General features: G+C 73.2%; 45 protein-coding genes and 1 pseudogene (1 of these 46 running past the window's edge). 23 read left to right on the top strand and 23 right to left on the bottom strand.

Features of this window, described 5'->3' with window-relative positions:
• Both ABD52_RS04545 and ABD52_RS04540 read left to right on the top strand, forming a co-directional pair.
• Window positions 1–2,011, top strand: the 3' portion of a protein-coding gene (locus tag ABD52_RS04545) for a Tex family protein (protein WP_082171205.1). The gene continues 473 nt to the left of window position 1, outside the view; 2,011 of the gene's 2,484 nt are visible here — the last part of the coding sequence; its start codon lies beyond the left edge, outside the window; its stop codon occupies window positions 2,009–2,011.
• Between the two features lie 207 nt (window positions 2,012–2,218).
• On the top strand, window positions 2,219–2,653 hold the full coding sequence (locus ABD52_RS04540; RefSeq protein WP_047890871.1) for a hypothetical protein: 435 nt from the start codon (window positions 2,219–2,221) through the stop codon (window positions 2,651–2,653).
• Here the strand turns inward: ABD52_RS04540 and ABD52_RS04535 are convergent.
• Window positions 2,616–3,626, bottom strand: coding sequence for a DUF389 domain-containing protein (locus ABD52_RS04535; RefSeq protein WP_013474758.1), 1,011 nt, complete (start codon window positions 3,624–3,626; stop codon window positions 2,616–2,618). The genes ABD52_RS04540 and ABD52_RS04535 overlap by 38 nt on opposite strands.
• Before the next feature lie 213 nt (window positions 3,627–3,839).
• Between ABD52_RS04535 and ABD52_RS04530 the strand changes: the two genes are divergently transcribed.
• From ABD52_RS04530 to ABD52_RS04520, 3 genes are read left to right on the top strand one after another with little or no spacing between them, the layout of a single operon-like run.
• The gene (locus ABD52_RS04530) at window positions 3,840–4,970 is read left to right on the top strand and encodes a DegT/DnrJ/EryC1/StrS aminotransferase family protein (protein WP_013474757.1); all 1,131 of its coding nucleotides are present in this window, start codon (window positions 3,840–3,842) and stop codon (window positions 4,968–4,970) included.
• A complete protein-coding gene (locus tag ABD52_RS04525; protein ID WP_082171204.1) occupies window positions 4,967–6,175 on the top strand; it encodes a glycosyltransferase family 4 protein in 1,209 nt (402 codons plus the stop codon). The genes ABD52_RS04530 and ABD52_RS04525 overlap by 4 nt, the downstream gene beginning before the upstream one ends.
• A complete protein-coding gene (locus ABD52_RS04520) occupies window positions 6,175–7,395 on the top strand; it encodes a glycosyltransferase family 4 protein (protein ID WP_013474755.1) in 1,221 nt (406 codons plus the stop codon). Before ABD52_RS04525 ends, ABD52_RS04520 begins: the two co-directional genes overlap by 1 nt.
• Window positions 7,396–7,456: 61 nt before the next feature.
• Here the strand turns inward: ABD52_RS04520 and ABD52_RS04515 are convergent, their stop codons facing one another.
• From ABD52_RS04515 to ABD52_RS04490, 6 genes are all read right to left on the bottom strand, one after another.
• Window positions 7,457–8,794, bottom strand: coding sequence for a glycosyltransferase (locus tag ABD52_RS04515; protein WP_053065287.1), 1,338 nt, complete (start codon window positions 8,792–8,794; stop codon window positions 7,457–7,459).
• Window positions 8,795–8,847: 53 nt separating this feature from the next.
• Window positions 8,848–10,146, bottom strand: coding sequence for a lipopolysaccharide biosynthesis protein (locus ABD52_RS04510; protein WP_013474753.1), 1,299 nt, complete (start codon window positions 10,144–10,146; stop codon window positions 8,848–8,850).
• A gap of 20 nt (window positions 10,147–10,166) precedes the next feature.
• A complete protein-coding gene (locus ABD52_RS04505) occupies window positions 10,167–11,456 on the bottom strand; it encodes an O-antigen ligase (RefSeq protein ID WP_047890870.1) in 1,290 nt (429 codons plus the stop codon).
• Window positions 11,457–11,547: 91 nt separating this feature from the next.
• Complete coding sequence (locus ABD52_RS04500; RefSeq protein WP_047890869.1) at window positions 11,548–12,555, bottom strand: SDR family NAD(P)-dependent oxidoreductase; 1,008 nt, start codon at window positions 12,553–12,555, stop codon at window positions 11,548–11,550.
• Between the two features lie 49 nt (window positions 12,556–12,604).
• Complete coding sequence (locus ABD52_RS04495; protein ID WP_047890868.1) at window positions 12,605–13,501, bottom strand: NAD(P)-dependent oxidoreductase; 897 nt, start codon at window positions 13,499–13,501, stop codon at window positions 12,605–12,607.
• Entirely contained in the window at window positions 13,498–14,226 is a 729-nt protein-coding gene (locus ABD52_RS04490) for a sugar phosphate nucleotidyltransferase (RefSeq protein ID WP_047890867.1), read from the bottom strand. Before ABD52_RS04490 ends, ABD52_RS04495 begins: the two co-directional genes overlap by 4 nt.
• Window positions 14,227–14,375: 149 nt before the next feature.
• On the opposite strand from ABD52_RS04490, the gene ABD52_RS04485 reads away from it, so the two are divergent.
• Window positions 14,376–15,305, top strand: coding sequence for an NAD(+)/NADH kinase (locus ABD52_RS04485; RefSeq protein ID WP_047890866.1), 930 nt, complete (start codon window positions 14,376–14,378; stop codon window positions 15,303–15,305).
• A gap of 6 nt (window positions 15,306–15,311) precedes the next feature.
• On the opposite strand, the gene pgm is transcribed toward ABD52_RS04485, so the two are convergent.
• Together pgm and glgC are read right to left on the bottom strand one after the other, a co-directional pair.
• Window positions 15,312–16,955, bottom strand: coding sequence for a phosphoglucomutase (alpha-D-glucose-1,6-bisphosphate-dependent) (gene pgm, locus ABD52_RS04480; RefSeq protein ID WP_047890865.1), 1,644 nt, complete (start codon window positions 16,953–16,955; stop codon window positions 15,312–15,314).
• A 34-nt stretch (window positions 16,956–16,989) separates the two neighbouring features.
• Complete coding sequence (gene glgC / locus ABD52_RS04475) at window positions 16,990–18,222, bottom strand: glucose-1-phosphate adenylyltransferase (protein WP_013285287.1); 1,233 nt, start codon at window positions 18,220–18,222, stop codon at window positions 16,990–16,992.
• Window positions 18,223–18,316: 94 nt separating this feature from the next.
• Between glgC and glgA the strand changes: the two genes are divergently transcribed.
• From glgA to glgB, 4 genes are all read left to right on the top strand, one after another.
• On the top strand, window positions 18,317–19,510 hold the full coding sequence (glgA, locus tag ABD52_RS04470) for a glycogen synthase (RefSeq protein WP_047890864.1): 1,194 nt from the start codon (window positions 18,317–18,319) through the stop codon (window positions 19,508–19,510).
• 90 nt (window positions 19,511–19,600) lie between these two features.
• Entirely contained in the window at window positions 19,601–20,392 is a 792-nt protein-coding gene (locus tag ABD52_RS04465) for a class I SAM-dependent methyltransferase (protein ID WP_235437338.1), read from the top strand.
• Between the two features lie 4 nt (window positions 20,393–20,396).
• Window positions 20,397–22,517, top strand: a complete 2,121-nt coding sequence (locus ABD52_RS04460) for an alpha-1,4-glucan--maltose-1-phosphate maltosyltransferase (protein ID WP_047890863.1) — start codon at window positions 20,397–20,399, stop codon at window positions 22,515–22,517.
• Entirely contained in the window at window positions 22,505–24,607 is a 2,103-nt protein-coding gene (gene glgB / locus ABD52_RS04455) for a 1,4-alpha-glucan branching protein GlgB (protein WP_047890862.1), read from the top strand. The genes ABD52_RS04460 and glgB overlap by 13 nt, the downstream gene beginning before the upstream one ends.
• 213 nt (window positions 24,608–24,820) lie before the next feature.
• On the opposite strand, the gene ABD52_RS04450 is transcribed toward glgB, so the two are convergent.
• On the bottom strand, window positions 24,821–25,861 hold the full coding sequence (locus ABD52_RS04450; protein ID WP_030270470.1) for an App1 family protein: 1,041 nt from the start codon (window positions 25,859–25,861) through the stop codon (window positions 24,821–24,823).
• 172 nt (window positions 25,862–26,033) lie between these two features.
• Between ABD52_RS04450 and ABD52_RS04445 the strand changes: the two genes are divergently transcribed.
• The 4 genes from ABD52_RS04445 (at window position 26,034) to ABD52_RS04430 (ending at window position 30,196) form a co-directional block, all read left to right on the top strand.
• The gene (locus ABD52_RS04445; RefSeq protein WP_200905162.1) at window positions 26,034–27,584 is read left to right on the top strand and encodes a hypothetical protein; all 1,551 of its coding nucleotides are present in this window, start codon (window positions 26,034–26,036) and stop codon (window positions 27,582–27,584) included.
• 16 nt (window positions 27,585–27,600) lie between these two features.
• On the top strand, window positions 27,601–28,404 hold the full coding sequence (gene yaaA / locus ABD52_RS04440; RefSeq protein WP_082171207.1) for a peroxide stress protein YaaA: 804 nt from the start codon (window positions 27,601–27,603) through the stop codon (window positions 28,402–28,404).
• A gap of 106 nt (window positions 28,405–28,510) precedes the next feature.
• Window positions 28,511–29,158, top strand: a complete 648-nt coding sequence (locus tag ABD52_RS04435) for a hypothetical protein (protein WP_013285279.1) — start codon at window positions 28,511–28,513, stop codon at window positions 29,156–29,158.
• 96 nt (window positions 29,159–29,254) lie between these two features.
• Window positions 29,255–30,196, top strand: a complete 942-nt coding sequence (locus tag ABD52_RS04430) for a TAXI family TRAP transporter solute-binding subunit (protein ID WP_013474739.1) — start codon at window positions 29,255–29,257, stop codon at window positions 30,194–30,196.
• Window positions 30,197–30,202: 6 nt separating this feature from the next.
• Here ABD52_RS04430 and ABD52_RS04425 read toward each other — a convergent pair whose 3' ends face one another.
• On the bottom strand, window positions 30,203–31,591 hold the full coding sequence (locus ABD52_RS04425; RefSeq protein ID WP_030270477.1) for a HAMP domain-containing sensor histidine kinase: 1,389 nt from the start codon (window positions 31,589–31,591) through the stop codon (window positions 30,203–30,205).
• A 10-nt stretch (window positions 31,592–31,601) separates the two neighbouring features.
• Window positions 31,602–32,258: a response regulator transcription factor gene (locus ABD52_RS04420; RefSeq protein WP_013285276.1), complete on the bottom strand. Its 657-nt coding sequence runs from the start codon at window positions 32,256–32,258 to the stop codon at window positions 31,602–31,604.
• 84 nt (window positions 32,259–32,342) lie between these two features.
• Between ABD52_RS04420 and ABD52_RS04415 the strand changes: the two genes are divergently transcribed.
• Both ABD52_RS04415 and ABD52_RS04410 read left to right on the top strand, forming a co-directional pair.
• Window positions 32,343–32,681 (top strand): DUF952 domain-containing protein, encoded by a 339-nt coding sequence (locus ABD52_RS04415; RefSeq protein ID WP_047890860.1) that lies wholly within the window; start codon window positions 32,343–32,345, stop codon window positions 32,679–32,681.
• Window positions 32,682–32,747: 66 nt separating this feature from the next.
• Complete coding sequence (locus tag ABD52_RS04410; RefSeq protein WP_047890859.1) at window positions 32,748–33,290, top strand: acyltransferase; 543 nt, start codon at window positions 32,748–32,750, stop codon at window positions 33,288–33,290.
• A gap of 58 nt (window positions 33,291–33,348) precedes the next feature.
• Here ABD52_RS04410 and ABD52_RS04405 read toward each other — a convergent pair whose 3' ends face one another.
• From ABD52_RS04405 to ABD52_RS04390, 4 genes are all read right to left on the bottom strand, one after another.
• Window positions 33,349–35,097: a CDP-glycerol glycerophosphotransferase family protein gene (locus tag ABD52_RS04405; RefSeq protein ID WP_013285273.1), complete on the bottom strand. Its 1,749-nt coding sequence runs from the start codon at window positions 35,095–35,097 to the stop codon at window positions 33,349–33,351.
• Between the two features lie 201 nt (window positions 35,098–35,298).
• Window positions 35,299–36,582, bottom strand: coding sequence for a nucleotide sugar dehydrogenase (locus ABD52_RS04400; protein WP_047890858.1), 1,284 nt, complete (start codon window positions 36,580–36,582; stop codon window positions 35,299–35,301).
• A 3-nt stretch (window positions 36,583–36,585) separates the two neighbouring features.
• Window positions 36,586–38,154: a glycosyltransferase gene (locus ABD52_RS04395; protein WP_047890857.1), complete on the bottom strand. Its 1,569-nt coding sequence runs from the start codon at window positions 38,152–38,154 to the stop codon at window positions 36,586–36,588.
• Window positions 38,151–39,719 carry a glycosyltransferase family 4 protein gene (locus ABD52_RS04390; RefSeq protein ID WP_047890881.1) on the bottom strand — a complete coding sequence of 523 codons (1,569 nt, stop codon included), beginning with the start codon at window positions 39,717–39,719 and terminating at the stop codon, window positions 38,151–38,153. Before ABD52_RS04390 ends, ABD52_RS04395 begins: the two co-directional genes overlap by 4 nt.
• 289 nt (window positions 39,720–40,008) lie before the next feature.
• Between ABD52_RS04390 and ABD52_RS04385 the strand changes: the two genes are divergently transcribed.
• Window positions 40,009–41,259, top strand: coding sequence for a glycosyltransferase family 39 protein (locus tag ABD52_RS04385; protein ID WP_235437337.1), 1,251 nt, complete (start codon window positions 40,009–40,011; stop codon window positions 41,257–41,259).
• Here ABD52_RS04385 and ABD52_RS04380 read toward each other — a convergent pair.
• Window positions 41,196–43,088 carry a hypothetical protein gene (locus ABD52_RS04380; RefSeq protein WP_235437336.1) on the bottom strand — a complete coding sequence of 631 codons (1,893 nt, stop codon included), beginning with the start codon at window positions 43,086–43,088 and terminating at the stop codon, window positions 41,196–41,198. The genes ABD52_RS04385 and ABD52_RS04380 overlap by 64 nt on opposite strands.
• 280 nt (window positions 43,089–43,368) lie before the next feature.
• On the opposite strand from ABD52_RS04380, the gene ABD52_RS04375 reads away from it, so the two are divergent.
• Window positions 43,369–44,811, top strand: a complete 1,443-nt coding sequence (locus tag ABD52_RS04375) for a glycosyltransferase (RefSeq protein WP_013474735.1) — start codon at window positions 43,369–43,371, stop codon at window positions 44,809–44,811.
• Window positions 44,808–46,958 (top strand): glycosyltransferase, encoded by a 2,151-nt coding sequence (locus ABD52_RS04370; protein ID WP_041798948.1) that lies wholly within the window; start codon window positions 44,808–44,810, stop codon window positions 46,956–46,958. The genes ABD52_RS04375 and ABD52_RS04370 overlap by 4 nt, the downstream gene beginning before the upstream one ends.
• Window positions 46,959–47,024: 66 nt before the next feature.
• Here the strand turns inward: ABD52_RS04370 and ABD52_RS04365 are convergent, their stop codons facing one another.
• From ABD52_RS04365 to ABD52_RS04345, 6 genes are all read right to left on the bottom strand, one after another.
• The gene (locus ABD52_RS04365; protein ID WP_235437340.1) at window positions 47,025–48,644 is read right to left on the bottom strand and encodes a glycosyltransferase family 4 protein; all 1,620 of its coding nucleotides are present in this window, start codon (window positions 48,642–48,644) and stop codon (window positions 47,025–47,027) included.
• A 50-nt stretch (window positions 48,645–48,694) separates the two neighbouring features.
• Complete coding sequence (locus ABD52_RS40610) at window positions 48,695–49,621, bottom strand: hypothetical protein (protein ID WP_235437335.1); 927 nt, start codon at window positions 49,619–49,621, stop codon at window positions 48,695–48,697.
• Window positions 49,621–50,376, bottom strand: coding sequence for a hypothetical protein (locus tag ABD52_RS40605; protein WP_235437334.1), 756 nt, complete (start codon window positions 50,374–50,376; stop codon window positions 49,621–49,623). Before ABD52_RS40605 ends, ABD52_RS40610 begins: the two co-directional genes overlap by 1 nt.
• Entirely contained in the window at window positions 50,373–51,398 is a 1,026-nt protein-coding gene (locus ABD52_RS04355; RefSeq protein WP_013285263.1) for a Gfo/Idh/MocA family protein, read from the bottom strand. Before ABD52_RS04355 ends, ABD52_RS40605 begins: the two co-directional genes overlap by 4 nt.
• Entirely contained in the window at window positions 51,395–52,504 is a 1,110-nt protein-coding gene (locus tag ABD52_RS04350; protein ID WP_047890854.1) for a DegT/DnrJ/EryC1/StrS aminotransferase family protein, read from the bottom strand. The genes ABD52_RS04355 and ABD52_RS04350 overlap by 4 nt, the downstream gene beginning before the upstream one ends.
• A 151-nt stretch (window positions 52,505–52,655) precedes the next feature.
• Window positions 52,656–53,288, bottom strand: a complete 633-nt coding sequence (locus tag ABD52_RS04345; protein ID WP_013285261.1) for a TetR/AcrR family transcriptional regulator — start codon at window positions 53,286–53,288, stop codon at window positions 52,656–52,658.
• A 155-nt stretch (window positions 53,289–53,443) separates the two neighbouring features.
• Between ABD52_RS04345 and ABD52_RS04340 the strand changes: the two genes are divergently transcribed.
• From ABD52_RS04340 to ABD52_RS04325, 4 genes and pseudogenes are all read left to right on the top strand, one after another.
• Complete coding sequence (locus ABD52_RS04340; protein WP_013285260.1) at window positions 53,444–54,346, top strand: ABC transporter permease; 903 nt, start codon at window positions 53,444–53,446, stop codon at window positions 54,344–54,346.
• On the top strand, window positions 54,339–55,139 hold the full coding sequence (locus ABD52_RS04335) for an ABC transporter ATP-binding protein (protein ID WP_013285259.1): 801 nt from the start codon (window positions 54,339–54,341) through the stop codon (window positions 55,137–55,139). Before ABD52_RS04340 ends, ABD52_RS04335 begins: the two co-directional genes overlap by 8 nt.
• Before the next feature lie 104 nt (window positions 55,140–55,243).
• Window positions 55,244–56,746 (top strand): bifunctional cytidylyltransferase/SDR family oxidoreductase, encoded by a 1,503-nt coding sequence (locus ABD52_RS04330; RefSeq protein ID WP_013285258.1) that lies wholly within the window; start codon window positions 55,244–55,246, stop codon window positions 56,744–56,746.
• A gap of 19 nt (window positions 56,747–56,765) precedes the next feature.
• A pseudogene (locus ABD52_RS04325) lies at window positions 56,766–57,671 on the top strand (CDP-glycerol glycerophosphotransferase); the annotation flags it as partial.

Genomic DNA, 57,671 nt, shown 5'->3' with positions numbered 1-57,671 from the left:
CGACCCGGACAAGGGCGTCGCGGACGCCGCTGCCGCCCTGGACGGGGCGCGGGCCATCCTGATCGAGCGCTTCGCCGAGGACGCCGACCTGATCGGTACGCTACGCGAGCAGATGTGGTCGCGGGGCCGGCTGGTCTCCCGGGTACGCGACGGCCAGGAGACCGCCGGCGCGAAGTTCGCCGACTACTTCGACTTCGCCGAGCCGTACCCGAAGCTGCCCTCGCACCGCATCCTCGCCGTGTTCCGGGGCGAGAAGGAGGGCGTGCTGGACCTGACCATGGACCCGGAGGCCGAGGGCGACGCCGACGCGGCCACCGGGCCGAGCCGCTACGAGGCCGCCGTGGCCGGACGCTTCGGCATCAGCGACCAGGGGCGGCCCGCCGACCGGTGGCTGGCCGACACGGTGCGCTGGGCCTGGCGTACCCGGATCCTGATCCACCTGGGCGCGGACCTGCGGATGCGGCTGTGGCAGGCGGCGGAGGAGGAGGCCGTGCGGGTCTTCGCCACCAACCTGCGTGATCTGCTGCTGGCCGCGCCGGCCGGGGCACGGGTGACGATGGGCCTCGACCCGGGCCTGCGTACCGGCGTGAAGGTGGCGGTGGTCGACGCCACCGGCAAGGTGGTCGCCACCGACACCATCTACCCGCACGAACCGCGCCGGCAGTGGGACGCGTCGCTGCACACGCTCGCCACGCTGGCCGCCGCGCACGGCGTCGAGCTGGTCGCGATCGGCAACGGCACCGCCAGCCGGGAGACCGACAAGCTGGCCGGCGACCTGATCAAGCAGCACCCGGAGCTGAAGCTCACCAAGGTGGTGGTCTCCGAGGCCGGCGCGTCGGTCTACTCCGCGTCCGCGTACGCCTCGCAGGAGCTGCCCGGTCTGGACGTCTCGCTGCGCGGCGCGGTGTCGATCGCCCGCCGTCTCCAGGACCCGCTGGCCGAGCTGGTGAAGATCGACCCGCGGTCGATCGGCGTCGGGCAGTACCAGCACGACCTGTCCGAGGTGAAGCTGTCCCGCTCGCTCGACGCGGTGGTCGAGGACTGCGTCAACGCCGTCGGCGTGGACGTCAACACCGCCTCCGCGCCGCTGCTCACCCGGGTGTCCGGCATCGGCGCCGGGCTGGCCGAGAACATCGTGCTGCACCGTGACGCCAACGGGCCGTTCCGCACCCGCGCGGAGCTGAAGAAGGTGCCCCGGCTCGGGCCGAAGGCGTTCGAGCAGTGCGCCGGCTTCCTGCGCATCCCCGGCGGCGACGACCCGCTCGACTCCTCCAGCGTGCACCCGGAGTCGTACCCGGTGGTGCGCCGCATCCTCTCCTCCACCGGGCAGGACCTGCGCGGGCTGATCGGCAGGTCGGCCATCCTGCGCGGCCTGCGCGCGACCGACTTCGTCGACGACACGTTCGGTCTGCCCACGGTCACCGACATCCTGGCCGAGCTGGAGAAGCCCGGCCGCGACCCGCGGCCGGAGTTCCGGACCGCGACGTTCGTCGAGGGCGTGGAGAAGATCAGCGACCTGACGCCCGGCATGGTGCTGGAGGGGGTGGTGACGAACGTGGCCGCGTTCGGCGCGTTCGTCGACGTGGGGGTGCACCAGGACGGACTGGTGCACGTCTCGGCCATGTCGCACGCCTTCGTCAAGGACCCGCGCGACGTGGTGAAGTCCGGCGACGTGGTCAAGGTCCGGGTGCTCGACGTGGACGTGCCGCGCAAGCGGATCTCGCTGACGCTGCGGCTCGACGACGAGGCTCCGGCCGGCGGCGGACGCCCGGCGGGCGGCGACGGCCGACGGGACCGGGGCGGTCAGGGCGGCGGGCCGCGGGCCGGCGACCAGGGGCGCGGCGGCCCGCAGGGCGGGCAACGCGGCGGCGGTCAGCGCGGCGGCTCCGGCGGCGGGAAGGGCGGCGCGGCGCGCGGCGCCCAGCAGCAACGGTCGGGCCGCGGTGGCGGCGGTCCCGCTCCGGTCAACGACGCCATGGCGGAGGCGCTGCGCCGCGCCGGGCTGGCCTGACACGTTCGGCTGCCCTGCCGGGCTGAGGTCACGAACGACTCAGCCCGGCAGTGCCCTTCGGCAACCGCGACGCGCCGGTTCGCGAAGCTGACACGCGGCAGGGCGGGACGACTGGCGCGAGGGAGCGGCCAGGGGTGTCTCGGTCCGCGCCGGCCCGGAGGCCGCCGTCGTCGCCGGGCGGCCCGGGTTCCGCGTACCCTCGCCGTCGTGGGGGCCGAGGAGGACGAGCGGTGGCGGGAGCGGCGACGCCACGCGGTGCGGGCGCACGCGGAGGCCGCTGACCGGGAACGCGCGGCGGAGCAGGCGGAGGCCGCGGATCTCGTGGCCCGGTTCGCCGCCGAGGCGCTGCGGCGAGGGCTGCGTGCGGACCGGCTGACCGCTACCGGCCATGACGGGCGCGGGCGCTACCGTACGCGGATCACCGGCTGGTACGTGGACCGGGCGCACAGCCGCGCGGTGGACACCGAGGGGCGCTTCTACCTGCTCACCGTGCTGCCGGGTCTGCGAGCACGGCTGCTCGGGGCCGACCCGCGGCCCAGCGCGCCGCCGCTCGTGGTCGGCCGGGGCGGTCGCGACGGCGAGTCGGTGCCGCTGGCGGCGCTGCTCAGCCGCCGTCTCGACGCGGGCGACGACTGGCGGTGACCGGGCCGGGTCGCTGATCGGCCCGCTGCCGCGGCACAGCGTGCGCGGCCCGCCGGGCGACGTGCCGCCACCAGCACAACTGGACCACCAGCGTGAGTAGTCCGGCGAGCACGATAGCGGCCAGGTTGATCACCAGTTGGAGGGCGGAGCCGGCCGCCTCGTGCCACACGCCGTACGCGGACGCGACAGCCACGTTTGCCGCCGCCGGCACGGTGGTCACCGAGATCAGCACGCCAACGAGCGACCCGGACTTCTTCGAGGTCAGCGACAACATGCCGGCAACGCCTGCGAGCAGGCCCACCACCCATGACAACGCGTCCGGGCGCCAGATGAAGTCGGTCATCGGCCGTTCCGCCAACAGCATGTCCCGGCCGACCAGGCCGGCCGCGGTGAGCGCCCAGGTGCTCAGCACCGTGGCCGCCATGGCGACGACGAAGCCGACGGTCAGCGCCTGCACCGAGCGGCCGACCACGCGCGGCTGCCGCCGTAGCAGCGCCACGCAGAGCGCGGCGAGCGGCCCGAACTCGGGGCCGACCACCATCGCGCCGACGATCAGGATGGGCTGGTCGAGCAGCACGCCGATTCCGGCGATCATGGTGGCCATCACGATCAGGGCGAGGAACGTGCCGGTGAGCACCGTCTGCTCGCCGGTCTTCGCGGCGATCTCGTCCCAGACCACGGCGTCCTCGCCGTGCCCGGGCGCCTCCTCGGCGGCCCGGTCGGCCGCCTCGGACAGGGTCAGCTCCACGTCGTCGGCGGCGATCGCGCCGTGCGCCTCGACGCCGAGTTCCTGGAGCCGGCTCAGCACACCGTCGGCGCTCTCCCGGACGACGTCGCAGGTGACGTAGTCACCGGCGGGCTGGCGGGCAGCGCCGGGCAGCACCACGAGGTGGGTGACGCCGGGATCGGCGGCCAGCAGTTCCACGACCGCTGACGACTGTTCGCTCGGCGCGATCACCCTCAGGTGCAGCACTCGGGGCTCCTGGATCGTCGATTCCTGGCAGGGCCGCCGAACTCTACTCGGTACCAGGGGCACGTGTTGCGACCCGACGCCGCCGCGCGGCACGATCGTGTGCTTTTCGGCATGAACCCGGCGTACGCCATCACTCCTCGACTGGTCGACCGTTTTACCGTCCGTGACCCTTCGCTGCCACGACCGTGATCCCGCTGCGGGGACGGAGGCTCGATGACCGGCCGGATCTACCTGTCCCCGCCCGATGTCGGGCCCCTGGAAGAGTCCTACGTCCTCCGCGCGATCCGCTCGGGCTGGGTGGCGCCGCTCGGGCCCGAGGTGGAGGCGTTCGAGCGGGAGGTGGCGGAACGTGTCGGGGCGAAGCACGCGCTGGCCCTCAACTCCGGCACGTCCGCGCTGCACCTCGCCCTCCTCGTCCTGGGGGCCGGGCCGGGAAGCGTGGTGGTGGCACCGACGATGACGTTCGCGGCCACCGCCAACGCCGCTGTCTACACCGGCGCCGAGCCGGTCTTCGTCGACTGCGACCCGGCGACCGGGAACATGGACGTGAGCGCGCTCGCCGAGATGCTCGACATGCTGACCCGGGCCGGCGAGAAGGTCGCTGCGGTCCTGGTCGCGGACATGTTCGGCACGTGCGCCGACTACGACGAGCTGCTGCCGGTGTGCGAGGCGGCGGGCGCGCCGGTGGTCGAGGACGCCGCGCAGGCGCTGGGTGCCACCTACCGCGGACGCCCGGCCGCCACCTTCGGACGGCTCAACGCGCTGTCGTTCAACGGCAACAAGATCATCACCACGTCCGGCGGAGGGATGCTGCTCTCCGACGACGAGGCGTTGCTCGCCCGCTGCCGGCACCTGGCCACTCAGGCGCGCGAGCCCGTGCCGCACTACGAGCACGTCGACGTGGGCTACAACTACCGGCTCAGCAACCTGCTCGCGGCCCTGGGCCGGGCGCAGCTGCACCGGCTGGACGGGATGATGCGCCGCCGCCGGCTGCTGCGCGAGCGCTACGCCAAGCTGTTCTCCGGCGTGCCCGGGGTACGTCTGCTCGGGGACGGGGACGAGGGCTCGAACTGCTGGCTGACCAGCATCGTGGTCGACCCCGAGCGGACCGGGTGGTCGGCTGCGGAACTCGGGGCGCACCTGGCCGCGCGGGACATCGAGACCCGGCACGTGTGGAAGCCGATGCACCGCCAGCCGGTGTTCGCCGGGTGCCGGGCGGTCGTGACGGGCGCCTCGGACCGCCTGTTCGCCCAAGGGCTCACCCTGCCCAGCGGCTCCGCCCTGGACGACGACCGCCTGGCGCGGGTCGTCGGCGCGGTCGAGCAGTTCCTGGACGCCCGGTGACGGCCGGCGCGGACATGCGCCCACTGCGGGTCGTAGTCCTGCTGAAGACCGACCAGGGCGGACTCTGGATCGTCCCGCAGGTGGAGGAACTCCGCCGCCGTGGCCACGAGGTGGTGGCGGTCCTGCCGCGCCGGACCGGGCGACTGACCGAGGAGCTGCGGCGGCGAGGTGTCGAGGTGCACGACTCGCCGTTCGACTTCCGCTTCCGGCCGCGCCCGTCGACGCTGCGGGACCTGTGGCGGCTCCGCCGCCTGATCAGCCGGCTCCGTCCGGACGTGCTGAAGTACCACCTCTACGCGTCCGCGCTCGCCGCCCGCTTCGCGAGCCTGCGCCTGCCGCTGCGCCGGGTACACATGGTGGCCGGGCCGCTGTACCTGGAGTCTCCGCTGATCAAAATCGTCGAGCGGGTGTTGTGGCGGCTCGACGACGTCACCATCTGCGGCACCGGCCACACCTCGGGCCTCTACGGCGCGCTCGGGTGTCCCGCGCCCCGGCGACCGGTCGTCACCTACGGCGCCCGGACCGCGCACTTCGCCGACCTGGCCGGCTCAGCCGACCGGCGGGAGGTGCGGGCCAAGGCGCGCGCCGAACTCGGCATCGAGGAGGACGCGTTCGTCGCCATCATGGTCGCCTACGTCTATCCGCCCCGGAGGCTGGTTCACCAGGGCCGAGGCATCAAGGGTCACGACGTGCTGCTGGCGGCCTGGCGGGAGTTCCGCGCCGACCACCCGGACGCCCGGCTGCTCCTGGTGGGCGCCGGTTTCTCGGCGGCCGGAGAGGCGCACCGGCGCGAGTTGATCCAGCGCTTCGAGGTCGATCGCGACCCGAGCGTGACGTGGCTGACGTCGGTGTCGGACGTGCGCGACTGCTACCGCGCCGCCGACGTGAGCGTCAGTCCCTCCCTGTCCGAGGGACACGGCGCCGCCTGTGAGGCGGGCGCCACCGGGGTGCCCAGCATCGTCAGCGACGCCGGCGGTCTGCCCGAGACCGTCGACGAGACGACCGGCTGGGTGGTGCCACGCAACGACGTGGCAGCGCTGGTCGCCGGACTGCGGCAGGCCTACGACGAGTTCACCGACGGCCGGCTCCGGCTGCGGGGTGAGCGGGCCCAGCGGTTCGCGCTGCGGCACTTCGACAACACGTTTGCCGCCGGCGATGTCGCCGACGTGGTGGAGGCCGCCTGCCGGACCGGCGGGAGAGCCTGATGCGGGTCGTGGTGACATCGGAGTCGCGCTTCAGCCGGACTCCGGACGGCGCGGTCTGGGTCGAAGCAGGCCCGGACAACGCGATCTGGCGACGGTACCTGGTCGCCTTCGACAACGTACGCGTCGCCGCCCGGGTGCGGGACGTCGCGCAGCGACCGGCGGCCGCGGCCCGGGTCGACGGGGACGGCGTCGACGTCTGGGCGTTGCCGTACTACGTCGGGCCTCGGGGTTACCTGCTGGGACGGCGGGCGATCGCCGCAGCGGTGTCGGCGGCGGCGGAACCCCGGGACGCCGTGGTGCTCCGGGTGCCCTCGCCGATCGGCTCACTGCTGGCTCGGGCACGCGACCGGGCCCGCCTCCCGTACGCGCTCGAAGTGATCGGGGATCCGTACGACGTGCTCGCCCCGGGGGTGGTCCGGCATCCGCTGCGGCCGCTGCTGCGCACGCTGTCCACGCGGACGCTGCGCCGGCAGTGCCGCGAGGCCGCCGCCGTGGCGTACGAGACGGAACGGCGGCTGCAACTCCGCTACCCCGCGTTGCCGACCACGCCCACGGCCGGCATCTCCAGCGTCGACCTGCCACCGGCGGCGTTCGTGCCGCAGGCCCGGCCGGTCCGGCAGCTTCCGCCAGTAGCGACACTGGTGTCGGTCGGCTCGCTCGAACAGCTCTACAAGGGAATCGACACGCTCATCTCCGCGCTGACGCTGATGCCCGCCGACGGGCCCCGGGCCCGGCTCGTGCATGTCGGCGTGGGCGCCTACCGTCCTCATCTGGAGCAGTTGGCCGCCCGATCGGGAGTGGCCGACCGGGTGAGCTTCACCGGCCCGCTACCCGACGCCGACGCGGTCCGCCGCCAACTGGACTCGGCGGACCTGTTCGTGATGCCGTCGCGTACCGAGGGCCTGCCCCGGGCGCTCATCGAGGCGATGGCCAGGGCACTGCCGGCGGTCGGTTCGACCGCCGGCGGCATTCCGGAGCTGCTCGAACCGGACTGCCTGGTGCCGCCCGACGACCCGGCCGCGCTCGCCTCCACAGTGACCGCGATACTGGCCGACCCGGACCGGCTCGCGGCAGCCTCGGCCCGCAACCTCCGCCGGTCCCGTGACTTCTCCGCCGAGACGCTCGACGCCCGCCGGGCGTCGTTCTACCGGACCGTCGCCGAGACCGCCGCCGGCCGGGTGGGCCGCAGAGCACCGGTTTCCCTTCCGTCTGCACGCTGACATCCCGCGCACCGGACGGCACACGCATCAACCGCTGCGGGCGCCGTCCGGTCGGGACCGTTCAGGTGACGGGACGCCGGACGCCCCCTCGCGCGGCGTCCCGGAGGATGTCGAGGTAGCGGCCGAGCTGATCCTCGCGGAACAGCCCGTCGAGCGCAGCGGCCGGGACTGCCGGCACCCGTCCGGTGCGTTCCTTCACGGCGAGCCACTCCCGCAACCGGGCTACGATCGCGGCCGGGTCGTTCGCCACGACCCCCGCGCTCCGTTCGCGCAGCAGGCGTGCGGCCACGCCGTGCTCGTAGCCGAGCAGGAGGACGGGGCGGCGGGCCTGGAGGTAGTCGAAGATCTTGCCGGTCACCGTGCCGGCGTCTCGCGGATCGTTCCACATGAGCAGGACGAGCGCGTCCGCGTCCGCCTGGATCCGCCACGACTTCTCCGGCGAGACCTGGCCGAGAAGGGTGACGGAGTCGGTCACGCCGGCCCGTTCCGCGGCGGCCCGGGTGATGCCGTGGTCCTCCCCCGCGAAGATCAGGTGCACCTTCGCTGCGTCCGCTCCGAGCAGGGCGATCGCGTCGATCAGCGGGCTCGGATCACGCTTTCCCGGATAGATGTAGCCGGTGTGTGCGAGCGTCAGTGTGGTAGCCGACGCCTCGACGCCGACCGAGGTCGCGAAGGACTCCATCGGTACGGGCCGGCGGTCGATGCCGTTCATCACCACGTGCGTCTGCACCCCGAAGGTGCGGTGGATCGTCTCGGCCAGCGGCTCCGAGACCGTCACGCACGCCGCCACGCTCCGCAGCACGCGCCGCTCCAGCCTCTTGTCGACCGCTCGACGCAGTGCGGAGCGCACCCAGTACTCGTTGCCGACGGACCACAGGTCCCGGTAGTCAGCGACCCATGGCACCCGGAACCGCCGGGCGAGTGCGGCGGCCACGACGAATCCGGAGAAGGGCGGGCCGGACACCAGGATGACGTCCGGGCGCCATCCGGCGGCGCCCCGGTCGAAGTTCTGTACCGGTGGCCGGATCCAGTTGAGCTGTGGATCCGGCAGCAACAGTTCCATGCCGGCCTTGACCAGGAGTCGATCGGCACCGGAGCGGATCCGCCCGAGCCGGGACGGCGGTGGGGCGGCGCCGTCCGGCACCGGCTCTCCCGCACTCCGGCCGGGCCGGCGGAGCCGCGGCGACGGCGCGATCCGGATCAGGTGCTCCTCGGGCACCGGGACGGGCGCGCCGCCCTGGTCGGCCCCGACTGCGGTCAACACCCGGACGTCCCACCCCTGCTGCTTCGCGAACGCCGCGAGGGCCGCAGGCCGCCGTGCGCCGACTGTCTCCGCCGGCGGGAAGTGATAAGAGACGATCAGCAGGCGCGGTGCCAGCTCCGGATAAGCGTTCCTCATGAAGGGATAAACGATTTCTTTCCGTACAGGATGTGACGGAGAACGTGAATGCCTCAGCTCTGCGGCACGAGTTCCGGCGCGGGGCGAGCACGGCCGGCGTTCCGGCCGGCCGCCGTCACGACCCGCAGCGACATCAGCCACCCGACGCCGTATGCCAGCGCGCCAGACACCCCGAACACCCAGACCGCGGCCAGCGGTGACCCGCCCGTGAGCGCCACCACCGAGACGGCTCCCGCCACCACCGCGACACGGCCCGCGTCCCAGGCGAGTTGCAGAGCTTGGCGTTCGAACACGACGAGCGTCTGCGACAGCGGCGAGACGACGAGCTGAGCCGCCATGAAGACGGCCAGGGCCTGGGCATAGGCGCCGCTGCTGTGCCACTGCGGACCGAAGACCAGGCTGAAGGCCGCCGGCGCGCCGACCAGCACGAGCAGTGCGCCGGGACCCGCGATCAGGGCCAGTCTCCGGCTGGCGTCGAGGAACACGCGCCGACCGCGCCGGGGTTGTTCCCGGGCGATCCGGGCGACCTCCCCCAGGTAGACCTGGGCCACCGCGGACGCCACCAGGGCGGCGGGCATGGCGATCACCCGCTGGGTAAGTCCCAACCAGCCCGCCACCGTGGAGCCGTAGTAGTAGGCGATGAGTAGCACCGGCAACTGCGTGCCGAGAACGTTGAGCAGACCGGACGGGGCCAGGAGAAACGGGAAGCGCCGGTACCGACGTGCCACCGCCGGCAGCCGTGACGTCCGCCGGCCGGCCCCGGCGGCCGCGCCGGGCCGGCGGGCGTCCCGGAGCAGGACCGCGGCGGCCGCGACCTGACCGAACCCGAAGCCGAGCGCCAGGCCACCGGGACGAAGCCCTGCCCCACCGGCCACGATCTGGGTGACCACCACCGACAGAGACTGGAAGAGGTTGCGCCGGCCGATCGCCCCGTAACGCCGATGCCGCACCGCGAACTGGTTGAGCACGAGGACGACACCCATCGCGGCGGCGGAGGGCGGCACCACCCAGAGCCAGTGGGCCAGCTCGGGCTGACCGAACCAGCGGGCCACCCGGTCCCCCGCCAGCACGACGACGAGCGAACCCAGTACCGCCGTGCCGGCGGCCGCGACGAGACCGAGCCGCACCAGCGCACGGGCGTCCTCCTCGCGCTCGGGCAGCGGAACGGCCATCTCGAACCGGAGCGCGGCCACCGTGCCCACCGTGACCACGAGCGCGGCGACCACTGCGAGGACGCCGAAGTCGGCTGGGCGGTAGAGCCTCGTCAGCAGCGGAACCGCCGCCAGCGCCAGCAGTTGACCGCCGGCCGATCCGGCGGCGATGCCGAGTACTCCGCGTCGGCCGCTGGACATGGCTAGCCGCGCCCGCCACCTCACCCAGCGACCCCCCGGCCGGACGGCGTACGGACTCGCCTGGCGCGGGCCCATACGCCGGCGGGCAGCGTCGCGCCGGCCAGCACGAGCACACCGAGCGCCAGCGCGGCGAAGAGCGGACGGCCGGCGTTCACGTCTCCAGAGGTCGACACCGCGACCACGTTGAACGCCAGTACGGCCAGCACGAACCCGGCGACCGGGTCGCGTCTGGACGCGCGCCAGAGCCCCGCCGCCACGACCACCGTGGCCAGGATGAAGGCTCCGCCCACCAGCCAGCCCGCCTCGGCCGGCAGTTCCAGCCACAGGTTGTGCGGATAGTTGTGGATCAACATGCCGGAGTAGTCGCCCCAGTTGCCGTAGCCGACACCACCGGGATGCTCGGCGATCATCGGCACGCTGACCTCGCGCATCTCCGCGCGGGCGGTGTCGAACAGCTCCTCGCTCGGGTCGGTCAGGAGCGCGTAGACCCGGGGCGGCAGGATCGACGGCAGCGCGACGACGGCGGCCACCAGAGCGCCCATCAGACCCACACCGACCCACTCGCGCCGACCCCGCCGGATCTTCAGACGGAACCCGGCCAGCACCAGGACGAAGAGGGCTACCACGGTGGCCAGGAGCGGTCCCCGGGAGCCGGTCGCCAGGAGACCGAGGCCGAGGAGCACGGCCAGGCCCGCCGCCCACCAGGCCGCCACCCGCTTCTGCAGGTAGAGCCAGGTGAGCGCGACGAACGCGCCGCCGATGGCCCGGGCCAGCCAGATCGGGTTGGAGCCGAAGCCGTCGGCCCGGCCGTCCTGCGGATCGCCGTTGAGTGTGGCGATCGCGAGCACCACCCCCGACAACACGAACACGGCGGCGAACATCTCGACATCGCGTCGCCCGCGCAGCACCGCCACCGCCAGCGTGGCGAACACGGTCAACGTGACGAGCAGCAGGAACTTCTGCCGGCCGTAGTCCGTCTCAGGGGGGTGCAGGATCCCCGGCGCCGCGAGGACGCCGAAGACCACGAGGGTCCAGAAGATCACGGTCCGGGCACGCGAGGCCGGACGGAGGATCTCGTGCAGGAGCAGCGGCACCACGAGCACCACTGCGGCGATCAGGAACCCGCGGCCGACCAGACGCGGGAACTGGTCGAAGTTGAGCAGCAGCACCACGGCGGTGGCGCGCAGCACCGCCGAGACGAGACCATTCGTGCGCCACGCCGGCGTCTCCACCCCGACGAGCCCACCGGGGCTGCCGGGGCCGCGGACCGTGCCGATCGCCGACGACCGGCGGCTGTCCTGCATCACCATCACGTTCAAGCCTCCTGCGGCACCGGCCGTCCGGCCGGCGAGGTGGAGAAGTGGGCGACGAAGGGCCGCCCACAAGCGTGCGGCAAAACCGTCACACCGCCCGATCGGAGCGGTAGCGCACAAGGTTGGCCGGATCGAGGAACCACTCGACCGTCGCCTTCAGACCCTCGTCGATGCTGGTGGCCGGCTGCCATCCGGTCCGCGACCGGAGCAGGCCGGCGTCGCCGAGCAGGCGTTCCACCTCGGACTCCGCGGGACGGAGCCGGGACTCGGTGACCACCACCTCCGGCTGGACGCCGAACATCGCAGCGATCTTGCGGACCAGGTCACCGACCGAGGTCTCCCGGCCGGTCGCTGCCTGGAACACGCCGCCCACGACCGCGTCGTCCGGCGCCGTGCCCACGGCTTGGAAGGCCGCGACGGTGTCCGTCACGTAGAGCAGGTCGCGGGTGGTACGCAGCGCGCCGAGCCGGACCACCCCGCCACCCTTCGCCAGCTGGCTGATGATGGTGGGGATGACCGCCCTGGTGGACTGGCGGGGGCCGTACGTGTTGAACGGGCGGAGCGTGACCACCGGAAGGCCGAAACTGAGGTGGTAGCTCTCGGCCAGCTTGTCCGCGCCGATCTTCGAGGCCGAGTACGGCGACTGACCGCGCAACCGGTGCTGCTCGGTCATCGGGACGGTGGTGGCGGTCCCGTACACCTCGCTCGTGGATGTGACCACCACCCGGCCCACTCCGGCCGTCCGCGCGCTCTCCAGCACGTTGAGCGTGCCGGTGATGTTCGTGTCCACGTAGGACTGGGGAGCGAGGTACGAGTACGGGATGCCGCCCAGCGCGGCGAGGTGGTAGACGGTGGAGGCGCCGTCGACGAGCCGCTGCACCATTCCCCGGTCGCGGATGTCGCCCGCGACGACCTCGACGGCGGCCAGTTGGTCCGGGCCGAACGTGTCCAGCCAGCCGTGCGACCCGGCGCCGTTGTAGCGCACCAGGGCACGTACCCGGTGGCCTGCGGCGGCGAGCGCCTCGACCAGGTGGGATCCGATGAAGCCACCGGCTCCGGTCACCACCACCGGGCCGCCGGTCGAGTCTGCCGTCATGGTTCGCTCCTCCTCTTCACCGGTCCGGGCAGGCCCGGCACCGGTCGGGTCAACGAGCCGGTGTCGCCGCTAAAGCCGTCTGGCTCCACAGCGCACCGACCGAGTCGGACAGGTCGTGTTCGGGGGCCCACCCCAGGACCGAGGCCGCCCGGCCGACGTCGGCGCATGTCCAGCTCACGTCGCCGGAGCGGGGAGACGGTGGGCGGTCCTCCCGGATGCGGACCGAGCGGCCGGACACCGACACCAGCAGCTGGACCGCATCGCGTACCGGCACCGCCCGGCCGCTCCCCACGTTGAGGACACGTGCCCGCGGCGCGGTGACAGTCACCGCCCGCCTGACTACGGCGGCCACGTCCCGCACGTCAACGAAGTCCCGGTACGCGTCCAGCGGGCCGGTACGCAGGTCCTCGCCGGCCGTGAGGTGGGACAGCAGGGCGGCCACCCGGCCGAGCAGTGTCGTGCGGGGCATGCCGGGACCGACGGGGTTGAACACACGGAGCGCTACCGCGTCCACCCGGCCGGCCGCTGCCGCCAGCTCCATGAGCCGGGTCGCCGCCGCCTGGCTCACGCCGTAGGCGCTGACCGGCGTCACGGGACGGTCCTCGGCAGCCGGGGCGCCGGACGGGACCGGACCGTACTCGGCGGCGGAGCCGAGACGGACCAGCCGCGCGCCGGGCACGGTGTCGGCGACCGCGTCCACGAGCTTGGCGGTTGTCAGCGTGTTCGCCCGGATCAGATCCTCGGCCGAGCCGCTCACCGCTCCGGCGCAACTGACCACAGCGTCCGGCCGGAGCGTGCCGAGCAACGCCCGCAGCGCCTCCGGCGTCGCGGCGACCAGGTCGCACTCATCGCGTGACGGGCACACCAGGTCCGCCGTGGCGTTCAGTTCCCGGCGTACGTGAGCGCCGATGAAGCCGGAGGCGCCGAAGAGGAGGACACGCATCATGCCCCGGCCGGGGTGCCGGCGGGCAGCAGCAGGTCCCGGAGCTCGCCGAAGCACCGATTGGCCTCGTCGTAGTCCTCGGGGCGGCCGATGTCCAGCCAGTAGCCGTCGAACTCGTAGCCGGCCGGTGGTGCGCCCCGGCCCAGCAGGTCCAGCACCAGTTGGTCGAACCCGAACGGCTGCCCCACCTGGTAGTGGGCGATGGTGCTGCGGGAGAGCCCGTAGACGCCCATGCTCACCCGATAGTGCAGGACCGGCTTCTCGGAGAACGACGTGATCTTGTCGCCGGCCAGTTCCAGGACACCGAAATCGATCTTGACGGTACGCCGGTAGGTGGCCACCGTCAGCGGCGCGCCCGAGCGCGCGTGGGTGCCCAGCAGGTCGGCGTAGTCGAGGTCGGTGAGCACGTCGCCGTTCATCACCAGGAAGTGCTCGGGCAGGCGGTCCCGGATGCCGAAGAGCGGGCCGATCGTCGACAGCGGCCGGTCCTCCTCGACGTAGTCGACGGTCAGCCCGAACCGGGAGCCGTCGCCGACGAACGCCCGGATCAGGGCGCCCAGGTGATTGATCGCCAGTGTGACGTGGGTGAAGCCGCGGTCGGCGAGCTGCCGCAGGACGATCTCGAGGATCGCGTAGCTCTCACCGATGGGCACGAGCGGCTTGGGCAGCGTGGAGGTGTATGGACGCAGCCGCACGCCCGCGCCGCCCGCCATGATCACGACATGCATCGACTCTCCACTCGTCCCCCCGCCCTACCTCGCGTCCAACGAGCCGGACCGGCACGGGGGTACGGAAATCACCTGTTCGGGGCACTGTCCCGGCTTCACGGCTCCTGGTAAGCCCGGCGGGCGGCACGCCGCTGTGGTGAGCTGTAGCGGTGGCGGGCGATGTGCTGGGGCTGGTGCTGCACCCCACCCGGGACGTCTCCGAGGTGGTCGGGACCATCGCGGACTGGGCCGCCCGGCACCGGATCACCCTGGCGGTACGCGCCGAGGACCGGGCGCGCGTACCCGCCTCGGTCGAGGCGGTCGCCGCGGACGAGCTGGCCGACCGCTGCGCCGCGCTGATCAGCATCGGTGGTGACGGCACCATGCTCGGCGCGCTGCGGATGGCCGTCCGCGACCCGAAGCCTGTGCTCGGCGTGCACCTGGGCCGGGTCGGCTTCCTGGTCGAGGTGGAGCCGCCGGACCTGCCCCGGGCGCTGGAGCGGCTGGTGGAGCACGACTTCACCGTCGAGTCGCACGCCTGCCTGGCCTGCGACGTCTGCGGCGACGACGTGGTGGCGTTCAACGACATCGCCCTGGTCCGGCAGCCCGGCGCCGGCTTCGTCACGGCCACCCTCGCGGTGGACGGCCAGCGGTACGGCTACTACCGATGCGACGCGCTGGTGGTGAGCACGCCGACCGGTTCGACCGCGTACAGCTATGCCGCCGGCGGGCCGCTGATCTCACCGGCCACGGAGGCGATGGTGGTGACGCCGTCCGCACCGATGGCCGGGATCTCCCGCTCGGTGCTGCTCTCCGCGCACGAGACGGTGCACCTGGAGCTGCGCGCGGACTCGGCGCCGGTCGCGGTGGAGATGGACGGGCTTCTGATCCGGCAGGCGGCGACGGAGGGTTCGGTGCACATCCGGTACGTCAAGGACGCCGGCCGGGTGGTCCGCCTCGACCCGCGCCGCTACCAGGAGCGCAACCAGCTCAAGCTGAGCCTGCTGGACCTGCCGCTGCTGCCCGACCAGTTGCGGGAGCTGTTGCCGGACGGGTTGCGGGAGCAGCTCAGCCGCCGGGAGCTACCCCCGCCCCGCTGAGCCGGTTCACGCGGTGGCGAGCACGCCGTCGACCAGCGCCTTGGCCTCCTCCTGGATCCGGGCCAGATGCTCCGGCCCCTGGAACGACTCGGCGTAGATCTTGTAGACGTCCTCGGTGCCGGACGGGCGGGCGGCGAACCAGCCCGACCCGGTGGTCACCTTGAGGCCGCCGATCGCGGCGCCGTTGCCGGGTGCGGTGGTGAGGATCGCGGTGATCGGCTCACCGGCCAGCTCGGTGGCGGTGACCTGCTCCGGCGACAGCTTCGCCAGGACGGCCTTCTGCGTCCGGTCGGCCGGGGCGTCGATCCGGGCGTACGCGGGCGCGCCGAAGCGGTCGGCCAGCTCGGCCCAGTGCTCGCTGGGCGTACGGCCGGTGGTGGCGATGATCTCGGCGGCGAGCAGGCAGAGCAGGATGCCGTCCTTGTCGGTGGTCCAGGTGCCGCCGTCGCGGCGCAGGAAGGACGCGCCGGCGCTCTCCTCGCCGCCGAAGCCGACGGTGCCGTCGAGCAGGCCGGGCACGAACCACTTGAACCCGACCGGCACCTCCAGCAGCGGACGGCCGAGGTCGGCCGCGACCCGGTCGATCATCGAGGAGGAGACGAGCGTCTTGCCCACCGCCGCGGCCGGGCCCCACTGCTCCCGGGTACGGAACAGGTGGCCGATCGCCACGGCCAGGTAGTGGTTGGGGTTCATCAGGCCGCCGTCGGGCGTGACGATGCCGTGCCGGTCGGCGTCGGCGTCGTTGCCGGTGGAGACCGCGTAGTCGTCCCGGGCGGCGATCAGTGAGGCCATCGCATTCGGCGACGAGCAGTCCATCCGGATCTTGCCGTCGCCGTCGAGCGTCATGAACCGCCAGGTCGGGTCCACGAGCGGGTTGATCACGGTGAGGTCGAGGCGGTGTCGTTCGGCGATCTCGCCCCAGTACGCCACGCTCGCCCCGCCCATCGGGTCCGCGCCGATGCGCACCCCGGCGTCGCGGATCGCGTCGATGTCCAGCGCGGCGGGCAGGTCGTCGATGTACCGGGCGAGGAAGTCGTACTCGCCGGTGGTCGCGGCGGCGCGCGCCCGCGCGTACGGGATGCGTTTCACCTCCTTGAGCCCGGCGGCGAGGATGGCGTTCGCGCGGTCCTGGATCCACTTGGTGGCGTCGGTGTCGGCGGGCCCGCCGTGGGTGGGGTTGTACTTGAACCCGCCGTCGGACGGCGGGTTGTGCGACGGGGTGATCACGATGCCGTCGGCGAGGCCGCTGGTGCGCCCCCGGTTGTGGGTGAGGATGGCGTGCGAGACCGCGGGCGTCGGGGTGTAACCGTCGCGGCTGTCGCGCAGCACCGTCACGTCGTTGGCGGCGAGCACCTCCAGCGCGTCGGCCTCGGCGGGCGCGGAGAGCGCGTGGGTGTCCCGGCCGAGGAACAGCGGCCCGGAAAGGCCCTGCTCGCGCCGGTAGTCGCAGAGCGCCTGGGTGACGGCGAGGATGTGGTCGGAGTTGAAGGCGTTGCGCAGGCTGGATCCGCGGTGCCCGGAGGTGCCGAAGGAGACCTGCTGCGCCGGGTCGGCCGGGTCCGGGTGCTCGGCGTAGTAGGCGGTGACCAGCCGGGGCACGTCGACCAGGTCGTCGGGCTGTGCGGGCTGGCCGGCACGGGGGTGGGCCACTGCGGGATCCTCCTCGGGGATGCGGCGGGAATGCTCAGGGCTCGACGCGCTGGCCCTTGCCGATGACGACGATGCCGTTGTCGGACACGGTGTAGCGCTGGCGGTCCTTCTCCAGGTCGACGCCGATCTCGGCGCCCTCCGGGACGTGGACGTTCTTGTCCAGGATCGCGCGCCGGACGACCGCGTGGCGGCCGATCTGGACGCCCTCCATCAGCACGGCGCCGTCGACGTGCGCCCACGAGTGGACCTTCACCTTCGGCGCCACGATCGAGTTCTCCACCAGCGAGCCGGAGATCACCGAGCCGGGCGACACCATCGAGCTGACCGCGCGGCCCACGCGCTCGCCCCAGGCGTGCACGAACTTGGCCGGCGGGTACGGCGGCTGCTCGGTGTAGATGGGCCAGTCGAAGTTGTAGAGGTTGAACACCGGGTGCACGTTGATCAGGTCCATGTGCGCGTCGTAGAACGAGTCGAGCGTCCCCACGTCCCGCCAGTAGCCGCGGTCGCGGTCGGTGCTGCCGGGCACCTCGTTGTCCTTGAAGTCGTAGACGTTGGCCTCGCCGCGCTCGACGAGCATCGGGATGATGCTGCCGCCCATGTCGTGCTTGCTGGTCTTGTCCGCCGCGTCGCGCTCCACCGCCTCGCACAGCGCCTTGGTGGTGAACACGTAGTTGCCCATCGAGGCGTAGATCTCGTCCGGCGCGTCGGGCAGCCCTACCGCGTCGGTGGGCTTCTCCCGGAACGCGCGGATGCGCTTGCCGTCCTCGCCGACCTCGATCACGCCGAACTGGTCGGCCGTCGACAGCGGCTGCCGGATGCCGGCCACCGTGACCCCGGCGCCGGAGGCGATGTGGTCGTCGACCATCTGCCGGGGGTCCATCCGGTAGATGTGGTCGGCACCGAAGACGATCACGTAGTCGGGCTGCTCGTCGTTGATCAGGTTGAAGCTCTGGTAGATCGCGTCGGCCGAGCCGGCGAACCACCACGGGCCGCGGCGCTGCTGCGCGGGCACCGGCGTGACGTAGTTGCCGAGCAGCGTCGACATCCGCCAGGTCTTGGTGATGTGGCGGTCCAGCGAGTGGGACTTGTACTGGGTCAGCACGACGATCTTGAGGAAGCCGGCGTTCGCCAGGTTGGACAGGACGAAGTCGACCATGCGGTACATCCCGCCGAAGGGGACGGCGGGCTTCGCCCGGTCGGTGGTCAGGGGCATCAGGCGCTTGCCCTCCCCGCCGGCCAGGACGATCGCGAGCACCTTGGCAGCCATGCTCAGACGCTAACGACCCGGAACCGACTTCACCACTCGGACGCCCACACTTGCGCACCGCGTGGGACACCCGGCTCTGCACTAGGGTGCGGGCATGGCACCGATGCGCGTCGACCTGCTCACCCGCGAGTACCCGCCGGAGGTCTACGGCGGCGCCGGGGTGCACGTGGAATACCTCGCCCGCGAGCTGCGCCGGCTCGCCGACGTGCGGGTGCACTGCTTCGGCGCGCCCCGCGACGAGCAGGGCGTCACCGCGTACGCCGAGCCGGCCGCGCTCGCCGGCGCGAACGCCGCGCTGCGCGTCATGGGCGTCGACCTGGAGATGGCCGCCGGGACGGCCGGCACCGACGTGGTGCACAGCCACACCTGGTACGCCAACCTGGCCGGGCACACCGCGAAGCTGCTGCACGGGGTGCCGCACGTGGTGACCGCGCACAGCCTGGAGCCGCTGCGCCCGTGGAAGGCCGAGCAGCTCGGCGGCGGGTACGCGCTCTCCTCCTGGTGCGAGCGGACCGCGTTCGAGGCGGCCGACGCGATCATCGCGGTGAGCGCGGGCATGCGGCGCGACGTGCTCACCGCGTACCCGGCGGTGAACCCCGACCGGGTACGCGTGGTCTACAACGGCATCGACACCGCGCAGTACGCCCCGGACCCGGGCACCGACGTGCTCGACCGGCTCGGCATCGACCCGGCGAGGCCCAGCGTGGTCTACGTCGGGCGGATCACCCGGCAGAAGGGCCTGCCGTACCTGCTGCGCGCGGCCCGGGAGCTGCCCGCCGACACTCAGCTCGTGCTGCTGGCCGGCGCGCCGGACACCCCGGAGATCGCCGCCGAGGTGGAGGGGCTCGTGGCGGAGCTGCGGGCGACCCGGTCCGGGGTGGTCTGGGTGGCGGCGATGCTGCCCAAGCACGAGGTGATCCAGGTGCTCACCCACGCCACGGTCTTCGCCTGCCCGTCCGTCTACGAGCCGATGGGCATCGTCAACCTGGAGGCGATGGCCTGCGAGACCGCAGTGGTGGCGACCGCCACGGGCGGCATCCCGGAGGTGGTGGCCGACGGCGAGACCGGGCTGCTGGTGCCGATCGAGCAGGCCGGTGACGGCTCCGGCACGCCGCTGGACCCGGAGCGTTTCGTCGCCGACCTGGCCGCGCGGATCAACGATCTGCTGGCCGACCCGGACCGGATCGCGGCGTTCGGGGCGGCGGGGCGGCGGCGCGCGGTGGAGCACTTCTCCTGGCAGGCGATCGCCGAGCAGACGATCGAGGTGTACCGCTCCGTGGGGTTGTGAGGAAGGGCCCCTTCTTAACGCCTCCGGTAGAGGAAGGGCCCCTTCTTAACAGCCCGCCCGGTCGCGGTCGGCGGCGGATACAGTCCCCGGATGCCGGATGCGATCTTCGCCCATCCTCGGCTCGCGCCGGTCTACGACGCGTTCGACGGCGACCGGGACGACCTGGACGCGTACCTCGCGATCGCCGACGAGCTGGACGCGCGCGTGGTGCTCGACCTCGGCTGCGGCACCGGGAACCTGGCCCTCCTGCTCGCTCGCCGCGGTCGTACCGTCGTGGGCGTCGACCCGGCCGGGGCGTCCCTCGCCGTCGCCCGGTCGAAGGACCGCGAAGGCCGCGTGCGCTGGGTGCACGGCGACGCCACGACGCTGCCACCGCTGCGCGCCGACCTGGCCGTGATGACCGGCAACGTGGCGCAGGTATTCTGCGCCGACGACGACTGGGCGCGCACCCTGCGGGGCGTCCACGCGGCGCTGCGGCCCGGCGGGCACCTCGTGTTCGAGACCCGCCGTCCCGAGCGCCGCGCGTGGGAGGAGTGGGCGGCGGACACCGCGCCGGTGACCCGGGACGTGCCGGGCGTCGGGCCGGTGGAACGACGTCTCGAGGTCACCGCTGTGGACCTGCCGTTCGTGTCCTTCCGGTTCACGTACCGGTTCCCGGCCGACGGCGCCGTCCTCACGTCGGACTCGACGCTGCGGTTCCGCGACCGGGACGAGGTCGAGGCGAGCCTGACCGCCGCCGGCTACCGGGTGCTCGACGTGCGGGACGCGCCCGACCGCCCCGGCCGGGAGTTCGTCTTCGTCGCACGCCGCGCCGACGAGCCGCGCGGAGAGGGTGCATCCGGGTCGCAGCCGAGCGCGAGAGGATCTCGCGCAGTAGGTTGAGCGGGTGACTGGACGGTTCCCGATCGAAGACGTCTCCCCCGTCGTCTCCTGCGGTCGCTACCCGGCCAAGGCTGTCGTCGGTGAGGTCGTGCCGGTGTCGGCGCGGGCCTACCGCGAGGGCCACGACGCGCTCGGGTGCAACGTGGTCTGGCTCGGCCCGGACGGCGCGGCCCGCCCGTTCACCCGGATGCGCCCGGGTGAACCCGGCCAGGACCGATGGCACGCCACCATCCGCCCGGACGCGGTCGGCCTGTGGCGCTTCGCCGTGGAGGCGTTCGGAGACCCGTACCTCACGTGGCAGAACGCGGTCACGAAGAAGCTCGCCGCCGGTCAGGGCGCGGCCGAGCTGGCGAACGATCTGGCCGAGGGCGTACGGGTGCTCACCGCCGCGCTCGACCTGGTGCCGAGGGCCGACCGTGATCGCGTACGCGAAGCCGCGCGGGCGCTGGCCGACGACGACCTGGACCTGCCGCGGCGGGTGAGCGCGGCGCTGGACCTGGCCGACCTGCTGTGGGAGCACCCGGTGCGCGAGCTGGTCACCACCGGCGAGGAGCGCACGCTGTGGGTGGACCGGCCGCGGGCGCTCTTCTCCGCCTGGTACGAGTTCTTCCCCCGCTCCGAGGGCGCGGTCCCGGCCACAGTCGACGCGCCCGCGCGTTCCGGCACGTTCGCCACCGCGATGGAACGGCTGCCGGGTGTCGCGGCGATGGGTTTCGACGTGCTCTACCTGCCGCCGATCCACCCGATCGGCCGGGTCAACCGCAAGGGCCGCAACAACGCGCTCACCGCCGGGCCGGACGACGTGGGCTCGCCGTGGGCGATCGGCGCGGCCGAGGGCGGCCACGACGCCATCCACCCCGATCTGGGTACGCCGGAGGACTTCCGCGACTTCGTCGCGGCCGCCGCCGAGCAGGGGCTGGAGGTGGCGATGGACCTGGCGTTGCAGTGCGCGCCGGATCACCCGTGGGTCACCGAGCACCCGGAGTGGTTCACCACCCGGGCCGACGGCAGCATCGCGTACGCGGAGAACCCGCCGAAGAAGTACCAGGACATCTATCCGCTGAACTTCGACAACGACCCGGAGGGCATCCGGGCCGAGGTGCTGCGGGTGGTGCTGCACTGGGTCGGCGAGGGCATCCGGATCTTCCGGGTCGACAACCCGCACACCAAGCCGTTCGACTTCTGGCACTGGCTGATCGCCGAGGTCAAGAAGGTCGACCCGGACGTGCTGTTCCTGGCCGAGGCGTTCACCCGGCCGGCGATCATGCACGGGCTCGGCAAGATCGGCTTCACCCAGTCGTACACCTATTTCACCTGGCGCACGACGGCGGCCGAGATGCGGGAGTACTGCGAGGAGCTGGTCGCCTCGGTCGACTGGATGCGGCCGAACTTCTGGCCGAACACGCCTGACATCCTGCACTCGTCGTTGCAGCACGGCGGCCCGCCGATGTTCAAGATCCGGGCGGTGCTGGCGGCGCTGCTGTCCCCCTCGTGGGGCATGTACGCGGGGTTCGAGCTGTTCGAGCACGTCGCGCGCCCCGGTGCCGAGGAGTACCTGGACAACGAGAAGTACGAGCTGCGGCCCCGGGACTGGGACGCCGCGCTGGCGCAGGGCCGGTCGCTGGCGCCGTTCGTCACCACGCTGAACCGGGTACGCCGGGACAACCCCGCCCTGCACCGGCTGCGCAACCTGCGGTTCCACGACATCGACAATCCGGCGCTGCTGTGCTGGTCGAAGCACGACCCGGAAACCGGCAACACGGTGATCGTGGTCTGCTCGTTCGACTCACGCGAGGTGCAGTGGGGCAACACGACGCTCGACATGCCGGCGCTCGGCCTGGACTGGCACGAGCGGTTCACCGTGCGCGACGAGCTGACCGGCGCCGAGTACGACTGGGGGCAGCGCAACGCGGTGCGCCTCGACCCGTACCTGCAACCGGCGCACGTGCTCACAGTGCGCCGCCCGGCCGCACCCGAGCCCCCGCAGCCGGCCGCGCCGACCGCCGCCGAGCCGGAGCAGCCGGCCGCGCCCGACCTGACAGTGGAAGACGTGCCCGCCGACCTCTCCGGCGGCACCGCCCCGACCGCACCGGCCGACAAGGACGACGCCCGATGGACCAGCTGATCGCCGGCGAGGTACACGACCCGCACGCCGTGCTCGGCGCGCACCCGGCCGACGGGAGCACCACGATCCGGACGCTGCGCCGGGGCGCGGGCGAGGTGGCGGTGCTCGCCGACGGCGAACGGCACCCGATGAAGCGGGTCCACGACGCCGGTGTCTTCGAGGCGGTCCTCCCCGGTGAGGTGCTCGACTACCGGGTCGAGGTGGACGGCACGACGCACGACGACCCGTACCGTTATCCGCCCACGCTCGGCGACCTCGACCTGCACCTGATCGGCGAGGGGCGGCACGAGCGGCTCTGGGCGGCGCTCGGCGCCCGGGTGTTCGACGAGGGCGTCGCGTTCACCGTCTGGGCGCCGAACGCACGGGCCGTGCGGCTGATCGGCGACGTCACCGGCTGGGCGCCGGACGACGGGTGGCCGATGCGCTCGCTCGGCTCCAGCGGCGTGTGGGAGATCTTCGTGCCGGGCATGCCGGTGGGCAGCCGCTACAAGTACCGCGTCCTCGGCGCGGACGGCCGGTGGCGGGACAAGGCCGACCCGATGGCCGCGCGCACCGAGGTGCCGCCGGCCACCGCGTCGGTGGTGCACGAGTCACGGTACGAGTGGGGCGACGCGGACTGGCTCGCGCGCCGGTCCCGGCAGGCGCCGCACCAGGAGCCGATGAGCGTGTACGAGGTGCACCTGGGCTCCTGGCGGCCCGGCCTCGGCTACCGGGAGCTGGCCGAGCAGCTCACCGCGTACGTGCTGGAGATGGGCTTCACCCACGTGGAGTTCCTGCCGGTGATGGAGCACCCGTTCGGCGGCTCGTGGGGCTACCAGGTCACCGGCTACTACGCGCCGACGGCCCGGTTCGGCGACCCGGACGACTTCCGCCACCTGGTGGACCGGCTGCACGCCGCCGGCATCGGCGTGCTCCTGGACTGGGTGCCGGCGCACTTCCCGAAGGACGAGTGGGCCCTGGCCCGTTTCGACGGCACCCCGCTGTACGAGCACCCCGACCCGCGTCGCGGCGAGCACCCCGACTGGGGCACGTACGTCTTCGACTTCGGCCGCAACGAGGTGCGCAACTTCCTGGTCGCCAACGCGCTGTACTGGCTCGACGAGTTCCACATCGACGGGCTGCGGGTGGACGCGGTCGCCTCGATGCTCTACCTGGACTATTCCCGGCAGGACGGGCAGTGGGCGCCGAACGTGCACGGCGGCCGGGAGAACCTGGAGGCCATCGCGTTCCTCCAGGAGGTCAACGCCACCGTCTACCGGCACCACCCGGGCGTACTGATGATCGCCGAGGAGTCCACCGCCTGGCCCGGCGTCACCCGGCCCACCTCGGAGGGCGGGCTCGGGTTCGGGTTCAAGTGGAACATGGGCTGGATGCACGACACCCTGCTCTACACCTCGAAGGACCCGATCTACCGGCAGCACCACCACCATCAGCTCACGTTCTCCCTGGCGTACGCGTGGAGCGAGAACTACGTGCTGCCGATCAGCCACGACGAGGTGGTGCACGGCAAGGGCTCGCTCGCCGGCAAGATGCCCGGCGACACCTGGCAGCGGCTGGCCACCGTGCGGGCGCTGCTGGCGTACATGTGGGCGCACCCGGGCAAGCAGTTGCTCTTCATGGGCTGCGAGCTGGCCGACGACAGGGAGTGGAGCGAGGAGCGCGGCCTCGACTGGTACCTGACCCACGATCCGGCCCGCGCGGGCGTGCAGCGGCTGGTCGCCGACCTGAACCGGGTCTACCGGGAGAGCCCGGCGCTCTGGGCGCAGGACACCGACCCGGCCGGCTTCCGCTGGATCGCCGGGGACGACGTGGCCAACAACGCGGTGTCGTTCATCCGGATCGCCCCGGACGGGCAGACGCTCGTGTGCGTGGCGAACTTCTCCGCGCTGCCGCTGGAGGACTACCGGATCGGCCTGCCCGCGGCCGGTACGTGGACCGAGGCGCTGAACACCGACGCCCACCACTACGGCGGGTCGGGGGTGGGCAACCTGGGCGAGGTGCACGCCGAGAACGTGCCGTGGCACGGCCTGCCCGCGTCGGTCTCCCTGCGCGTGCCGCCGCTGGGCGTCCTCTGGCTCCGCCCGGCCTGACGGCACAGCCCAGCCGGCCGGGCGGCCCACGGCGAGCCCGTTATGACTCAGAGGCATAAATATGCCTCTGAGTCATAACCGTATCGGGGAGTCGCTTCCCGGTCAGCACTACGCTCTGTGATATCCCGGCGTCGGGATGACCGCGATCTGGCGGTCGCTCTCCACACCCAGGCTGACGGCGCGTGACCGCCCGTCGCCGGGTGGCCGCAGGAGTCAGACCAGGTCGGCTTCGCGGAGGAGCTTCCAGAGGCCGGCACCGTCGGGGGCGCTCAGCCACTTCTGACCGATCGGGCCCGACGACGACCGCCCTGCGGGCGCCGGGAGGCTACCGGCCAGTACCGACTGGGTCGGGGACAGTCGCCGGATCGCCACCCCCGCGACGTTGTCCGGGTGCGCGGCGGCGAACTCCCGGTAGATCTCCGGGTCGTGCTGCCCGTCGTCGCCGATCAGCAGCCACCGCACCTCGGGGAACTCCCGGGACAGCCGGGCCAGCGTGGCCCGCTTGTGCTCCCGGCCGCTGCGGAACCACCTGTCGGCGGTCGGTCCCCAGTCCGTGAGGAGCAGCGGCCCGGCCGGGTAGAGGTGCCGGGACAGGAACCGGGTGAGCGTCGGCGCGACGTTCCACGCGCCGGTGGACAGGTAGAAGACCGGCGCGCCCGGGTGGGCGGTGGCCAGCCGCTCGTACAGCACGGCCATGCCCGGCACGGCGGTGCGGGCGTGCTCGTCGAGCACGAACGTGTTCCACGCGGCCAGCAGCGGCCGGGGCAGCGCGGTCACCATGACGGTGTCGTCGATGTCGGAGAGGATGCCGAAGCGGACGGCCGGGTCGAGGATGCGTACCAGCGCCTCCACCGGCTCGGCGTCGGCGACGCTGAGGCGTACGCAGCCCCAGCCGGGGGTGAAGTCGGCCTCGATCACGGTGTCGACGAAGCCGCTGCGGTCGGCGGTCACCTCCTGGCGCACGCCGTCGGCCTCGATGGTCACCGTGATGTGCTTGGCGGGCAGCGTGGCGAAGCTGCGCCAGCCCCGCACCTTGTCCAGCCGGCCCCGCCGCCGCGTGTCCGGGCGGCCCAGCAGCACACGGCAGAGCACGCGCGCCCAGCCCGGGGCGCCGTAGCCCGCGTACGCGATGATGTTGGGCTGCCACCCGGTGCGCCGCAACCGGCGCTCCACCAGGCCGTGCACGGCGTCCTCGAAGCGCGCGGCGCGGTGCAGTTGCGGGACGGCCAGCTGGTCCGGTGGTGTGGGCGGCACACGGCAACAGTGCCACAACCGGACCGGCCGGGCCACGCGAGTGATCCACGCCGATCCGCCCCGGCGCCGGGCGCCGCCGTGACAGACTGCGGTCGGGACGACGACGGGGGCGTTGGTCGTGTCGACGACGAAGCGGAACCCGGTACGACCGCGTCCGGACGCGCCGGCGCTGATGGCGCTGCTGCTCGGCGCCGCGGGGGTCGGCTACCGGCTGGTGCTGACGCTGCTCACGGTGCCCGCGTCGAACAGCGACGAGGCCACGTTCGGCCTGGCCGCACTGCACATCGCCGCCGGTGGTGAGCGGCCGGTCTTCCTCTACGGCCAGCGCTACATGGGCGTGCTGGAGTCGTACCTGGCCGCGCCGCTCGTCGGCTGGGCCGGGCCGAGCTGGCCGGTGCTGCGGCTGCCGCTGCTCGCGCTCTTCGCGGTCTTCCTGTGGCTGGCGTACCGGCTGACCCGTCGCCTGTTCTCCCCCTGGCTGGCGGTGGTCGTGGTGGGCCTGCTGGCGCTCGGCTCGGAACGCGTGGTCCGCGACCAGCTCACAGTGGTCGGCGGCCGCCCGGAGGTGAAGCCGGCCGTGCTGGCGATGCTGCTGATCGCGGTCGCCCTCGGCGGCCGGCGGATCCGGCACCACTGGCTGGCCACCGGCGCGTTCGGGCTGCTCGCCGGGCTGGCGCTGTGGTCGGACTGGCTGATCGCGCCGTACCTGCTGGTCGCGGCGGTGGTGCTCGCGGTGGCGGTGCCCCGCGATCTGATCGGCTGGCCGGGCGTGCTGCTGGTGACGGGCTTCCTGGCCGGGATCGCCCCGGTGGTCAAGGACAACCTCGTCGCGCCGCCCGGGCAGGACTCGCTGTCGGTGTTCCGCGAGATCAGCACCAAGGAGGGCGTCGCGCCGTCGCTGGCCGAACGCCTGCGCGGCGGGCTGCTGGAGGGGGTGCCACTGGCGTCGGGCATGTGTCCGATGGACGGCTGCGCGCGCTGGGCGCAGTGGTTCGGCGTGCTCTACCCGGTGCTGCTGGTGGCCGCCGCCGCGCTCGGGCTGATCGCGTACCGCCGGGCCGCCGACCACGCCGCGCGGGTCCGGGCCGTGGCGATCCTCGCCCTGGTCGCGGGCGCGGTGCTGACACTTCTGGCGTACGTGCACAGCCCGCTCGCCGCGACCGACCCGCTCGGCAACGCCCGCTACCTGTCGGTGCTCCAGATCTCGCTGCCGGCCGTGCTGTGGCCGCTCTGGCTGACCGCCGCGCACGCCCTGCGGGCCACCACCGGGTGGACGGCCCGGCTCGGCGGCACCGCGGCGGCGGTGGTACTGGCCGGGCTGACCGCCGCCACCGTTGCCGGGACCGTGGCGTTCCTGGCCGGCGTGCCGGGCGTACGGGACGAGGAGCGCACGGCCCGCCGCCTCGCCGACACGGTGCGGGGCGCCGGGTTGCACGAGGTGTACGGGGACTACTGGACCTGCAACCGGCTGATCTTCAACACCGGGGAGACCGTCGCCTGCGGTGTGCTCGACGGGGCGCTGACGCCCGGGCAGAACCGCTATCCGGCGTACTGGCAGCGGGTGGCGCGCGCGGAACGGCCCGGGTACGTGGTGGCGGTCGGCTCCCCGGCCGAGCGCACACTGCGGCGGCTGCTGGGTGACCGCGCCGACGCGGCGGTGGTGGCCGAGGTGGGCGGCAGTCGCGTGTACCACCCCGACCGTGCCGTGCGGCCGTGGCGCTGACCCCGGCCCGTACGCTGTGCCGGTGCTCATCCTGCTGCCCCCGTCGGAGGGGAAGGCCGAGGCCGGCACCGGCCGCCGGCTGGACCTGTCCCGGCTGTCCCTGACCGAGCTGAACCCGGCCCGGGAGGCGGTCCTGACCGCGCTCGTCGACCTGTGCGCCGGGCCGGACGAGACGGCGGCCCGGACCGCGTTGGGCCTCACCGAGGGGCAGCTCGGCGAGCTGCGGCGCAACGCCCGGCTGCGGGAGGCGGCGACCGCCCCGGCCGGACGCCTCTACACCGGCGTGCTCTACGAGGCGCTGGGCCTGGACACGCTGCCCCCCGACGCGCAGCGGGCGGCCCGCCGCCAGGTGCTGATCAGCTCCGGCCTGTGGGGCGCGGTACGCCTCGCCGACCGGATCCCGCCGTACCGCTGCCCGATCGGAGCGCGGCTGCCGGGGCTCGGCGCGCTGTCGGCGTACTGGCGGGAGGTGCTCGGCCCGGTACTGGAACCCGCCGCCGGGCGCGGCCCGGTGCTGGACCTGCGCTCCGGCGCGTACGCGGCCACCTGGACGCCGCGCGGCGCGCTCGCCGAACGCACGGTGACGGTACGGGTGCTGCACGAACGGATCGTGGACGGCACGCCGGCCCGGTCGGTGGTGAGCCACTTCAACAAGGCCACGAAGGGCCGGCTGGTGCGGGATCTGCTGCTCGCCGACGCCCGGCCGCGTACCGCCGACGCGCTGGTGAGGGCGCTGCGGGAGCTGAAATACACGGTCGAGGAGGCGCCCCGGGCGGCCGGGCGGCCCCGGCAGGTCGACCTGGTGGTCACCGAGCTCTGAGCCGCGGGCTTCCCGCAAATTTTGCTCAAGGCTCGGGCGCAGCGGTTCCCGGTCCGGCGCTCGGCAGCGACGGTAGAGGTACCCCGACGACCGAGGAGCCGCGCCGATGCTCACCACGCTGCTCGACCGCCCGCGCCCGTCGCCGCCGCCGCTGGACTGGCTGACCCTGACCGACGCCTTCGAGGTCGCCTGCATGGTGCGCTGCACGCCGCCGCCGGCCGCCGACGTACGCCGCCTCGACAGCGGACCGCACCGCGGCGGCATCGCCGAGTTCAACCGCGAGGACGCGGCGCAACGGATGCGGCAGCTGCTGGGACGCCTCGACGTGCCGGTCGAGCACGAGCTGACCACCGGTGGCCTGCGCCGCCGCTACGAGCTGCACCGGCTGTCGGTGCCGCCGCAGCACCGGGCGGCGTACGCGAATCTGCTGACCACGGGCTGGCGGCAGGGCCGCCGGGAGCTGCTCGGCGGGCCGTTCCCGGGCGCCTCGGCGCCGCGGCGGCTGTGGCGGCCCCGGCTGGCCGCGGCGGCCTGGCGGGCGGCGCTGCTCGCGGGCGGCCGGCACGTCCGCCGGCACTGCCTCGGCATCCGGCTCGCCGACCGGGACCTGGCGGCGGTGCTGGTACGCGGCGCGGCGCTGCTGGACGTGCCGGCGGCGCTGCGGCCCGGCTCGGGCTGTTTCCTCGTGGTGGTACCCAACGGCGAGCACCGGGAGCGGATCACCGAGAGCGCGGAGCTGGCCCCGGCGAGCTGACCGGCCCGGCCCGAGACTGCCGCACGCCGGGCCTGCGGTGGTGCGTGCGCCGCGTGGGCTTGCGCCACGGCGGGTGCACGGCGCAGAGTGCAGCCCGTGAGCCGACACTGGCCTGTGCGCGCCGCCGCCCCGCTCGCGCTGGTGCTCCTGCTCGTCGCCGGGCTCACCGGGTGCCGGGACGAGCCGTCCGAGCCGACCCGCATCCGCATCGCCACCGGCAGCCCGACCGCCGTCTACCACGCCTTCGGCCAGTCGCTCGCGGCGCTGCTCAACCGGGAGCTGCCCGGCGTACGGGCCGAGGTGGTGGTCACCGCCGCCTCGGCGCAGAACGTCCGGCTGGTCGGCGCCGGGGAGGCCGAGCTGGGCTTCACCCAGGCCGACGTGCTGCCGCCGCGCGAGCCCGAGCATCCGTCGGTGCTCGCGGTGGCCCGGGTCTACGACGACCTGCTGCACCTGGTGACCCGCGCCGGCGGGCCGATCCGCACGCTCGGCGACCTGCGCGGCCGGCGAGTGTCGGTGGGCGCCGACGGCTCCGGCACGGAGATCACCGCCACCCGTCTGCTGGCGGTGGCCCAGCTCGGTGGCGACCGGGTACGCCAGGAACACCTGGGGCTGGACGACTCGGTGGCGGCCCTGCGCGAGGGGCGGATCGACGCGTTCTTCTTCTCCGGCGGGCTACCCGTGCGCGGCGTCGCCGACCTGGCCCAGCGGACCTCGCTGCGGATCGTGGACCTGGGCGACTGGACCGAGCCGCTGCGCCGGGCGTACGGGCAGGTCTACGTGACCCGGGACGTGCCGCGCTCGGTGTACCGGGCCGCCCCGGTCAGCACGGTGGCGAACCCGAACTACCTGATCGTCCGCGCCGACCTGCCCGCCGCGCTGGTGCGGGAGGTGACCCGGCTGCTGATGGACCGCCGGGAGGAGCTGGCCGCCGCGCACCCGGCGGCGGGACGGATGAGTCCCCGGTCGGCGATCGTCACCACCCCGCTGCCGCTGCATCCGGGCGCGGCGCAGTGGTATCGCGCCGCGAAGCCCTGACGCGGGTCAGCACCGGACCGGCGCGTCGGCGGGCGCCGGGAACCACAGCTCGGCGACCAGGCCCCGGGGCTCGCCCTGGCGCATGGTGAGCCGGCCGTCGGAGGCGTCCACGAGCACCGCCGCGATGGTCAGCCCGAGGCCCACGCCGTCCACGTTCTGCGCGTCCGGCGCCCGCCAGAACCGCTCGGTGGCCTGGTCGAGCTGACTGGTGGTCATGCCCGGGCCGGTGTCGCCGACGGTCAGCACCGTCCCGCCGTCGGCGGCCCGTACGGTCACCGTCACCTCTCCCCCGGCGCCGCTGAACTTCACCGCGTTGTCGATCAGGGCGTCCAGCGCCTGGTCGATGGCGGTCGGCACGGTCCGAGCGTACGCCGGCGCGTCCTCGGCGTCGAGGCGGAGCGTGACCTCGCGGTGCCGGGCCAGCGGCAGCCAGGCGGCCACCCGGGAGGCGGCGGTGGCGGTGGCGTCCACAGTCACCCGCTCGTTCTCCTCCCGCTCGGCGCGGGCCAGCGTGAGCAGCGCGTCGAGCACCGTCGCGAGCCGGTCGGTCTCCTCCAGCGCCAGCCGGTGCTCGGCGCGCCCGTCCGGGTCGGTGAGGCTGGGGCCCAGTTCCTCCACCCGCAGCCGCAGCGCGGTGAGCGGGTTGCGGAGCTGGTGGCTGGCGTGCGCGACGAAGGCGCGTTGCCGGTCCATCACGTCGGAGACCGCGTCGGCCATGTCGTTGAAGCTGGTCGCCAGCCGGCGCAGTTCGGGCGGCCCGAGTCCGGCGCGGACCCGCGCGGCGCGGCGGCCCTCGGCGATCTCGTGGGTCACCGCGTCCAGCTCGGTGACCGGGCGCAGCACCCAGCCGGCCAGCCCGAACGCGGTCGAGACGCAGGCCAGCACCGCCAGCAGGCCGATGCCCGCGAGCAGCAGCCACCACACGGTGACGGTGCGGCGCACGCCGTCCGCCGGGCTGGTCGTGACCACGGCGCCGAGCACCTCGCCGCCGTCGTTGATCGGCACGGCCGTCACCACCGGCCCGCCGACCCAGGGCCAGACCGACTCCGGGCCGCTGAACTGCTGCCCGGACAGGGCGGTGTCGAGCGCCGCGCGGGTGCCCGCGCCCGGCTCCCACCCGGACGAGGCCACCACGGTACGGCGGTCCCGGTCCACCACGGCCGCGCCGATGCCGTAGAGCGCGTCGTAGGCGGCCAGTTCCCCGTCCAGCGGGCCGGGGCTGCCGCCCCGCAACGCCGGCCCGGCCAGCGAGGCGAAACGGGTGGCGTCGGCGAGACGGTCGGCGCGGACCCGGTCGGTCTCCCGGGTCGCGAGCGTGGCCGCCAGCGGCGTCTCCAGGGCGATCAGGACCAGCACCATCAGCAGCAGGTAGCTGATCACCAGCCGGCGGCGCACGAACCGGCCCTCACGCCTCGCGGAGCCGGTAGCCGACCCCGCGTACGGTCTCCACCAGCGTCGGGTCGCCGAGCTTGCCGCGCAGCGACCCGACGTGCACCTCCACGGTGTGCCGGTCGGCCCAGGTGGTGCCCCACACATCGAGCAGGATCCGCTCGCGCGGCACCGCCACCCCGGGCTGGCGGGCCAGGGACAGCAGGATGTCGAACTCCTTGCGGGTGAGCGAGACGTCCCGGCCGGCCACCGTCACCGTCCGGCCGCCCACGTCGATGCGGACCGTACCGGCCTCGATCAGGTTGCGCTGCGGCGCGGTGTGCGCGGCCCGGCGCAGCACCGCCTCGATCCGCGCCTGCAGCTCCACCATCGAGAACGGCTTCACCACGTAGTCGTCGGCGCCCAGCCGCAGCCCCAGCACCCGGTCGCGTTCCTCACCGCGCGCGGTCACCGCGATGATGCCGAGCCGGCTGCTGCGCCGCCGCAGCTCGCGGCACAGGTCGGTGCCGTCGCCGTCGGGCAGCCCCAGGTCGAGCAGCACCAGGTCGCAGGGGGCGGCGGAGAGCGCGGCGGCCACAGTCGCGGCGTGTTCCACCTGGTAACCGCGCCGGGTCAGCGCGGACGACAACGCCGCGGCGACCCGGCGGTCGTCCTCGACCAGGAGGATCCGCACCCTTTCCTCCCTCGACTCGACGTGTTGCCCTGCGAATGGTGGCAGACGCGCCGCCGGGACGCGAGGCCGCTCTAGGCTGCTGCAGTGATCTACAAGATTCTCACCGACGACGAGTGGACGCGGGCGCGGGCGGACGGGCGGTTCGCCGGCACCGCGATGGACCGGCAGGACGGCTACGTCCACCTCTCCGCCGCCGACCAGGTGGTGGAGACCGCCCGGCGCTTCTTCGCCGGGGTCACCGGCCTGACGCTGCTCGCGGTGGACGAGGCCCGGCTCGGCGACGCGCTGCGCTGGGAGGCGTCCCGCGGCGGCGCGCTGTTCCCGCACCTGTACGCCGCGCTGCCGGTGGACGCGGTGGTCGCCGCGCACCCGCTGCCGGCCGACCGGCCCGCCGCCGACGCGGTGGCCGAACTGCTCGCGTGAGCGCTCGTTATGCTGCGTCGAGCCCGCCCGACGGCGCGACGCGCCCTGGCCATGATGCGAGTTGAGATGACTGACAGCAACGACCGGTCCGCCTCCGTCTTCGTCCACCCGACGGCCGACGTGGAGTCCGGCGCCGAGGTCGGCGACGGCACCAAGGTCTGGCACCTGGCGCACATCCGGTCCAGCGCCCAGGTCGGCGCCGGCTGCGTGATCGGCCGCAACGTCTACGTCGACGCGGGCGTCACAGTCGGCGACCTGGTGAAGATCCAGAACAACGTCTCGGTCTACCAGGGCGTGACCATCGAGGACGAGGTGTTCGTGGGCCCGTGCGCGGTGTTCACCAACGACTTCCGCCCGCGCGCCCAGAATCCGGACTGGACGATCACCCCGACGCTCGTCCGCCGGGGCGCGTCGATCGGCGCGAACGCCACGCTCGTGTGCGGCATCGAGGTAGGCGAGTACGCGATGATCGCCGCCGGCTCGGTGGTGACCCGCGACGTCAAGCCGTACCAGCTGGTGGCCGGCAACCCGGCCCGCCCGAAGGGCTGGGTCGACGCCAAGGGCGAGGTCATCTCCCGCGACGTCGACAACCCGCCGCACCAGGGCTGACCGGACGAGACAGGGGCGACGACCGGCGCGGTCGTCGCCCCTGCTCCGTCGGTACGCCTCAGCCGCAGAGCCGGCCGATCTCGTCCCGGAACCGGTCCATCGGGTTCGACCCGGCCGGGCCGAGCAGGTACTCCTTCAGCTCCCGCCGCGCCCCGGTCATCGGGTCGTCCCCGGCCCGGGTCACGTCGAGGATCTTCGTCAGCTCGCCGCAGTCCGCCGAGAGCAGGTACGCCGCCCGAGCGGTCGGGAACTGCCGCCGGAACTCGTCCTCGGGCAGGCCGGCCGGATTCGCCACCACGTACGGGCGCTCGCTCTGCACGAAGTCGGAGACCACGCTGGACACGTCGCTGACCAGCAGGTCGGTGACGTTGAAGCAGTCGAACAGCCCCGGCGTGCGGCCGGTGACCACCAGGTGCGCGGTGCCGTCCAGCGAGGACGGATCGGTCTCGCCGCCGGCGGCCTTGATCCGGGACACGATCCGCTCGTGCACGGCGCGGGCCTTCGGCGAGCGCGTCCCGGTCAGCGGGTGCGGCTTGTAGATCACCCGCACGTCCCCGGCTGCGAGCAGGCCGGACACGATCCGCTCACCCATCAGCACGAGCGACGTGTGGTACGGGTCGTCGTCGAGCCAGCCCTCCCAGGTCGGCGCGTACAGCACCGTGAAGCGGTGGTCGGCGGCGCCCGAGCCGAACGTGTGCACCCCGGCGAGCTGCGGGCGGCCGACCTCCACGATGTCGCGGTCCAGCACGCCGACGTCGGCCCGGGCGTACCGTTCCCGCCCGGCCGGCCCGGCCACCCAGACCTCGTCGTACACCTTGCTGTACGGGTTGACGCTCGCCTGCTTGTCGCTGTCGCCGTGGCCGACGAAGACGTGCTTCACGCCCGGCTCCCGCAGCAGGTGGATGTTGGCGCCGACGTTCGCGGCGTACAGCGCCACGCGCAGCGAGCCCAGGTCCAGGTTCATGAAGTCGACGCCGGCCGGCACGCAGATCACCGGCAGCCGGGTGTCGGCGAGCTGCTCGAACGCGTCCGCGGCGCGCAGCAGCACGACGGCGCGACGGCCGGTCGCCTCCACCGGCGCGAGCCACATGTTGGCCTGGTAGACGTCCTTGGCCGGGCCGGCGAAGTAGAGCGCCACCTCGGGCCGTTCCCGGGCCATCCAGTCGTGCACGGCGGGCAGCACACCCGGGGCCTTGCCCCGGCCGCGCAGCGCGGTGAGCGCCAGCACCGCGGCGGTGACCAGGCCGGCGGCGAGCGTGACCAGGGCGGTGAGCACCACCGGGGCGACCCGGTCGAGTGCGGCGGCCACCACTGCCGCGGGCACCAGCAGCACGTTCAGCAGCGGCATGCGCAGCCCGGCCAGCAGCCGCGCCCAGGCCGGCGGCACCGGAACCCGCCGCAGCGCGCCGAGGTCGATGTTGCGGGTGTACGCCGGTGGGTCGACCCGGCCGTCGATCACCTTGGTCACCGCGTTGGTGGCGACGGCCACGGTCCACAGCGCGGCGGGCAGCAGCAGGACGGCGACGGTGCCGGCCACGCCGGGACGCACCGCGGCGACCACGAGCAGGACCACCGACAGGTCCCGCACCAACCGCCGGAATGTCTCGCCCAGACCGGCCTTGTCGAGCAGCGTGGCGGTCTCGGTGTGCCGCCCGGCCAGGGCCAGCTCACCGGCGACGGCGACCACCGCGGCCACCGCGTACGGGACCACCAGGCCGAGGACTCCGGCGAGGACCATGACCGCGTAGCCGAGGAGCGTCGCGCCGACCGCGGCGAGACCCTGCTGGCTGCGTACTCTGCTGAACAACGACACGCTCCCTGTCTGCCCCACCGATGTCGGTGCGGGTCGATTTCCGACGGCTGCGACCCTAAACGGATCACATGACACAAGTATTGCCGGGGTGTCCGGCAGGTGAACTCCACACGGCGTGATTCCGGCTCATCCCGGCGGCGGCACGCGACGGGCCCCGGCCGTTCGAGACGGCCGGGGCCCGCGGAGTCGGTGGGGTCAGCCCCCGATGACCACCCGGCGCACGCCGGTCCAGCGCGCCGGGTCGGTGACCCGGCGGCCGTCGACCAGCACCGTCACGCCCGGCAGGTCGGCCGGGGCGAGGGTGCGGTACTCGGCGTGGTCGGCCTGGACCACCGCGGCGCCGACCGGCTCGCCGTCGTACCCGGGCAGGCCGTGCGCGACCAGTTCCTCGTTGGTGTACATCGGGTCCGAGACGTACGGCACAGCACCCCGCCGGCGCAGCGCGTCCACGGTCGGGAAGACGCCGGAGAACGCGGTCTCCTTGACGCCACCCCGGTAGGCGGCGCCCAGCACCAGCACGCCCACGCCGGTCAGATCGCCGTACGCGGCGGCGAGCAGGTCGACCGCGTACTCCGGCATGGCCGCGTTGGCCTCGCGGGCCGAGCGGACCACGGTGGCGGCCGGGTCGTTCCACAGGTACATCCGCGGGTAGATCGGGATGCAGTGGCCGCCGACCGCGATGCCCGGCGAGTGGATGTGGCTGTACGGCTGCGTGTTGCACGCCTCGATGACCTTGGTGACGTCCACGCCGACGGTGTCGGCGAAGCGGGCGAACTGGTTCGCCAGGCCGATGTTCACGTCCCGGTAGGTCGTCTCGGCGAGCTTGGCCAGCTCGGACGCCTCGGCGGAGCCGAGGTCCCAGACGCCGTTCGGGCGGTCCAGGTCGGGGCGCTCGTCGAAGTCGAGCACCGCCTCGTAGAACCGCACGCCGTGCGCGGCCGACGCCTCGTCGATGCCGCCGACCAGCTTCGGGTAGCGGCGCAGGTCGGCGAAGACCCGCCCGGTGAGCACCCGCTCGGGGCTGAACACCAGGTGGAAGTCGGTGCCGGCGGTCAGGCCGGAGCCCTCGGCGAGCATCGACGCCCACCGGTTACGGGTGGTGCCGACCGGCAGCGTGGTCTCGTAGCTGACCAGCGTGCCCGGCTTCAACCCACGGGCGATGGCCCGGGTGGCGTCGTCCATCCAGCCGAAGTCCGGCACGCCCTCGGCGTCCACGAACAGCGGCACGACCACGACGACCGCCTCCGACTCGGCGACCGCGGCGGCGGTGTCGGTGGTGGCCGACAGCAGGCCGGCGGCCACCGTCTCCTTGAGCTTGACGTCCAGGTCGGCCTCACCCGGGAAGGGCACGGCACCGTCGTTGACCAGCTGGACGACCCGCTCGGAGACGTCGGCGCCGATCACCCGGTGCCCCTTGGACGCGAACTGCACGGCCAGCGGCAGACCGATCTTGCCGAGCGCGACGACGCAGATGTTCATGAACTACTTTCCTCCAGAGGGCCAGATTCGGCGCAGGCGGGCAAGGAACCGACCGGGGGTCACCGGCGTGATCGCGACGATCACCTGGCCCTTGTGGTTCGTGGTGGGTGTGACGAGGTGCCAGCGGACACCGCGCCGGGCCACCAGCCGGGGTGCGGCGACGGGGCGGTCGGTGCGCAACGGCGCCGAGCCCGTCCCGCCCAGGGCGGAGACCTCGGCGCGTACGATACGACGCTCGCCTGTCCCCGCGACGACCGCCAGCAACCGGTCCACCGCGAAGTCCGTTCGTACGACGGTACCGCTGCCGGAGGACTCGGCCGACGTGACACCCGTCAGATCGCCCACACTGACCCGCAGCGCCTCCGCGCTCAGCTCGGCCAGCTCGGCCCGGCGGCTGCGGGCGGTGACCACCAGGGCCCGCGCCCCGGCGGCGTCGCGTCCCCAGGCCAGCCCGGTCGCGGTCAGCTTGGCCAGTATCGCGGCGGCCCGCTCGGTGACGTCGTACCAGTCGTCCGGGTAGCCGAACGCCGGGTCGCGGAAGCCGACGTGGTCGGCGTACCAGCGGTCGCCGTCGACGACCACCTCGGGCAGTGACCGGTCGGACTGCTGGCCGATGAGCGCGCACAGCGCGTCCAGGTCGCCGTCGCGAGCCACCGCCACCCGCAGCCGCTCCTCGGGCGCCATCCGGGCGGTCACCCCGTCGGTCAGGTACGCCTCGGCGAGCTTGCGGATCCGGTCGTGGACGTGCCGCTGCACGTCCGGGGCGAGGGCGAGGAACTCCGCGCGGAGCAGCTTCGCCACCTCCCAGGTGAAGTGGCGCACCAGCACCGCGTCCCGCCGCGGGCCGGGCTCGATCAGGCCGGCGACGAACCCGACGAGTTCCTCGGCGCAGCGCAGCCGCTCCTCGAACCGGCTGGCGTACGTGATGTTCTGGGCGTTGTCCCGCTTGACCGCGTAGTAGAACTCGTAGTCGCCGAGGACCGACACCTTCTTCGCCCTGAAGCACGCCTCCAGCGTGAACGGCTGGTCGCTGCCCATCCGCATGTCCGTACGGAACCGCAGGCCGTGCCGCTCGATCAGGTCCCGGCGGAACAGCTTGGTGTTCGACAACGACCAGGGCAGGTCGCTGTCGAACAGGTCGAGCCGCTCCCGGGTGGTGGCGTAGACGGCCTGGTGCACGTAGCGCTTGTTGGTGCCGACCATCCGGCCGAGCACCACGTCGGAGTCCCACCGGTCGGCGGCGTCGACGAGGCGCTCCAGCGCCTCCGGGCCGAGGTGGTCGTCCGAGCCGATGAAGAAGACGTACCGGCCGCGGGCGTGGTCGAGCGCCAGGTTGCTCGGCGCCGCCGGGCCACCGGAGTTGGCCTGGTGCAGCACCCGGACCGTGCCCGGGTACCGCTCGGCGTAGCGGTCCAGTTCCGCGCCGCTGCCGTCGGTGGAGCCGTCGTCGACGGCGACGACCTCCAGCCGGTCCCGGCCGATGCTCTGCCCGACGAGCGAGTCGAGGCAGGCGGTCAGGTACGGCATGGTGTTGTAGACGGCGACCACCACCGTCACGTCCGGCCCGTTCACGCGCCCACCTCCACCTGTGCCGGCTCCACCGGGGCGTGCGCCGGCGGCGTCGGCCGGGGCGGCGCGTCGGGCAGCAGCCGGGAGTAGACCTCGTCGAGAACCCGCGCCTGCGCCTCCCAGGTCCAGCCGGCCAGCAGGCCCGGCCGGTCGTACGCGGCGCGGTACCGCTGCGGGTCGGCGAGCACCGCGGTGACCGCGCGGACGAAGTCGGCCACGTCCTCGGCGCGGAACACCTCACCCTGACCGGTCTCCCGGACAGTCTCGGCCATGGTGCGCACGTCGGAGACGACCAGTGGCAGGCGGGCGTGTGAATACTCGAAGAACTTGGTGATCAGCGCGATCTCGTGGTTCGGCCAGTGCTGGATCGGGATGACTCCGACCTGCGCGCCGCCGAGATACCGGACCACCTGGTGGTGCGGCACGTACGGCAGCACGTGCACCCGGTCCGCCACGTCCAGCTCACCGGCCCGGGTGACCAGGCCCCTGACGTACGCCGAGTCGGGCTTGTTGACCACGAACGCGACGTGCGCGCCGGGCAGCCGGGGCAGCGCCTCGACCATCACGCCGAGACCGCGCTTGGCGGCGGCCACCCCGCTGTAGACCAGCAGCGGCTCGTCCGGCCCGAGCCCGCAGCGGGCGCGGATGTCCGGCGCCGGCCCGGCCGGATCCGCGGGCAACTCGTCCACCGCGGGGGCGTTGAGCACGACCGCCGGCCGTTCGGCCAGCCCGTGCTCGGTGCGTAGCAGGTCGGCCAGACCACCGGAGACGGTCATGGTGGCATCGGCGTACGGCACGTACTCCCGCTCGTGCGCCACGTTGCCGGGCAGCCAGCGGGCGTTGTCGCGCCACGGCTGCACGCCGGGGAGGTATTCGTGGGCGTCCCAGAGCAGCGCGATCCGGCGGCCCTTCGCGGCGGCCCGGACCTTCGCGCGGGCGCCGACGCCGAGCATCCGGAAGTCGTTGGCGTGGATCAGGTCCGGCGCCAGCTCGTCGACCACCGGGCCGTAGGCCAGCTCGTAGTCCCACAGGCCCGGTTCCAGGCGCCGCCACGCGCCGTCGCCGCGCAGCTTGCGCCAGAACAGCGTGTACGCGCGGTCCCAGGGGCCGTCCAGCTTGCGGCCCTTGCGGGCCCGGGTGAGCTGACGGTTGCGGAAACCGACCCACTTGCGGGTCAGGCCGGACAGCTTCTCCTCGGCGCGCAGCGCGGCCCAGGGCAGCCCGCCCGGCCGGCCCGCGCCGGACTCGCGGGCAGCGACGGTGAGTGCCGCCCGGCGGACCGCCAGGTCCGCGCGCCATGCTTTCACCGCCTGGGTACGCTGCGCCGCGATGCCGCTGGGCGGATAGGCGAGCGGGTGCCGCAGCCAGGCCCGGCGGAACTCGTGCCGGCGGCGGGCCAGCGGCTCGGGCATCGGCACGAGGCGTACCTCGGCGGCGCCGAGGCGCCAGCTCTGCGGGCTGCCGACCGGCGCGCGGCCGAGCAGCACGACGTCCCAGCCGGCGGCGGCGGCGGAGCGGGCCGCCTTCTGCACCCGGGAGTCCCCGATGACCCCGTTGTCCACCAGCATCACGACCCGTCCCCGGGTGCCCGCCGCTGCGGTCGTGCCGTCAGATCCCATTCCTGCCCGTTTCGTCGTCGCCAGCACCGCGCCCGCGGACCCGAGCGAGTCTACGACAGCGGATCGGGCTCGAACGCCCGCCGCCGCCGGTGCCCCACGACCTGGTGTGACGGTTGCTACCCTCCATCCTGTTCAACGACCGGCGCCCGCTCCGGGTCGTTCGCCGGGTCGCCGGCCGCGCCACGCGGGCCTCCGGACAATCGCAGCTCAGCGCGAACGGGACCGCACAATGGACGTGGTGACCACCGAGGAACCCAGCCGGCCCGCACCAGCCCCGCCGACCGGCCCGGCCACAGCCGACCGCGTCCGGCCCGGCTACGTCCGGCGGCTGCGCGACGCCGCCCGGGACGCGGCGCCCGCGCTGGCGTTGTACGCGGTGATCCGGCTGATCGGCGTGCTCGTCGTCTACCTGTGGGCCCGCAACATCGACGTCTCCCCGGTCGAGCGGCTCACCCGGGCCGACGGCAACTGGTACCTCGGGATCGTCCAGCACGGCTACGACGGGTACGAGAAGACCCAGAGCAACATGGCGTTCTTCCCGCTCTACCCGGGCCTGACCGCGGCCCTGGAGCGGCTCTCCCCGTTCAGCCCGCGCGAGTCGGCGCTGGTCGTGGCGTGGCTGGCCGCGCTGGCCGCCGCCTGGGGCCTGTACGCCATCGGCAAGCACCTGCACGACAGGCGTACCGGCATCCTGCTCGCCGCGCTCTGGGGCGCCGTGCCGCACGCCGTCGTGGAGTCGATGGGCTACAGCGAGAGCCTGTTCACCGCGCTGGCCGCGTGGACGCTGTACGCGTTGCTGCGCCGGCACTGGATGACCGCCGGTGTGGTGTGCCTGTTCGCCGGCCTGACCCGGCCCACCGCCTCGTCGCTGATCCCGGTGGTGGGGCTGGCCGCGCTGCTGGCGGTCGTCAGGCGGCGCGACGGCTGGCGGCCCTGGGCGGCGCTGCTGCTCGCCCCGGCCGGGTGGCTGGGCTACCTGGCCTGGGTCGGCACCCGGACCGGCCGGCCGGACGGCTGGTTCCACATCCAGTCCGCCGGGTGGGGGCACCACCTTCGACTTCGGCGTCTACACCGTCGACCGGGGCCAGCAGGCGCTGGTGCAGGTGGCCGCGTTGCCGCTGCTCGTGGTCACCGTGGTGGCGCTGCTGTCGATCATGTTCTTCGCGTTGAGCGCGATCGACCGGCAGCCGTGGCAGTTGCTGCTCTACAGCGGCCTGATGCTCGTCACCACGCTCGGCGCGGCCGGTTACTACCACTCCAAGGCGCGGTTCCTGCTGCCGGCGTTCCCGCTGCTGCTGCCGGCCGCCGTGGGCCTGGCCCGGGCCGGATGGGCCCGGGCCGGCACGGTGCTGGTCACGCTCGTGGCGCTCTCCGCTTACTTCGGCGGCTATCTGCTGCTGATCTGGACGAAGTCGCCGTGACCGGTCAGCGGGTGAACGGCCGGACGTCCCACACCCAGACGTCCTCGACCCGCTCCCCCGGGCCGTAGAGCGCGTCCAGCACGGTCTTCAGGTCGTCGTGGCGGCGGGCGCCGCGGTCGGGCAGCACCACGGCGTCGGCCTTCCAGTAGCGGACGTCGGCGCGCGCCTGGTCGACGTCGGCCTGGCCGACCGTGGTGTCCCGCTCGCCGAGCGAGACGGCGGTGAGCAGCTTCGCCGTGGGCTGCGGGTCGACGCCCCAGCGGCCGGTGTTGTCGGTGGCGGAGACCGGCGCGAGGAAGTAGCCCTCGGGGACGGCGAAGCCGGCCACCGCGGCAGAACTCCAGTACAGCGACGTCATGCCGTTCACCGGGACCGGGACGAGCGTGCGGCCGGGCGCCACGTGGTCGCGCCAGGTGCCGGCGGTGACGAAGTCCGGCACCGGGGTGCGGCCCTTCGCGTCCAGCGGCATCGGCAGGATCGGCAGCAGCGCGGCGGCCACCGCCACGGCCCCGACGCGGGCGGCCAGCCGGCCGGCCGGTTCGGTGCGGCGGGCGGCGAGCCGGTCACCGGCGACCGCCAGCAGCACACCGAGCGCCACCGTGGTGATCAGCGCGAACCGGGACACCACCACGGAGTCGAACACGGGCAGGTTCTGCACCAGGGCGAACGGCGCGGGGATGTCGGTGCGACGGGTGCCGACGGTCCAGGTGGTGCCGATGGAGAACAGCGCCGACACCAGGCCGACGGCCCCGAGGACCCGGACCGTGGTCTCCCGGCGCAGCCACCAGAGCACCCCGGCCGCCAGCACCACCAGGGACCAGCCGTAGAAGCTGGCCTGCTCGGTGGTGTTCGGCGCCCAGCCGATCGCGCTGGTCGGGCCACCGGCGATCGACTTGGTGGCGAACTCGACGAACGAGCCGAGCTTGAGGGCGTAGATGTCCGGGGTGCCGGGGTGGCCGACCCGGTGCTGCGGGCCGGCGAACTGCATCCACAACGGGTACGCCGCCGCCGCGGACACGAGCACGGCGGTGATCGCCAGACCGGACAGCAGCGGGCGCAGCCGGCGTACCGCGTCGCGGGGCCGGAAGACGAGGTAGGCCAGGACCAGCAGCAGGCAGCCGAGCGCGGTCAGGAAGAGGATCTCCAGGCTGATGAAGAACTGGGCCACCACCAGCCCGCCCAGGATCAGGCCGTCGCGGATCACCCGCTCGCCGCGGGACAGCGCGATCACCCGCCAGACGATGAACGGCACCAGCCACTGCGCGGTGATGTGCGGGTGGCCGTTGCTGTGCGAGATCAGCGCCGGCGCGAAGGCGCAGAACAGTCCGCCGACGAACGCGGCCGCACGGGAGTCGACCACGTGCCGGGACAGCACGTGGTACCAGGCGTACCCGGTGCCGGCCAGGTTCAGCGTGATGAACAGCAGATAGGAGAAGGACGCGCCGAAGAGCAGCGTGACCGGGGTGAGCACCAGGCCGGGCAACTGCATCCCGACGTTCGTCATCAGGTTCACGCCGGCCGGGGCGTTCTGGAGCGTGGTGAAGAACGGGTTCTCCAGGTTGGTGACCGCGTGCGCCGCGTACGCCAGCATCCACTCGTTGAAGCCCTGGTCGTTCGGGCGGCTGCCGAGCAGCCGGCCGTCGTAGTCGCGCCAGCCGCGGGCGGTGACCCAGAACGCTCCGGCGAGGTAGACCAGGGCCACCAGCGCGTCGACCCGCCGCCACCGGCCGCCGCGCCGCTTTTCGGCCGCGGTGTCCTGCTCCGGCTGCTCCGGGGCCGCGGTCGTCGTCGGGCGCGGGGTGGACGACCCCGGATCGGACGAGTCGTCGGCCGCGGACCCGTCGCCGCCGGTGGGGGCGGGCTCACGGTCGCGGGTGTCGGGCGCAGGCGCGGTCATGGCGTAGGAGTCTACGAAAGCGGAGGCCGCGGTCGAGGACCGGCTGAGACGGCGTGTCCGGCCGGCCGGGACCGCCGGTGACGGGACCGCGGTGATCCGGGGCACGGCGCACCCGCCGGCCGCCGGGCGGCGGCAGGTCCGGCGCGCGAAACGGCGTTATTGTAGTGTCCGCACGCGCTCCGGCGGTCGTTACGCGGCCACCGGCACAGCAGGTACCGCGTCCGGCCGAGCCGTCCAGGCCGCGACACGGCATCTCCCCACCTCCCCAGGATCGGAATCGATGAACAACGGGCGAACTCTCTGGGACTCGTTGAAACTCCCCCGGCCGCGACGGTCCGGGTCCCGGCCGCACATGGTCTACCTCGCGATCGGCTTCCCACCGGCGGCCAAGAGCTGCGCCTACCGCATGCGGGAGACCGCGAACCAGTTCGCCGCCGCGGGCTGGGACGTGACCGCTGTCACCATCGCGGACGAGGCCTGGGAACGGGAGTACGGGCTCGACCACACCCTCTCCCAGGGTGTGGATCCCAGCGTGCGCGTGGTGAAGCTGCCGCTGTTCCGGGACGACCTCGAGACCGACATCCGCACGTTCACCGAGCAGCGTGCCCTGGCGCACAAGGACTACCTGGCCGACCTGCGCAAGCAGAACCTCAAGGTCTTTCCCGAGCCGGTCTTCGGCGGCTGGCGTCCGGCGCTGGAGAAGGCCCTGCTCCGGATCCACCGGGAGCGGCACGTCGACCTGCTGGTGACCACCTGCGCGCCGTACGTCAACCTGTCCGCGACCTGGAAGCTGTGGGAGACGCACCGGGTGCCGTACGTGGTGGACTTCCGCGACGGCTGGTCGGTCGACGTGATCAACAACGGTGAGGCGTTCACCCGGGAGTCGGTCTCCGGCCAGTGGGAGATCAAGCTGCTCACCAACGCCGTCGCCATCTGGAACGTCAACGAGCCGATCTCCCGCTGGTACCGCGAGCGCTATCCGGAACTGGCGCACAAGATGCGGGTCGTGCGCAACGGCTACGACGCGGCGAGCATCCCGGCCCAGGTCCGCCCCGCCCCGCCGGACCGGCCGCTGACCTTCGGCTACCTCGGCGCGCTGAACCTTCCCGTCCCGCTGCTGAGCGCCGTGCTCGAGGGCTGGCGCACGGCACGCGCCGAGGACCCGGCGCTGGCCGACGCCCGCTTCGAGGTGCGGGGCCACATCGGCGCCGCCTGGGCGCGCGGCGACAACGCGCACGCGGAGCTGCTCAGGGCCGCCGCCGTCGACGGCGTGCTGGTCGGCGGCTCGGTGCCCAAGGCCGAGGTGGTGGACCTCTACTCCCGCTGGGACGCGGTGGTGCTGATGGTGACCGGCGGCCGGTACATGACCTCCGGCAAGGTGTACGAGTACATGGCGACCGGCCTGCCGGTGGTCTCCGCCCACGAGGCCGACCACGACGCCTCCACGGTGCTGTCCACCTATCCACTCTGGACCGGCGCGGTCGGGCTGGACCCGGCCGAGCTGACCGGCGCCTTCCGGCGGGCCGCCGCGATGGCCCGTACCGCCGACGCGGCCGAGCGGGAGAAGGCCCGCGCCGAGGCGCGGCAGTACGCCCGCGAGGAGCAGCTCATCCCCGCCGTCCGGGAGGTGACCGAGCTGGTGCTGGGCACCGGCGGTCCGGCCGGCACCCCACAGCCCTCCCCCGCCGGCGCGCGCGTCCTGGCCCGAGAAGGTAGGTCATGATCGAGGTCCTGATGGTTATGGGCACCGTCCCCGGACGGGTGGCGGTCCTGACCGACGCGCTTCAGCAGTTCCGTGACAGGGGCGTCACCGTACGGGTGGCCACCACCTTCGACCCGGTGGAGAAGATCCCGGCGGCGACCGAGCTGGCCGAGGTGCACCTGCTGCCCACCGCCACCGAGCTGGGCCCCCGCTTCGGCCGGGCGGTCAAGCGGGCGGCCCCGGCCCGGCGCCCGTGGCTGCGCGCCCAGCGCGACCCGTGGGTACGCCGGCACGCCAAGCGGGCCGACGTCCTGGTCGCGCTCGACGCGCAGGCCCTGCACACCGTCTGGCAGCTCGCGCAGCGCTACCGGCGGGCCGACGCCGTCTACGGCATCGCCCCGGCGCTGCGGGCGGTGGAGAAGCGGTCCGCCGACCCGGCGCGCTACCGCCGACCCCGGCTGAACACCGTCGGCCCGGCCCCGACCGTGCTGGCGAGCGCCACCCGCAACCAGACCGTCGACCTGGCGAAGCGGGTGTTCGAGATGAGCACCGGCAAGCGGGCCATGAAGCTCAGCCCGGTGCGCTGGTTCTGGCAGGGCGCCGTCACGGCGCCCGGCCTGCCGGAGCGGCACCGCGGCAAGATCGCCCGGCGGGTCACCGGCAACATGCTCAAGACCGGGCACGGCGCCAGCGCGAAGCGGCTGGCGCTGGCGGCGCAGGGCCGGCTGAAGAGCCCGGCGACCAAGGGGCAGCTCCTCGGCCCGATCGTGGACGCGGAACTGAGCCAGGGCAAGGTGCCCGAGCACCTGATGACAGTGGTGCGAGGTCAGCTCAAGCTCGCCGACGGCTTCCTCAAGAAGCGCAACCCGGGCAAGGCCGCGCCGCACGTGCTGCGCGCGTTCAACCTGATGTTCCACCGGATCGTGCAGTTCGACGGCACCACCTCGCCGCTGGCCGAGGACCCGGAGAAGTTCCTCGCGCCGCTGCACAACAGCGAGGCCGGCCGGGCGATGGCGACGCCGCGCGGGCGGCAGAGCCCGGCGGCGTTCCCGCCCGCCGGCCGGCCGCACCGGATGCTCTTCTTCACCGGGCTGAACGACAACTTCCTCGGGCCGATCCTGGAGCGCTACGAGGCGATGCCCGGGGTGGAGGTCCGCCGGCTGAACCTGATGGAGGAGTCGATCCTCCCGGTGCTCAGCAACGGCCGCACCAACGTGACGCTCCACATGCTCGCCGGCGCCTCCAAGCGGGCCGGGGAGGTCCAGGAGGCGTGGGGCCCCCACCTGGAGTGGGCGGACACGGTCTTCGTGGACTGGTGCAACCTCGGCGCCGCGATGCTGACGATGATCGACCCGGGCACCACCCGGGTGATCGTCCGCCTGCACAGCTTCGAGGCGTTCAGCTGGTGGCCGCACCTGACCGACTGGTCGCGTGTGGACGACGTGGTCTTCGTCTCCGAGCACCTGCGCGACCTGGCGCTGGCCGCGGTGCCGCGGCTGCGCGCGCCGCAGGGCCCGCGGACCCACATGATCAGCAACGCGATGGACCTGCACCGGTACGTGGCGCCGAAGGTCTCCGCCGACAGCCGGTTCACGCTCGGGCTGGTCGGGTTGAGTTCCCTGGCGAAGGACCCGCGCTGGGCCCTGGCGGTGCTGCGGGAGCTGCGCCGGCACGACGAGCGGTACCGTCTCAAGCTGGTCGGCGACGACCTCAACCCGGAGCTCAGCCCGGCGATCACGGCCTACGTCCGGGAACTCGACGCCGAGCTGGCCGAGCTGGAGCCGTCCGGCGCGGTGGTGCGGACCGGCCGTACCGAGGACGTCCCCGGTGCGCTCACCGACGTCGGGGTCATCCTCAGCACCTCGCTGCGGGAGAGCTTCCACTGTGCGCTCGTCGAGGGCGCGGCCAGCGGCGCGGTGCCCGTGGTGCGCGACTGGCCGTTCTTCGCCGGCCGCCCGCACAGCGCCCGGAGCCTGTTCCCGAGCGACTGGGTGGTGGGTACGCCGCAGGAGGCCGCCGAGCGGATCCTGGCCCTCACCGCCACCGAGGAGACCTGGCGTGAGGCGGGCCGGGCCGCGGCGTCGCACGTGCTGAGCACCTGGGACTGGTCGGTGACGCAGAAGGACTTCGACCGGCTGCTGCTGGAGCCGCCGGCCACGTCCGGCTGACCGGCGTACACGTGATCGGCCGGCTCCCCGACACGGGGAGCCGGCCGAATCGTTCTGTGCCGGGGGTCAGCGCGAGGTAGCCGCGTACTCCCGCTCGTCGCCGGGACGCCGGGACGCCGGAGGACGCGCCCCGCTCGCGGCGGGCGTGCCCAGCAGCGAGCCGTACACCTCGTCGAGGATCCGGGCCTGGGCCTCCCAGGTCCAGCCCTCCAGCAGGCCGGGCTTGTCGTAGGCGGCCCGGTAGCGCTCCGGGTCGGCGAGCACGGCCCGGACGGCCCGGACGTAGTCGGCCCGGTCCTCGGCGGTGAACACCTCACCCTGCCCGGTGGCCCGCGCGGTCTGCGCCATGGTCTTCACGTCGCTGACCACGATCGGCAGCCGGGCGTGCGAGTACTCCAGGAACTTCGTGATCAGCGCCAGCTCGTGGTTGGGCTTGTGGTGGATCGGGATGACCCCGGCGTCCGCGCCGGACAGGAACGGCACCACCTGCCAGTGCGCCACGTACGGCAGCAGGTGCACACGGTCCGCGACGCCGAGTTCGGCGGCCCGCTCCCGCAGCGCCTCGGAGAACTGGTTGTCGCCGTTCGGGTTCATGGTCACGAACGCGACGTGCACGTCGGGCAGCTCCGGCAGCGCCTCCACCATGATCTGGCAGCCCCGGCTCGGGTTCACCGCGCCGGAGTAGACGAGCACCGGCGTACGGCTGTCCACGCCGCACAGCGCCCGCAGGTCCGGCACGTCGCCGTCGGCCTCGGCCGGCGGCGCCATCGGCGCGTTGAGCACCACGGCCGGCCGGTCGGGCAGGTTGTGGGTCTCCTGGAGCAGGTCGGCGAGCGTGTCGGAGACGGTCACCACCGCGTCCGGATAGGCGGCGTACTCGGCCGTGTAGGCGATCTGGGCCGGCAGCCAGCGCGGGTTGTCGGCCCGGCCGGTGATGCCGCCGACGAACTCGTGGGCGTCCCAGACCAGCTTGGCCCGCCGGCCGGCGGCCCGGGCCCGCAGCGTCGCCCGCGCGCCGATGCCGAGCATCCGGAAGTCGTTGGCGTGGATGATGTCCGGCTTGAGTTCGTCGAGCGCCTTGCGGAAGGCCAGTTCGAAGTCCCACAGGCCCGGGTCCAGCCGGCGCCAGGCGCGGTCGCCCAGCAGCCCCTGCCAGAACCGCACGGGCAGGCGGCTGAACAGCGCCTCCGGATCGGTCTGCGCCTTGCGCAGCCGACGGGTCTCGCCGCTGCGGAACCGTACCCAGCGGGCGAGCGCGGTGGCGGCGGCGCGGGACGGCAGCTGGGCCGCCCGTCCCACGGCGGCCGGAAGCCCGCCGCCCAGCGCCTGGGCGCGGACGCGGCGCTCGTACAGATCGGCCTGCCAGGCCTTGATCTCCTGGACCCGGTACGCGGCCTCGGTGGTGGACGCGTACGCCAGCGGCCGGCGCAGCGACCGGCTGTACTCCCGGGGCAGCCGGTGCAGCGGCTTGGGCACCCGCAGCAGCCGCACCTCGGCGCCGCCGATGCGCCAGGTGTCCACGTCGGAGCGGGCGTTGCGGATGCCGAGGAGGAAGACCTCCCAGCCGGCGTCGGCGGCCGAGCGCGCTGCCTTCTGCACCCGGGAGTCGCCGTGGACGCCGTTGTCGACCAGCATCACCACCCGGCCCCGGGTCGGTCGGGCATCGCTGTTAGCGCCAGCTTGCATCGGGTGCTTCTCCTCGTTGACGGTGCGGGCGTGGGTGGTGGTCGGGCGGGTCACCGGAGGAAGGCGTCGAAGACCTCGGCGGTGCGCCGCCCGTCGTGGTGGTCACGGACGTAACGGGTGCCCTCCGCGGCCAGGGCGACCGCGGCGGGCCTGTCGTCGAGCAGCGACTCGATGGTCTTGACGAGGGTGCCGGGGGTGGCGTTGGCGATCGGCGGCTGGATCCCGGCGGCCCGGTGCGGCCCCTCGCTGAGGTACGCCACCACGACCCGGCCGGCGGCCATCCCCTCGCAGGAGAAGGTGCCGTAGCTGCCCATCACCAGCTGGTCGACCACGATGTCGCACTCCTGCACCTGGCGCCGCATCTCGTGGTGCGGCAGCCCTTCCACCAGGCGCAGTTCGATGATCCGTCGATCGTGCAGCTCCTGCAACCGGGGCAGGAGCCGGTCGGTGCCCTTGGTCCACCGCTTCGACGGCGCGTGCAGCACCACCGGCCGGGCGCGTTCCAGCACCGGGCGGTCGCAGGCCCAGGCGTCCACGTCGACGATCAGCGGCGCCCACGTGGCGGACGGCACGTCGTCCAGCAGGTCGGGGGTGGTCACGAAGAACGGCAGGCCGCTCTCCTCGGCGGTGCGCCGGTTCCGCTCGGCGACTGTGGTGAGCTGCCCGATCAGGTCCGCCGGGGCGTCCCGGAACGCGGACTCGGCGTGCCGCTCCAGGTGCGCGCCCGGATGGCGGATCTCGCTGCCGTGCGCCAGCAGCGCGACCTTGAGCCGGGCCCGGCGCAACGCGGGCAGGTCCGCGGCGATGTCGTCGCCGTTGGCCCGGCCGAGCACCGGACGGAACGCGTCCACGATCAGGTGGGTGTACCAGCCGAGCACCCGCTCGGCCCGCGCGATCTGCACGTCGAGCCGGTGCTCGCCGGGGTAGTTCAGGTAGCGGTCGGCCGGGTAGCGGTAGGTGGCCGGTGGCTTGGCCATCACCAGTTCCACGCCGACGTCGGCGCGGGCTGTGTGATCGCCACCGCCAGGGCGGAGAGCTGCCCGGCGTAGTTCGCCGTGCCCAGCCCCAGCCGGATCGGCCCGGCGCCGAGCGGACGCCACGGGCCGGGCGTGCCGGCCTCGATCGGCGCGACCGGCGGCTCCTGCGCGGGAGATGCCTCGTCGCCGCCGCGCTGCCGGGCCCGTTCCACCGCCTTGGTGAACGAGGGCAGCGAGCCGGGCGCGAAGCATTCGCCGCCGCCGTGCCGGGCCAGGTGCTCGCGCGTCACCCGGCTGTCGGCGGCGACCACCCGCAGCCCGGCGGCGAGGTAGGTGTCCAGCAGGTCGAGACCGGCGTCCGGGTCGAACCCGAACACCGCCACGTCCGCCGGGGCGAGGAACGCGGCCGTCACCGTACGCGGGCGCGGCACCACGTGGACCCGGCGGCGCGCCTTGCCGGCGCGGCGGGTCAGGTCCTGGGCCGACGCCCGCTCCGCCTCGTCGCAGGCCAGCGCCAGGTGGAACTCGGGCAGCCGGACGAGCGCGCGCAGCACGCCGTCCAGCGCCCGGTCGCCGGTGATCCCGCCGGCGTGCACCGGCAGCGGCGTGCCGGCGGGGAGTTCACACAGTTCGCGTACCGAAGGGGTCTGCCAGGGCCGCGCGCCGGCGGCGGCCCGGCGGAGCGCGATGCGCCACCGCCGGGGAATCCGCCGCCGTACCGCGGAGACCGTCCGCCGCACCGGCGCCGGGCTCATCGCAGTGCCGGCTCCGCGTCGCTGCCGCTGGCCGCGACGGACACGACCTTGCCGTCGGCGGACGACTCCAGCAGGGCGGCCGCGACCTGCACGGTACGCAGACCCTGCCGCAGCGTGACGATGTCGCTCTGCTTGCCCTCGACCGCGTCCCGGAAGCGCTCGTGCTCGACCAGCAGCGGCTCCCGCTTCGGGATCGCGTAGCGGACCATGTCGCCCTCGGCCACGCCGCGGAACGCGCGCAGCGCCTCCCACTCGGTGTCGATGGCGGCGTTGGCGTAGAAGGTCAGGTCGGCGGTGAGCGTGTCGGCCACGAAGCAGCCCTTGTCACCGGTGACCACAGTCGACCGCTCCTTGAGCGGGCTGAGCCAGTTCACCAGGTGGTTGACCATCGTGCCGTCGGCGAGCTGGCCGACCACGGCGACCATGTCCTCGTGCAGCCGGCCGCTGCGCGAGACGGTGCGGGCGGCGACCGAGCTGTACTGCTGGCCGGTCACCCAGGCGGTCAGGTCGATGTCGTGGGTGGCCAGGTCCATCACCACGCCGACGTCGGCGATCCGGTGCGGGAACGGGCCCTGGCGCCGGGTCACGACCTGGAACACCTCGCCCAGCTCGCCCGCCTCCAGGCGGGTGCGCAGGCTCTGCAGCGCCGGGTTGTAGCGCTCGATGTGCCCGACGCCGGCGACCAGGCCGGCGTTCTCGAACGCCTCGACCAGCCGGGTGGCGGCGTCGACGGACTGGGCGAGCGGCTTCTCGATGAGCGCGCAGACGCCGTTGGCGGCCAGCTCCATGCCGATCGGCTCGTGCAGCGCCGTCGGGCAGGCCACCACCGCGTAGTCGACGCCGAGGGCGAGCAGGTCGCTCAGCTCGGGCACGACGGGCGCGCGCAGCGTGCCGGTCACGTCGCCGGCCGGGTCGACCACGCCGACCAGCTCGACGCCGTCCAGGTTGGACAGCACGCGGGCGTGGTTGCGGCCCATCGCGCCGAGGCCGATCAGGCCGGCCCGCAGCTTCCGTCCGCTCATCGGGCACCCCCGGCCAGGTTCGCGCCCTCGGCGATCCGCTCCAGGTCGGCAGGGCTCAGCGACGGGTGCACCGGCAGCGAGACCACCTCGGCGGCGGCCCGCTCGGTCTCCGGCAGGTCCCACGCGCCCGGCTTGCCGTCGGCGTTCAGGTACGGCTTGAGCCGGTGGATCGGGGTCGGGTAGTAGACCGCGTTGCCGATGCCCAGCTCGGTGAGGCGGGCCTGGGCGGCGTCCCGGTCGGCCCGCACCCGCACGGTGTACTGGTGATAGACGTGCTTGGCGCCGTCGGCGACGGGCGGGGTGACCATGCCGGTGATCGCCGAGTCGAGGAACTTGGCGTTGGCGCGGCGCTGCTCGGTCCACTCGGCGAGCTGGGTGAGCTGCACCCGGCCGATGGCGGCGGCCACGTCGGTCATCCGCATGTTGGCGCCGACGATCTCGTTGGCGTACCGCTGCTCCATGCCCTGGTTGCGCAGCAGCCGCAGGGTCCGGGCGAGGTCCGCGTCGGCGGTGGTGATCATGCCGCCCTCGAGGGAGTGCATGTTCTTCGTCGGGTAGAAGCTGAAGCAGCCGGCGGTGCCGAACGCGCCGACCGGGGTGCCGTTCAGCTCGGCGCCGTGCGCCTGCGCGGCGTCCTCGACCACTGCGAGGCCGTGCTGCTGCGCGATCGCCATGATCCGGTCCATCGCGGCCGGGTGGCCGTAGAGGTGCACCGGCATGATCGCGACCGTTTTCGGCGTGATCGCCGCGGCGACCGCCTCCGGGTCAACGCAGAAGCTGCCCGGCTCGATGTCCACGAAGACCGGCTCGGCGCCGACCAGCCGGACCGCGTTGCCGCTGGCGGCGAAGGAGAAGGACGGGACGATGATCTCGTCACCCGGGCCGAAGCCGAGCGCCATCAGCGTCAGCTGGAGCGCGGAGGTGCCGGAGTTGACGGCGACGCAGTGCCGGCCGCCGACCAGGTCGCCGAACTCCTCCTCGAACGCGGCGACCTCGGGGCCCTGCACGACCCGGCCGCTCCGCAGCACCCGGACGGCCGCCTCGATCTCGGCTTCGCCGATGATCGGCCGTGCGGGGGGAATGAACTCTGGATGCGGCCCGACCATGGGGCTTCCTCCTGTCGACGCGTGGTTCATGAGAGACATTTCGGGGGATGGTACCGGTCTGTCGGGAAAACCAACGGGTTGCACTGATTGTCCGACCGGATGTGACCTTCTGTTCATGATCGACGACGGCCCTCCGGGGGCGGCCCGGGGTTCAGACTTCCACCTCGTCGCGTACAGGCCCCACGCATGCTACCCGCAGAGCGGCGACGATCGCGGCCGCCATCCGGGGCACCTCGGTGGGCTCCAGCGGGGCCCGGGAGATCGCCATCCGCCAGTAGACCGGGCCGACGATGAGATCGACGGCGGCGCGCCGGTCGGTGTCCGCGGACAGCTCACCGCGCTCGACCGCCCGGCCGATCAGGATCCGGCCGATGGCCTGCTGGTAGTCGTCCAGGGCGGCCTGCAGCTTCTCCGCGATCTGCGGGTTGCGGGCCGCCTCGGCCAGCAGGTCCGGGATGATCTGCGCGGCCAGCCGGTGACGCAACGCACGCGCCATCACGTGCAGCAGGATCTCCAGGTCACCGAGGAGGCTGCCGGTGTCCAGCAGCGGGATGTTCCGCCCCGCCACCGCCGAGACCATGTCCAGCACCAGGTCGAGCTTGGAACGCCAGCGGCGGTAGATGGCGGTCTTGCTCACACCGGCCCGGCGGGCCACCGCCTCGATGGAGAGGCGACCGTAGCCCACCTCGGCCAACTCCTGCATCACGGCGGCGCGGATGGCACTGGTGATCTCCCCGCGCAGCACCGCCGCGCCGGCCGGGGCACGCCTCTTCTCGGTCGTCACGTGGAACAATGTAGCGCAACGACGGTACGGTTGCGTCCCGACGTTCGGTGGACTACCTTCCATGCAGCAGCGAGGCGGCTCCTCCCCGCCCGGCCACGCTGGATCTCATTCACCGCACTGCTCCCCATCAGCACGAAAGATCGGAGCGCCTGAACATGGCCAACACCGCGGTGGCCGACCCCGAATCCGGACTGACCCGGGCCCAGCTGGCCCAGCGGTACGGGCTACGGGTGGCCGGGGAACGACCCGCCCTGGGCGAGTACGCCCGCAGGTTGTGGGCGTACCGGCACTTCATGACCGCGTACTCGCGGGCGAAGGTCGCCTCCTCGCTGAGCAACACCCAGCTCGGTCAGCTCTGGCAGGTGCTGACACCGCTCACCAACGCGGCGGTCTACTTCCTGATCTTCGGCGTGATCCTGGCCCAGCACCGGAACGTGCCGAACTTCATCGCGTACCTGTGCACCGGCATCTTCATCTTCATCTTCACCCAGACCGCGGCGTCCAACGGCACCAGCGCGATCACCGGAAACCTGGGCCTGATCCGGGCGCTCCAGTTCCCGCGGGCCGCGCTGCCGATCACCGTGACGCTGGTCCAGCTCCAGCAGCTGCTCATGTCGATGGTGGTGCTGGCCGCGATCGTGCTGCTGACCGGCGAGCCGATCACCTTCCGCTGGGTGCTGATCGTCCCCATGCTGCTGCTCCAGACGATCTTCAACGTCGGGCTGAGCATGGTGATGGCCCGACTCGGCTCCAAGGCCACCGACCTCAAGCAGGTCATGCCGTTCGTGATGCGCACCTGGCTGTACGCCTCGGGCGTGCTCTACCCGGTGGCGCTCATCCGCGAGCACCTGCCGAACTGGGCGGCGAACATCCTGGAGTGGAACCCGCCGCTGGTCTTCATCGAGCTGGCCCGCTACGCGCTGCTCGACTCGCACCAGCCGAACCTGATCAGCTCCCCGCTGAAGCTGTGGGCGATGGGCCTGTTCTGGGCGGTCGTGATGGGCATCGGCGGGTTCGTCTACTTCTGGCGCGGAGAGAAGGAGTACGGCCGTGGCTGAGCAGACCCTGCCGCTGAACGCCGGCCCGGTGACCGACTCGGGTCGCGTCCCCACGGTGGTGGTGGACGACGTGCACGTGATCTACCGGATCCACAAGGGCGCGAGCGGCGGCACCACCCCGGTCTCCGCGCTCAAGCGGATCGTCTCCCGCACCAAGGCGCCGAACATCCGCGAGGTGCACGCGGTCAAGGGCGTGAGCTTCACCGCGTACGAGGGTGAGGCGATCGGCCTGATCGGCAGCAACGGCTCCGGCAAGTCCACGCTGCTGCGCGCCATCGCCGGGCTGCTCCCGCCGGCCCGCGGCGCCGTCTACACCAAGGGCCAGCCGTCGCTGCTCGGCGTGAACGCCGCGCTGCTGAACGACCTGTCCGGCGAGCGCAACGTGGTGCTCGGCTGCCTGGCCATGGGCATGCCGCCGGAGGAGGTCAAGCGGATCGCCCCGGAGATCATCGAGTTCTCCGGGATCAACGAGCGCGGCGACTTCGCCTCGCTGCCGATGCGCACCTACTCCTCCGGCATGGGCGCGCGGCTGCGCTTCGCGATCTCCTCGGCGAAGAAGCACGACGTGCTGCTCATCGACGAGGCACTGGCCACCGGCGACCGCAAGTTCCGGGTCCGCAGCGAGCAGCGGGTCCGCGAGCTGCGCGACAGCGCCGGCACCGTCTTCCTGGTCAGCCACTCGATCGGCTCGATCCGGGACACCTGCGAGCGGACCATCTGGCTGGAGAGCGGCGTCCTGAAGATGGACGGCCCCACCAAGGAGGTCTGCGACGCGTACGAGAACCAGAAGTAGCGCCCTGGAGCGCACCGCACCGGGTTCCGCCCGGAGCGGTGCGCTCCGGCGTACGCGTTAAGGTTTTCGGATCCATCCCCTTTCACCCAGAGTGAGGTACGGCAATGACGCAGGACCACACCACCGCACCGGACGCCGCGCCGGCGAGCCCGGCACCCTGGCGCCCCGCGCGTACGGTGGCCGTGATCCTGGCCGGGGGGACCGGCACGCGCCTCGGGCTGGGCATCCCGAAGCAGCTTCTCAAGATCGCCGGTAAGCCGATCATCGAACACACCCTCGCCGTCTTCGAGGCCGCGCCGGAGATCGACGAGATCATCGTGCTGATGGCCACAGGCCACGTCGACGACGCGCGGCGCATCGTCGCCGACGCCGGCTTCCGCAAGGTCACCAAGGTGATCGAGGGCGGCGAGACCCGCAACGACACCACCCGGATCGCGCTCGACGCGGTCGGCGAGGGCGACGTCAACATCCTCTTCCACGACGCGGTCCGCCCGCTTGTCAGCGCCCGGATCGTGCGCGAGTGCGTCAACGCGCTCTGGACGTACTCGGCTGTCGACGTGGCCATCCCGTCCGCCGACACGATCATCCAGGTCGACGCGGACGACTGCATCACCGACATCCCGGTACGCTCCCGGCTGCGCCGCGGCCAGACCCCGCAGGCGTTCCGCTCCGGCACCATCCGCGAGGCGTACCGCCGCGCCGAGGGCGACCCCGACTTCGCCGCCACCGACGACTGCGGCGTGGTGCTGCGCTACCTGCCCGGCACGCCGATCAAGGTGATCGACGGCTCGGACGAGAACATCAAGGTCACCCACCCGGTCGACGTGCACCTGGCCGACAAGCTGTTCCAGCTCGCCGCCGCGCAGGCGCCCCGGCTGACCGACCACCGCAGCTACGCCGAGGAGCTGACCGGCCGGACCATCGTGGTCTTCGGCGGCAGCTACGGCATCGGCCACGACCTGGCCGAACTGGCCCGCGGCTACGGCGCCCAGGTCTTCCCGTTCAGCCGCTCCACCACCGGCACGCACGTCGAGCGCGCCGAGGACGTGGCCGCCGCGCTGAAGACCGCGTTCGAGGCCACCGGCCGGATCGACCACGTGGTGGTCACCGCCGGCATCCTGGAGAAGGGCGCGCTGGCCGAGATGGACTCCGAGACGATGGACCGTCTCCTGCACGTCAACTTCGTCGGGCCGGTCACCATCGCGCGCCAGTCCCTGCCGTACCTCCAGCAGACAAAGGGCCAGTTGCTGCTCTACACGTCCAGCTCCTACACCCGGGGCCGGGCCCGCTACGCGCTCTACTCGGCCACCAAGGCCGCGCTGGTCAACCTGACCCAGGCGCTCGCCGACGAGTGGGCCGAGTTCGGGGTACGGGTCAACTGCGTCAACCCGGAACGCACCGCCACCCCGATGCGGACGCGGGCGTTCGGCGAGGAGCCGGAGCACACGCTGCTCTCCTCCGAGGCGGTCGCGCAGGCGTCCCTGGACGTGCTGATCTCCGACCTGACCGGCCAGGTGGTCGACGTGCGCCGGTCCCCCGGCGAGCAGGTGGCCGCCGTACCGGCGCAGCCGGGCCCGCACCGGTCCGAGCTGTCCGCCGACGCCTGAACCCGACGGGACGTACCAGATGCGTGGTGACCTGGTCCGCAAGCTGCTCGCCCGGGGGCTGACCACCGGGCTGGCGGTGCTGGCCTTCCTCGTCGTGGCGCTCACCGGCGCCACCGGCTGGGGCCTGGCCCTGGCGGTCGCGGCGCTGGCCGCCACCGCCTGGGAGCGCCGGGTCCGGCCGTCCGCCGACGGTCTCGCCGAGACGGTGCTCGTCGCCGCCGGCATCCTGGTCGGCTACGCCCGGCGCCTCGACGACGGGTTCGACCCGGCGCTCGCCGCCACCGCGCTGGTCCTGCTCGGCCTGGTGCTGCTGGTCGGCCCGCTGCGGCAGGCCGGCGCACTGGAGATCCGGGCGGCGAACCTGCCGGTCCGCACGTGGACACCCGTGGTCGCCGCCCGGCTCGGCGACGCGCTGCTGGTACTGCTCGCCGTGGTGGCGCTCGCCGCCGCCCTGACGCTGCCCGCCTGGACGGCGCTGGTCGCCGCGCTGCTCGTCGGCGCCGGATGCGGGGCGGTCGCGCTGGACCTCGCCCGACGCCGGTTCCGGCCGCCCGCCGGAGGCGGCCCGGTCGGCCGGGCACTGCGCCGCCACCAGCCCGAGTTCGTGCTGCACTTCTCCGCGCCGCCCGGCTCGGAGTACCAGGTCACCATGTGGCTGCCGTACCTGGAACGGATCGGCCGCCCGTTCGTGGTGGTGCTGCGCGAGCCGGAGCTCCTGCCCGCGGTGGCCGCCGCCACCCGCGCGCCGGTGGTCCTCTGCCCCACGCTGAAGGCGCTCGACGAGGCGCTGGTGCCGAGCCTGCGGGTCGCGTTCTACGTCAACCACGGCGCGAAGAACGCCCACCTGATCCGGTTCAACCAGCTCACCCACGTGCAGCTGCACCACGGCGACAGCGACAAGGCCCCCAGCGCCAACCCGGTCTCG

This window comes from Micromonospora sp. RV43, from assembly GCF_001029515.1.
GTDB classification, from domain to species: Bacteria; Actinomycetota; Actinomycetes; order Mycobacteriales; family Micromonosporaceae; genus Micromonospora; species Micromonospora aurantiaca.
Note: the sequence above shows the minus strand (reverse complement) of the source record. Positions and strands in the feature narration are given on the sequence as shown.

Excerpts from the sequence above, each read along its gene's own strand:
- ABD52_RS40610 (WP_235437335.1), bottom strand. The coding sequence starts at position 49,621 with ATGGCCAAGCCACCGGCCACCTACCGCTACCCGGCCGACCGCTACCTG.
- ABD52_RS04370 (WP_041798948.1), top strand. The coding sequence starts at position 44,808 with ATGATCGAGGTCCTGATGGTTATGGGCACCGTCCCCGGACGGGTGGCG.
- ABD52_RS04410 (WP_047890859.1), top strand. The coding sequence starts at position 32,748 with ATGACTGACAGCAACGACCGGTCCGCCTCCGTCTTCGTCCACCCGACG.
- ABD52_RS04400 (WP_047890858.1), bottom strand. The coding sequence starts at position 36,582 with ATGAACATCTGCGTCGTCGCGCTCGGCAAGATCGGTCTGCCGCTGGCC.
- ABD52_RS04350 (WP_047890854.1), bottom strand. The coding sequence starts at position 52,504 with ATGGTCGGGCCGCATCCAGAGTTCATTCCCCCCGCACGGCCGATCATC.
- ABD52_RS40605 (WP_235437334.1), bottom strand. The coding sequence starts at position 50,376 with ATGAGCCCGGCGCCGGTGCGGCGGACGGTCTCCGCGGTACGGCGGCGG.
- ABD52_RS04465 (WP_235437338.1), top strand. The coding sequence starts at position 19,601 with ATGCCGGATGCGATCTTCGCCCATCCTCGGCTCGCGCCGGTCTACGAC.
- ABD52_RS04510 (WP_013474753.1), bottom strand. The coding sequence starts at position 10,146 with ATGTCCAGCGGCCGACGCGGAGTACTCGGCATCGCCGCCGGATCGGCC.
- ABD52_RS04445 (WP_200905162.1), top strand. The coding sequence starts at position 26,034 with ATGGCGCTGCTGCTCGGCGCCGCGGGGGTCGGCTACCGGCTGGTGCTG.
- ABD52_RS04340 (WP_013285260.1), top strand. The coding sequence starts at position 53,444 with ATGGCCAACACCGCGGTGGCCGACCCCGAATCCGGACTGACCCGGGCC.
- ABD52_RS04505 (WP_047890870.1), bottom strand. The coding sequence starts at position 11,456 with ATGGTGATGCAGGACAGCCGCCGGTCGTCGGCGATCGGCACGGTCCGC.
- ABD52_RS04500 (WP_047890869.1), bottom strand. The coding sequence starts at position 12,555 with ATGACGGCAGACTCGACCGGCGGCCCGGTGGTGGTGACCGGAGCCGGT.
- ABD52_RS04390 (WP_047890881.1), bottom strand. The coding sequence starts at position 39,719 with ATGCTGGTGGACAACGGGGTCATCGGGGACTCCCGGGTGCAGAAGGCG.
- glgC (WP_013285287.1), bottom strand. The coding sequence starts at position 18,222 with ATGGCTGCCAAGGTGCTCGCGATCGTCCTGGCCGGCGGGGAGGGCAAG.
- glgA (WP_047890864.1), top strand. The coding sequence starts at position 18,317 with ATGGCACCGATGCGCGTCGACCTGCTCACCCGCGAGTACCCGCCGGAG.
- ABD52_RS04520 (WP_013474755.1), top strand. The coding sequence starts at position 6,175 with ATGCGGGTCGTGGTGACATCGGAGTCGCGCTTCAGCCGGACTCCGGAC.
- ABD52_RS04375 (WP_013474735.1), top strand. The coding sequence starts at position 43,369 with ATGAACAACGGGCGAACTCTCTGGGACTCGTTGAAACTCCCCCGGCCG.
- ABD52_RS04495 (WP_047890868.1), bottom strand. The coding sequence starts at position 13,501 with ATGATGCGTGTCCTCCTCTTCGGCGCCTCCGGCTTCATCGGCGCTCAC.
- glgB (WP_047890862.1), top strand. The coding sequence starts at position 22,505 with ATGGACCAGCTGATCGCCGGCGAGGTACACGACCCGCACGCCGTGCTC.
- ABD52_RS04365 (WP_235437340.1), bottom strand. The coding sequence starts at position 48,644 with ATGCAAGCTGGCGCTAACAGCGATGCCCGACCGACCCGGGGCCGGGTG.
- ABD52_RS04530 (WP_013474757.1), top strand. The coding sequence starts at position 3,840 with ATGACCGGCCGGATCTACCTGTCCCCGCCCGATGTCGGGCCCCTGGAA.
- ABD52_RS04435 (WP_013285279.1), top strand. The coding sequence starts at position 28,511 with ATGCTCACCACGCTGCTCGACCGCCCGCGCCCGTCGCCGCCGCCGCTG.
- ABD52_RS04380 (WP_235437336.1), bottom strand. The coding sequence starts at position 43,088 with ATGACCGCGCCTGCGCCCGACACCCGCGACCGTGAGCCCGCCCCCACC.
- ABD52_RS04490 (WP_047890867.1), bottom strand. The coding sequence starts at position 14,226 with ATGCATGTCGTGATCATGGCGGGCGGCGCGGGCGTGCGGCTGCGTCCA.
- ABD52_RS04355 (WP_013285263.1), bottom strand. The coding sequence starts at position 51,398 with ATGAGCGGACGGAAGCTGCGGGCCGGCCTGATCGGCCTCGGCGCGATG.
- ABD52_RS04330 (WP_013285258.1), top strand. The coding sequence starts at position 55,244 with ATGACGCAGGACCACACCACCGCACCGGACGCCGCGCCGGCGAGCCCG.
- ABD52_RS04515 (WP_053065287.1), bottom strand. The coding sequence starts at position 8,794 with ATGAGGAACGCTTATCCGGAGCTGGCACCGCGCCTGCTGATCGTCTCT.